This is a genomic window from Pseudomonas sp. M47T1 (assembly GCF_000263855.1).
Lineage (GTDB): Bacteria > Pseudomonadota > Gammaproteobacteria > Pseudomonadales > Pseudomonadaceae > Aquipseudomonas.
This window is the reverse complement of record NZ_AJWX01000019.1, coordinates 1-57671: the sequence shown is the minus strand read 5'-3', so window position 1 is coordinate 57671 and position 57671 is coordinate 1. Positions and strand designations below refer to the sequence as shown.

The 57671-nt window shown below is 64.8% G+C and carries 49 protein-coding genes and 1 tRNA gene (1 of these 50 running past the window's edge); 21 read left to right on the top strand and 29 right to left on the bottom strand.

Annotation, left to right across the window (positions count from 1 at the left end):
- On the bottom strand, positions 1-1456 hold the 5' portion of the coding sequence (locus tag PMM47T1_RS19250; protein ID WP_008371994.1) for an ABC transporter transmembrane domain-containing protein. It extends 317 nt beyond the left edge of the window; 1456 of the gene's 1773 nt are visible here — the first part of the coding sequence; it begins with the start codon at positions 1454-1456; its stop codon lies beyond the left edge, outside the window.
- A 258-nt stretch (positions 1457-1714) separates the two neighbouring features.
- Between PMM47T1_RS19250 and PMM47T1_RS19245 the strand changes: the two genes are divergently transcribed.
- Positions 1715-1900, top strand: a complete 186-nt coding sequence (locus PMM47T1_RS19245; protein WP_008371992.1) for a PA1571 family protein — start codon at positions 1715-1717, stop codon at positions 1898-1900.
- Between the two features lie 62 nt (positions 1901-1962).
- Here the strand turns inward: PMM47T1_RS19245 and pdxB are convergent, their stop codons facing one another.
- Positions 1963-3108: a 4-phosphoerythronate dehydrogenase PdxB gene (pdxB, locus tag PMM47T1_RS19240; RefSeq protein WP_008371989.1), complete on the bottom strand. Its 1146-nt coding sequence runs from the start codon at positions 3106-3108 to the stop codon at positions 1963-1965.
- 157 nt (positions 3109-3265) lie between these two features.
- On the opposite strand from pdxB, the gene PMM47T1_RS19235 reads away from it, so the two are divergent.
- Positions 3266-4642: an MATE family efflux transporter gene (locus tag PMM47T1_RS19235; RefSeq protein WP_043301265.1), complete on the top strand. Its 1377-nt coding sequence runs from the start codon at positions 3266-3268 to the stop codon at positions 4640-4642.
- A gap of 40 nt (positions 4643-4682) precedes the next feature.
- On the opposite strand, the gene PMM47T1_RS19230 is transcribed toward PMM47T1_RS19235, so the two are convergent.
- From PMM47T1_RS19230 to kdpF, 6 genes are all read right to left on the bottom strand, one after another.
- Positions 4683-5372: a response regulator gene (locus tag PMM47T1_RS19230; protein WP_008371983.1), complete on the bottom strand. Its 690-nt coding sequence runs from the start codon at positions 5370-5372 to the stop codon at positions 4683-4685.
- A 2-nt stretch (positions 5373-5374) separates the two neighbouring features.
- Positions 5375-8020, bottom strand: a complete 2646-nt coding sequence (locus PMM47T1_RS19225) for a sensor histidine kinase (RefSeq protein WP_008371982.1) — start codon at positions 8018-8020, stop codon at positions 5375-5377.
- A 96-nt stretch (positions 8021-8116) separates the two neighbouring features.
- A complete protein-coding gene (kdpC, locus tag PMM47T1_RS19220) occupies positions 8117-8674 on the bottom strand; it encodes a potassium-transporting ATPase subunit KdpC (protein WP_008371979.1) in 558 nt (185 codons plus the stop codon).
- Positions 8675-8693: 19 nt separating this feature from the next.
- Positions 8694-10754 carry a potassium-transporting ATPase subunit KdpB gene (gene kdpB, locus PMM47T1_RS19215; protein ID WP_238536636.1) on the bottom strand — a complete coding sequence of 687 codons (2061 nt, stop codon included), beginning with the start codon at positions 10752-10754 and terminating at the stop codon, positions 8694-8696.
- A gap of 16 nt (positions 10755-10770) precedes the next feature.
- Positions 10771-12465 (bottom strand): potassium-transporting ATPase subunit KdpA, encoded by a 1695-nt coding sequence (gene kdpA / locus PMM47T1_RS19210; protein WP_008371974.1) that lies wholly within the window; start codon positions 12463-12465, stop codon positions 10771-10773.
- An 8-nt stretch (positions 12466-12473) separates the two neighbouring features.
- On the bottom strand, positions 12474-12563 hold the full coding sequence (gene kdpF / locus PMM47T1_RS19205) for a K(+)-transporting ATPase subunit F (protein WP_043301264.1): 90 nt from the start codon (positions 12561-12563) through the stop codon (positions 12474-12476).
- A gap of 432 nt (positions 12564-12995) precedes the next feature.
- Here kdpF and PMM47T1_RS19200 point away from each other — a divergent pair, with 432 nt between their 5' ends.
- The 3 genes from PMM47T1_RS19200 (at position 12996) to xopAW (ending at position 15979) form a co-directional block, all read left to right on the top strand.
- Positions 12996-13760: a response regulator gene (locus PMM47T1_RS19200; RefSeq protein ID WP_008371971.1), complete on the top strand. Its 765-nt coding sequence runs from the start codon at positions 12996-12998 to the stop codon at positions 13758-13760.
- Entirely contained in the window at positions 13760-14848 is a 1089-nt protein-coding gene (locus PMM47T1_RS19195) for a sensor histidine kinase (protein WP_008371969.1), read from the top strand. The genes PMM47T1_RS19200 and PMM47T1_RS19195 overlap by 1 nt, the downstream gene beginning before the upstream one ends.
- A 201-nt stretch (positions 14849-15049) precedes the next feature.
- Positions 15050-15979 carry a XopAW family type III secretion system calcium-binding effector gene (gene xopAW / locus PMM47T1_RS19190; protein WP_008371966.1) on the top strand — a complete coding sequence of 310 codons (930 nt, stop codon included), beginning with the start codon at positions 15050-15052 and terminating at the stop codon, positions 15977-15979.
- 36 nt (positions 15980-16015) lie between these two features.
- Here the strand turns inward: xopAW and PMM47T1_RS19185 are convergent, their stop codons facing one another.
- The 6 genes from PMM47T1_RS19185 to PMM47T1_RS19160 form a co-directional block, all read right to left on the bottom strand.
- Positions 16016-17065 (bottom strand): AI-2E family transporter, encoded by a 1050-nt coding sequence (locus PMM47T1_RS19185; protein ID WP_008371964.1) that lies wholly within the window; start codon positions 17063-17065, stop codon positions 16016-16018.
- 18 nt (positions 17066-17083) lie between these two features.
- Positions 17084-17884, bottom strand: coding sequence for a DUF4892 domain-containing protein (locus PMM47T1_RS19180; protein WP_443216102.1), 801 nt, complete (start codon positions 17882-17884; stop codon positions 17084-17086).
- Positions 17885-18001: 117 nt separating this feature from the next.
- Positions 18002-18856 (bottom strand): alpha/beta hydrolase, encoded by an 855-nt coding sequence (locus tag PMM47T1_RS19175; protein WP_008371959.1) that lies wholly within the window; start codon positions 18854-18856, stop codon positions 18002-18004.
- Positions 18853-19659 carry an alpha/beta fold hydrolase gene (locus PMM47T1_RS19170; RefSeq protein WP_008371957.1) on the bottom strand — a complete coding sequence of 269 codons (807 nt, stop codon included), beginning with the start codon at positions 19657-19659 and terminating at the stop codon, positions 18853-18855. The genes PMM47T1_RS19175 and PMM47T1_RS19170 overlap by 4 nt, the downstream gene beginning before the upstream one ends.
- 267 nt (positions 19660-19926) lie before the next feature.
- Positions 19927-20364, bottom strand: coding sequence for a DoxX family protein (locus PMM47T1_RS19165; RefSeq protein WP_008371955.1), 438 nt, complete (start codon positions 20362-20364; stop codon positions 19927-19929).
- Positions 20365-20639: 275 nt separating this feature from the next.
- Complete coding sequence (locus PMM47T1_RS19160) at positions 20640-22070, bottom strand: transglycosylase SLT domain-containing protein (RefSeq protein WP_008371952.1); 1431 nt, start codon at positions 22068-22070, stop codon at positions 20640-20642.
- A 124-nt stretch (positions 22071-22194) separates the two neighbouring features.
- Here PMM47T1_RS19160 and PMM47T1_RS19155 point away from each other — a divergent pair, with 124 nt between their 5' ends.
- The 3 genes from PMM47T1_RS19155 (at position 22195) to PMM47T1_RS19145 (ending at position 24639) form a co-directional block, all read left to right on the top strand.
- Positions 22195-23001 carry a TatD family hydrolase gene (locus PMM47T1_RS19155; protein ID WP_008371950.1) on the top strand — a complete coding sequence of 269 codons (807 nt, stop codon included), beginning with the start codon at positions 22195-22197 and terminating at the stop codon, positions 22999-23001.
- An 87-nt stretch (positions 23002-23088) separates the two neighbouring features.
- Complete coding sequence (locus tag PMM47T1_RS19150) at positions 23089-24342, top strand: methyl-accepting chemotaxis protein (protein WP_008371947.1); 1254 nt, start codon at positions 23089-23091, stop codon at positions 24340-24342.
- 102 nt (positions 24343-24444) lie between these two features.
- Positions 24445-24639 (top strand): hypothetical protein, encoded by a 195-nt coding sequence (locus tag PMM47T1_RS19145; RefSeq protein ID WP_008371945.1) that lies wholly within the window; start codon positions 24445-24447, stop codon positions 24637-24639.
- 104 nt (positions 24640-24743) lie between these two features.
- Here the strand turns inward: PMM47T1_RS19145 and PMM47T1_RS19140 are convergent, their stop codons facing one another.
- From PMM47T1_RS19140 to PMM47T1_RS19115, 6 genes are all read right to left on the bottom strand, one after another.
- Entirely contained in the window at positions 24744-25541 is a 798-nt protein-coding gene (locus tag PMM47T1_RS19140; protein WP_008371943.1) for an acyl-CoA thioesterase, read from the bottom strand.
- A gap of 84 nt (positions 25542-25625) precedes the next feature.
- Complete coding sequence (locus PMM47T1_RS19135; protein WP_008371942.1) at positions 25626-26390, bottom strand: CHAD domain-containing protein; 765 nt, start codon at positions 26388-26390, stop codon at positions 25626-25628.
- Complete coding sequence (locus PMM47T1_RS19130; RefSeq protein WP_008371939.1) at positions 26390-28381, bottom strand: transglutaminase TgpA family protein; 1992 nt, start codon at positions 28379-28381, stop codon at positions 26390-26392. Before PMM47T1_RS19130 ends, PMM47T1_RS19135 begins: the two co-directional genes overlap by 1 nt.
- The gene (locus tag PMM47T1_RS19125; protein ID WP_177323393.1) at positions 28378-29361 is read right to left on the bottom strand and encodes a DUF58 domain-containing protein; all 984 of its coding nucleotides are present in this window, start codon (positions 29359-29361) and stop codon (positions 28378-28380) included. The genes PMM47T1_RS19130 and PMM47T1_RS19125 overlap by 4 nt, the downstream gene beginning before the upstream one ends.
- On the bottom strand, positions 29331-30248 hold the full coding sequence (locus tag PMM47T1_RS19120) for an AAA family ATPase (RefSeq protein WP_008371935.1): 918 nt from the start codon (positions 30246-30248) through the stop codon (positions 29331-29333). Before PMM47T1_RS19120 ends, PMM47T1_RS19125 begins: the two co-directional genes overlap by 31 nt.
- 49 nt (positions 30249-30297) lie before the next feature.
- On the bottom strand, positions 30298-30576 hold the full coding sequence (locus tag PMM47T1_RS19115; protein ID WP_008371933.1) for a hypothetical protein: 279 nt from the start codon (positions 30574-30576) through the stop codon (positions 30298-30300).
- Positions 30577-31196: 620 nt separating this feature from the next.
- Here PMM47T1_RS19115 and PMM47T1_RS19105 point away from each other — a divergent pair.
- From PMM47T1_RS19105 to PMM47T1_RS19060, 10 genes are all read left to right on the top strand, one after another.
- Positions 31197-32240, top strand: coding sequence for a patatin-like phospholipase family protein (locus tag PMM47T1_RS19105; protein ID WP_008371929.1), 1044 nt, complete (start codon positions 31197-31199; stop codon positions 32238-32240).
- 192 nt (positions 32241-32432) lie between these two features.
- Positions 32433-33392 (top strand): AAA family ATPase, encoded by a 960-nt coding sequence (locus PMM47T1_RS19100; protein WP_008371927.1) that lies wholly within the window; start codon positions 32433-32435, stop codon positions 33390-33392.
- Between the two features lie 5 nt (positions 33393-33397).
- Positions 33398-34342 carry a DUF58 domain-containing protein gene (locus PMM47T1_RS19095; protein ID WP_008371925.1) on the top strand — a complete coding sequence of 315 codons (945 nt, stop codon included), beginning with the start codon at positions 33398-33400 and terminating at the stop codon, positions 34340-34342.
- Positions 34339-34833: a DUF4381 domain-containing protein gene (locus PMM47T1_RS19090; protein ID WP_008371923.1), complete on the top strand. Its 495-nt coding sequence runs from the start codon at positions 34339-34341 to the stop codon at positions 34831-34833. Before PMM47T1_RS19095 ends, PMM47T1_RS19090 begins: the two co-directional genes overlap by 4 nt.
- A complete protein-coding gene (locus PMM47T1_RS19085) occupies positions 34826-35902 on the top strand; it encodes a vWA domain-containing protein (protein ID WP_008371921.1) in 1077 nt (358 codons plus the stop codon). The genes PMM47T1_RS19090 and PMM47T1_RS19085 overlap by 8 nt, the downstream gene beginning before the upstream one ends.
- Positions 35899-37665, top strand: coding sequence for a VWA domain-containing protein (locus PMM47T1_RS19080; protein ID WP_008371918.1), 1767 nt, complete (start codon positions 35899-35901; stop codon positions 37663-37665). The genes PMM47T1_RS19085 and PMM47T1_RS19080 overlap by 4 nt, the downstream gene beginning before the upstream one ends.
- Positions 37662-39287, top strand: a complete 1626-nt coding sequence (locus tag PMM47T1_RS19075; RefSeq protein WP_008371916.1) for a BatD family protein — start codon at positions 37662-37664, stop codon at positions 39285-39287. Before PMM47T1_RS19080 ends, PMM47T1_RS19075 begins: the two co-directional genes overlap by 4 nt.
- 41 nt (positions 39288-39328) lie before the next feature.
- A complete protein-coding gene (locus PMM47T1_RS19070) occupies positions 39329-40567 on the top strand; it encodes an exonuclease SbcCD subunit D (protein WP_008371914.1) in 1239 nt (412 codons plus the stop codon).
- Positions 40564-44202 carry an AAA family ATPase gene (locus PMM47T1_RS19065; protein ID WP_008371913.1) on the top strand — a complete coding sequence of 1213 codons (3639 nt, stop codon included), beginning with the start codon at positions 40564-40566 and terminating at the stop codon, positions 44200-44202. The genes PMM47T1_RS19070 and PMM47T1_RS19065 overlap by 4 nt, the downstream gene beginning before the upstream one ends.
- Complete coding sequence (locus PMM47T1_RS19060; RefSeq protein ID WP_008371911.1) at positions 44199-44777, top strand: glutathione S-transferase; 579 nt, start codon at positions 44199-44201, stop codon at positions 44775-44777. Before PMM47T1_RS19065 ends, PMM47T1_RS19060 begins: the two co-directional genes overlap by 4 nt.
- A 320-nt stretch (positions 44778-45097) precedes the next feature.
- Here PMM47T1_RS19060 and PMM47T1_RS19055 read toward each other — a convergent pair whose 3' ends face one another.
- Positions 45098-45277: a hypothetical protein gene (locus tag PMM47T1_RS19055; protein WP_008371908.1), complete on the bottom strand. Its 180-nt coding sequence runs from the start codon at positions 45275-45277 to the stop codon at positions 45098-45100.
- Positions 45278-45569: 292 nt separating this feature from the next.
- Between PMM47T1_RS19055 and PMM47T1_RS19050 the strand changes: the two genes are divergently transcribed.
- Complete coding sequence (locus PMM47T1_RS19050; protein WP_008371905.1) at positions 45570-46400, top strand: metal-dependent hydrolase; 831 nt, start codon at positions 45570-45572, stop codon at positions 46398-46400.
- A 112-nt stretch (positions 46401-46512) separates the two neighbouring features.
- Here the strand turns inward: PMM47T1_RS19050 and PMM47T1_RS19045 are convergent.
- The 8 genes from PMM47T1_RS19045 to PMM47T1_RS19010 all read right to left on the bottom strand — a co-directional run bounded on the left by PMM47T1_RS19045 (position 46513) and on the right by PMM47T1_RS19010 (position 54783).
- Positions 46513-46587: transfer RNA gene (locus PMM47T1_RS19045), tRNA-Gln, on the bottom strand.
- Positions 46588-46839: 252 nt separating this feature from the next.
- Positions 46840-47661 (bottom strand): alpha/beta fold hydrolase, encoded by an 822-nt coding sequence (locus tag PMM47T1_RS19040; protein WP_008371902.1) that lies wholly within the window; start codon positions 47659-47661, stop codon positions 46840-46842.
- 139 nt (positions 47662-47800) lie between these two features.
- Complete coding sequence (locus PMM47T1_RS19035) at positions 47801-48973, bottom strand: lactonase family protein (protein WP_008371900.1); 1173 nt, start codon at positions 48971-48973, stop codon at positions 47801-47803.
- 72 nt (positions 48974-49045) lie between these two features.
- Complete coding sequence (locus PMM47T1_RS19030; RefSeq protein ID WP_008371898.1) at positions 49046-49318, bottom strand: DUF5629 family protein; 273 nt, start codon at positions 49316-49318, stop codon at positions 49046-49048.
- Positions 49319-49391: 73 nt separating this feature from the next.
- The gene (locus PMM47T1_RS19025; RefSeq protein ID WP_008371896.1) at positions 49392-50717 is read right to left on the bottom strand and encodes an MFS transporter; all 1326 of its coding nucleotides are present in this window, start codon (positions 50715-50717) and stop codon (positions 49392-49394) included.
- A 136-nt stretch (positions 50718-50853) separates the two neighbouring features.
- Positions 50854-52428, bottom strand: coding sequence for an aldehyde dehydrogenase (NADP(+)) (locus PMM47T1_RS19020; RefSeq protein WP_008371894.1), 1575 nt, complete (start codon positions 52426-52428; stop codon positions 50854-50856).
- A gap of 9 nt (positions 52429-52437) precedes the next feature.
- Positions 52438-53430 (bottom strand): AraD1 family protein, encoded by a 993-nt coding sequence (gene araD1, locus PMM47T1_RS19015; RefSeq protein WP_008371892.1) that lies wholly within the window; start codon positions 53428-53430, stop codon positions 52438-52440.
- Positions 53431-53451: 21 nt separating this feature from the next.
- Positions 53452-54783, bottom strand: a complete 1332-nt coding sequence (locus PMM47T1_RS19010) for an MFS transporter (RefSeq protein WP_008371890.1) — start codon at positions 54781-54783, stop codon at positions 53452-53454.
- A 186-nt stretch (positions 54784-54969) separates the two neighbouring features.
- Here PMM47T1_RS19010 and PMM47T1_RS19005 point away from each other — a divergent pair, with 186 nt between their 5' ends.
- The gene (locus PMM47T1_RS19005) at positions 54970-56709 is read left to right on the top strand and encodes an IlvD/Edd family dehydratase (protein WP_008371888.1); all 1740 of its coding nucleotides are present in this window, start codon (positions 54970-54972) and stop codon (positions 56707-56709) included.
- 178 nt (positions 56710-56887) lie between these two features.
- Positions 56888-57610 (top strand): FadR/GntR family transcriptional regulator, encoded by a 723-nt coding sequence (locus PMM47T1_RS19000; protein WP_008371884.1) that lies wholly within the window; start codon positions 56888-56890, stop codon positions 57608-57610.
- Positions 57611-57671: the final 61 nt, after the last annotated feature.

The window sequence follows — 57671 nt, the reverse complement described above, 5'->3', positions numbered from 1 at the left end:
ACAGGCCCAGGCCAGCCTCGCCCAGGTGCGTCTGGTAGCCCTGGGGCAACTGCTCGATGAAGTCGTGGGCGTGGGCGATGCGCGCGGCCTGCTGCACCTGTTCCAATGGCGCATCTGCCTGGCCATACCGCAGGTTGTCTTCCACCGTGCCGAAGAACAGCGCGGGGCTCTGCGATACCAGGGCGAAATGCCGGCGCAGGTCCTTGGGGTCCAGGTGACGCAGGTCCACACCGTCGATCAGGATGCGCCCCTGTTGCGGGTCGTAGAAACGCAGCAACAGGTCAAACAGCGTCGACTTGCCGGCCCCTGAGGGGCCCACCAACGCCAGGGTTTCTCCCGCTTCCACCACCAGGTCCAGGCCATTGACGGCCGGCTGCTGCGGGCGCGAGGGGTAAGCAAACAACACCTGTTCCAGCGCCAGGCGGCCACTGACCCGCGCCGGCAGTACCTGCAGGTCGTCGACCGGCGGGCGAATCTCGCTGCTGGCCTGCAACAGCTCGCCAATACGCTCGGCCGCCCCTGCGGCGCGCTGCAATTCGCCGAGCACTTCGCTGAGGGTGCCGAATGCACTGCCCACGATCAGGCTGTAAAACACGAAAGCGGCCAGTTCACCGCCGGAGATGCGCCCGGCAATCACGTCCATGCCACCCACCCATAGCATCACGCCCACGGCGCCCAGCACCAGCACAATCACCAGCGTGATCAACCACGAGCGTTGCACGATGCGCTTGCGCGCGGTGTCGAAAGCCTGCTCTACCGTGACGCCGAACCGTCGCTGGTCTTCGGCCTGGTGGTTATAGGCCTGCACGGTCTTGATCTGATTGAGGGTTTCAGCCACATAGCTGCCCACGTCGGCAATCCGGTCCTGGCTCTGCCGCGACAACCCACGCACGCGTCGGCCGAACACCAGGATCGGCGCCAGCACCAGTGGCAAGGCAATCACCACGATGCTGGTGAGCTTGGGGTTGGTGATGAACAGCAGGACAATGCCGCCCACCACCATCAGCGCATTGCGCAGGAACAGCGACAGCGACGAGCCGATCACCGATTGCAGCAAGGTGGTGTCGGCCGTCAGCCGCGACTGGATCTCGGAACTGCGGTTGTTTTCGTAGAAGCCGGGGTGCAGGTAGATCAAGTGGTCGAACACCTGCTGACGGATATCGGCCACGCAACGCTCGCCAATCCACGACACCAGGTAGAAGCGCACAAACGTACCCACCGCCAACGCCATCACCAGCAACATGAACACGCCGATGGAGCGGTTCAGCAGTTCGGGCGACTGGGTCAAAAAGCCCTGATCCACCAGCAGGCGAATGCCCTGGCCCATGGACAGGGTGATGCCGGCGGTGACCACCAACGCCACCAGCGCGCCCAGTGCGCGCCAACGGTAAGGGTACAGGAAGTGCAAGGCCAGGCGCAGGGCGCGACGCTGACGGGAAGAGAGCAGCGAATTCATGGGCAGACTCAGGCAGACGGTGTTGCAAGCCTACACCCTGACGAGTGGTTTATGCCTGGGGAACTCTGTTCACAGAGGGCAGTCAGCTCAATAGGCGTTGTCGAAGCAGGCGCTAGACGCTTTTGGTCTAAGGCCACGCTGGCGATTTCATGCACTTTCTGGTGGACTGAAAGCGTCGCCAGGAGGCAAAGGGAGTTGTCACGACGCAGTCATCTGGCGACTCTAGTCTGAGCACACAACCTGATGAGGAGACGGGCCATGGGCTTGCACAGCAGCAGTAACCAAACCGTGGAAGTACGCCGCACCCAGCCGCACCAAGCGGTCGGCGGCTCCATTATCGATGCCAAGGGACACGAGATCCCTATCACCGAAGACATGATCCAGGAAGCCTGTGAGGAACTGGAAAAACGTCTGGTCAAACCTGCCACTGCCAAACAAGACTGATCCCGTACACCCGCCCTGAACCCGGCCATGCGCCGGGTTTTTCTTTCTTTAGCGCCGCAGCCTCAGACCAGCTCGCAGCCCAGCGCCAGCACCACCTTGCGCAGGTCCGGCGAATAGCCGTCCAGGCGCACGCGTTGCCCTTCGATCTCGCGGCGCGAGGTGGGGTACTGCTTGCGCAGCGCATCGAACGCCAGCCGCTGACGAGCATCGTTGTCGGTCAGGCTGCGGCGAAAATCGGCGTCATCACGACGCGGGTCATACACCGCGCGGCACAGCACGGCCATGGCCAGTGCGGGGTCGGCCAGGCCACTGAGCGCCACCTCGGGCAGCCAGGGCGGCGGCAGCAGATCGGCCAGTTGCACGGTGGGCGGCTCGCCCCGGAAGGCGCAGTAGGCCTGGTAGATCTGTGCCGTGCCGCGCTGCTTGCCGTCCAGGCTGTAGCCGGCGATGTGCGGGGTAGCCAGCACGCACAGGTCGGCCAACTCGCCATCGACGCTGGGTTCGTGCTCCCACACATCCAGCACCGCTTGCACGTCTTCGCGTTCAATCAGCAGGTTTTTCAGGGCCAGGTTATCGATCACCGGCCCGCGCGCGGCGTTGATCAGCCAGGCGCCAGGCTTGAGCCGCGCCAGGCGCTCGGCGTCCAGCAGGTGCCAGCTGGCGTGCTGGCCGGTCTTGCTCAGCGGGGTGTGCAGGCTGATCACGTCACACTCCTGCACAAGGGTGTCGAGGCTGACGTAGTCGCCCCCCTCGGCCGCCTGGCGCACCGGATCGCAGACCTTCACGTCCCAACCCAGCCCGTGCAGCACGCGTATCAGCCGCGAGCCCACCTGTCCGGCGCCCACCACACCAAAGGTACGGCCCGACAGCGCCACACCGTCCAGTTCGGCCAGGGTCACCAGCGCGCCCAGCACGTAGTCCACCACGCCACGGGCGTTGCAGCCCGGCGCGCTGGACCAGCGGATACCGGCCTCGGCGAAATAGTCCAGGTCCAGGTGGTCGGTACCGATGGTGCAGGTGCCCACGAAGCGCACATTGCTGCCTTCCAGCAACGCCCGGTCAACCCGGGTGATGGAGCGCACCAGCAGCACATCGGCATCGCGCACCGCTTCAGCGTCGACGCTGCGCCCGTGAACACGGCGAATTTCACCAAAACCGGCAAAGAATTCTTCAAGCAGTGGAATGTTTTCGTCAGCGACAATCAGCATGGCAAGCTCCCCATTATGGGCGGCAGTTTAGGCGTAGGCAGGCGCGCCGTCACGAAGGATATGGCAAGTGTTTCCTGACTTGTGCGTCAACGCGTAGAATGGGCGGTTTTCCGCGCCCTTGAGTGGACTACGCCCCGTGACCGCAGCCGCAACCGACATGACGCCTCCCCTCACCCGCCCCGCCCGCGTGCGCCTGGAACTGCGCACGCTGCTGGCGCTGGCAGGCCCGATCATGATCGCGCAGCTGGCGCACACGGCCATGGGCTTCGTCGACGCGGTGATGGCTGGCCGCGTCGGCCCCCGCGACTTGGCGGCCGTAGCGCTGGGCAACTCCATCTGGGTGCCGGTGTTCCTGCTGATGACCGGGATCCTGCTGGCCACCACGCCCAAGGTTGCCCAGCGTCACGGCGCCGGCACCCCAGAAGAAATCGGCCCGCTGGTGCGCCAGGCGTTGTGGCTGGCGCTGGCGGCCGGGGTGGGCGCCAGTGCGCTGCTGTTCAACGCCGAACCGGTGCTGCACCTGATGAAGGTGGACCCGGAACTGATCGGGCCGTGCATGGGCTACCTGCGCGGCATCGGCACCGGCTTGCCCTCGGTGGCGCTGTACCACGTGCTGCGCTGCTGCAGCGACGGCATGGGCCGCACCCGGCCCAGCATGGTGCTGGGCCTGTGCGGGCTGGCGCTGAACATCCCGCTCAATTACGTGTTCATCTACGGCCACCTGGGCGTGCCCGCCATGGGCGGGGTCGGTTGTGGCTGGGCCACCGCCAGCGTGATGTGGATGATGCTGCTGGGCATGGCAGGCTGGGTGCGCTGGGCGCCGGCGTACCGCAGCGCCAATGTGTTTGGCCATTTCCAGTGGCCGCAATGGTCGGTGATCAAGCGACTGCTGGGTATCGGCCTGCCCATTGGCATTGCAGTGTTCGCCGAGTCGAGCATCTTCGCCGTCATCGCCCTGCTGATCGGCAGCCTGGGTTCCACCGTGGTGGCCGGCCATCAGATTGCCCTGAGCATCAGTTCCATGGTGTTCATGATCCCGTTCTCCCTGGGCATGGCCGTGACCATCCGCGTTGGCCAGGCTCTGGGCCGGGGCCTGCCGCGCGAAGCACGGTTCGCCGCAGGCATCGGCATGGCCAGCGCCCTGGCCTACGCCTGTTTCTCGGCCAGCCTGATGTTCCTGGGCCGCGAACACATCGCGCAGATCTACACCGCCGACCCGGCGGTGTTGCACATTGCCTCGATGCTGATTGTGTATGCGGCGCTGTTCCAGTTCTCGGACGCCATACAGGTCACGGCCGCCGGTGCCCTGCGCGGCTACCAGGACACCCGCGTGACCATGCTGCTGACCCTGTTCGCGTATTGGGGCATCGGCCTGCCGGTGGGCTACCTGCTGGGGCTGACCAACTGGCTGGGCGCCCCCGCCGGCCCCAGCGGCCTGTGGCAAGGGCTGATCGTGGGCCTGACCTGCGCAGCGGCGATGCTGCTGGTGCGCCTGATGCGCAGCGCGCGCAAGCGCATCCGCAGCGCCGCATAAACCGCTGGCGCAGCCTGTAGCAGTTGCCAAAGGCTGTGCGTCACGGGGCTTGCAGGCGGTAGCCCACGCCGGGTTCGGTGATGATGTAGCGCGGTGCGGTGGGGTCGTCGTCGAGCTTTTGGCGAATGTGCCCCACCACGATGCGCAAGTAGTGGCTGTCTTCGGCATGGGTCGGCCCCCAGATATCCTTCAGCAGTTGCTGCTGGGTAATGACCCGGCCTGGGTAGCGCGCCAATTGGGCGATGACCGCGTACTCCTTGCGGGTCAGCGCCACTTCGACGCCGGCCAGGGTCACTCGGCGCAAGCCCAGGTCAATCACCAGGTTGTCGATACTCACCGCAGCTTGCGGCGCTTGCCCGGCCGCAGCCTGGCGCAGCAACGCGCGCACCCGCGCCAGGAATTCCTGAATGCCGAACGGCTTGGTCACATAATCGTTGGCACCGTTGTCCAGCGCCTCGACCTTCTGGGCTTCGCTGGCTCGCACCGACAGCACCAGCACCGGCACCTGGGTCCACTCGCGCAACTCGCGCAGCACCTGCTGGCCGTCCATGTCCGGCAAGCCCAGGTCCAGCACCACCAGGTCGGGGCGGCCCAATGCGGCTTGGCTCAGGCCCTCGCTGCCAGTGCCCGCTTCCAGCACCTTGTAACCCTGTGAGGCCAGGCTGATGCGCAGGAACTTGCGGATCTGCGGTTCGTCATCGATCACCAGCAGGGTCGCGGTTTGACTCATGTTCAGGCTTCACTTTCCAGGCCGGGTTGCGTATGCACCGGCAAGCATAGAGTGATGCAGGTGCCCTGGCCATCAATGCCTTCGCCCACCAGAATGCGGCCACCGTGCGCGCCGATCATGCCCTGGCAAATCGCCAGGCCCAGACCTGTGCCCTGGCTGCCCCGATCGCCACGGGCGGCGGTGTAGAACATGTCGAAGATCTGCTCGCGCTCGGCTTCCGGAATACCGGGGCCCTGGTCACTCACCGAAAAACTCAGCTCCTCGCCCAGGGCGCCAGCGCGGATCAGCAGGCGCCCGTGAGGCGGGGAAAAGCGCGCGGCGTTTTCCAGCACATTGATCAGCGCCTGCTCGATCAGCGCCGCATGCACATAGAGCAGCGGCAACGGCTCCACCACCTCGACCATCACCTCAAGCGGCGCCAGCACTGCGCGCAGGCGGTTCAGCGCGCTGCCGATGATGTCTGCCGGCGCCACCCAGTCACGCGCCAGCTTCAATGCCCCGTGGCCCAGGCGGGTCATGTCCAGCAGGTTCTGAATATAGCGGTCCAGGCGCTCGGCCTCGTCACGGGTGCCTTCCAGCAACTCCAGACGGTCGGCTTTGGGAATGGCCTCGCCCAGTGCCAACAGGCTGTCGATACTGCCGCGCATGGCCGTCAGCGGCGTGCGCAGGTCGTGAGACACCGATGCCAGCAAGGCGCTACGCAGCTGTTCGGTCTCGCCATGCAAACGCGCCGCTTCCAGGTCCTGGGCCAGTTGCGCCCGGGCCAGGGCCTGGGCCAGCGGCTGACTGAGGGCGCCCAGCAGACGGCGACGCTGGGCGCTCAACGGCCGCCCTTCACGCTCACGTACCCCCAGCAGTGCCAGGGGGCCGTCCTGCATCGACACCGGCGACCACCACCAGCGCCCCGACGGCAGCGTGCCGGTGCCCATGCCGGCCGGCTGATCGTGCTGCCAGGCCCAATCGGCAGCCGCGCGTTCGTTGTCGTTGAGGGCCACCGCGTGACCGCCGGAATCCTTCCAACCCAGGGTGCCATCGCGCTCCACCACCCATACCTGCAATTCGCGCCAGCCATCCAGGTGCTGGGCAGCAGCGCTCAGTACCGCCTGGCGGTCGGTGGCAGCGGTGAGTTTGCGTGACAGGTCCAGCAGTTCGCCGGTTTCTTCCTGGGTGTCGCCCAGGGCCCGCAACTGTCGCCGCTGGCGTGCTGCCAGGTTGCCGGTGAGCGCTGCCATCAGCAGGAAGAACATCAGGGTCAGCACGTCCTCTTCCCGGTAGATGGTGAGCGAGAACGTAGGCGGGATGAACAAAAAGTCGTAGGCCAGAAATGACAGTGCCGCGCACACCAGCGCCGGCCCCAGGCTGCTGCGCACCGCCACCAGCAGCACTGCGGCCAGAAACACCAGCGATATGTTCGGCAGCGCCAGCACGCTGGCCACCGCCGAGGCCAGGCCGCTGGCGGCGATGGTGGCGAACACGGCCAGCAGGTAATCGAACCACACCCAGTGACTGCGCGAGCGTGTCACCGGCCTTGCCTGGTCGCGGTCGAGCACGTTGATTTCCAGGCCGTGGGTATCGCGCAACAGTCGCGCGCCCAGGCCGCCGCCCAGCCAGCGGCGGCGCAACAAGGGCCGCGACTGCCCCACCAGCACCAGGCTGGCACGCCGCTCCGCGGCGTGCTGGATCAGGGTTCTGGCCACCTCGCCGGCGCGCAACACCACCACCTCGCCGCCCAGGCGCTCGGTCAGTTGCTGGGCGTTCTGCAGGTGCTGGCGACTATGTTCGTCGCGGACCATGCCGGTGTCCACGTGCACCACGGTCCACGGCAGGTGGCGGCGCTGGGCTACCCGGCTGGCATGGCGCACCAGGCGTTCGGCCTGGGCGTCGCCGTCAATACCCACCAGCAAACGCCCACGCAAGGCCGGGGCCGATTGCCCCAGGCGCCGGTAGCCCTGGGCCAGGTCGGCGTCGACCTGGGCTGCGGCAGCCTGCATGGCCAGTTCGCGCAGGGCGGTGAGGTTGGTCTGGGTGAAGAATGCCTCGATGGCCGCGCGGGCCTGCTCCGGCACGTAGACCTTGCCATCGCGCAAGCGCTCCAGCAGCTCACGTGGGGGCAGGTCAATCAGCACCAGCTCGTCGGCTTCCTGCAATACCCAGTCGGGCAGGGTTTCGCGCACCTGCACGCCGGTGATGTCCAGCACCTGGTCGTTGAGGCTTTCCAGGTGCTGCACATTGACGGTGGTGTAGACGTTGATGCCGGCGGCCAGCAGTTCCTGAATGTCCTGCCAACGCTTGGCATGGCGGCTACCCGGCGCATTGCTGTGGGCCAGTTCGTCCACCAGCACCAGGTGCGGCGCGGCCTGCAACAGGCCGTCCAGGTCCATTTCCTCAAGCGTCACGCCACGGTACAGGGAGCGCACCAACGCCTGCTGGGCCAGGCCGCCCAGCAACGCCTCGGTTTCCGCGCGGCCGTGGGTTTCCACCACCCCGGCCACCACGCGCACGCCTTGGCGCAGTTGCCCATGGGCGGCTTGCAGCATGGCGTAGGTCTTGCCCACGCCGGGGGCGGCGCCGAGGAACACCTTAAGGCGGCCGCGACCGTCCCGGGGTAATTGGGCCAGCAGTGCGTCGGCACGCAGCGCATCACTCATGACAGTTACTCAAACCGGATGTAGGAAGCCCCCGTAGCCACTGCATAGATGGTGCGGGAGTGGGCTACTGCCGTCAGGCCAGGGGACGGGGCGTAATCAATGCACCGAAGGTAGCCGATCCAGCGCCATGTTCAAAGCCAGTACGTTGACCACCGGCGGCCCGAACAGCGAACGCTCGGTGTGCTCGGCCACCAGTTGCTGCACCGTGCTGCCGGGCAACTGCCGGGCCTGGGCCACGCGGGCCACCTGGTAATCGGCGGCGGCCGGCGGCAGGTGCGGGTCCAGGCCACTGCCCGAGGTGGTCAGCAGCGCCAGGGGCACCGGCCCCTGCCCCTGCACATACAGCTTGGCGGCATCGTCCTTGATGCGGCTGGCCAGCGCCGGGTTGCTTGGCGCCAGGTTGCTGGCGCTGCTGGATACGGTGGCGAAGTCGCCGGCCGAAGGTCGTGGGTGGAACCAGCCATCACCGGTAAAGTTCTGGCCGATCAGGCTCGAACCGCGAACCTTGCCGGTTTCGTCGTGCACCAGGCTGCCGTTGGCTTGCTGGGGAAAGGCCACCTGGGCCACGGCGGTGACGGCCAGCGGGTAGGCCACGCCGGTAATCAGGGTCATCAATACCATCAGGCTCAAGGCCGGACGCAGATAAGTCGACATCATCAATTCCTCGTCAGGTTCACACCAGGTGCAGCGCGGTCAGCAACAGGTCAATCAGCTTGATGCCCACAAAGGGCACCACAATCCCGCCCAGGCCGTAGATCAGCAGGTTGCGGCGCAACAGGTGCGCAGCACTGGCCGCCTGCACCCGCACGCCACGCAAGGCCAGCGGGATGAGCACGACGATGATCAGCGCGTTGAACACAATCGCCGACAGGATCGCGCTTTGCGGGCTGGCCAGGTGCATCACGTTCAGCACGCCCAATTGCGGGTAGATGGCCGCGAACAGCGCCGGCAGGATGGCAAAGTACTTGGCCACGTCGTTGGCGATGGAAAAGGTGGTCAGCGCGCCACGGGTCACCAGCAACTCCTTGCCGATCTGCACCACGTCCAGCAGCTTGGTGGGGTCACTGTCCAGGTCGACCATGTTCGCCGCTTCGCGCGCCGCCTGGGTGCCGTCGTTCATGGCCATGCCCACGTCCGCCTGGGCCAGGGCCGGGGCGTCGTTGGCGCCGTCGCCGCACATGGCCACCAAGCGACCGTCGTCCTGCTCCTGGCGGATGCGTGCCAGTTTCTTCTCGGGCGTAGCCTCGGCCAGCACATCGTCCACGCCGGCTTCAGCGGCAATGGCTGCGGCGGTCAGGGGGTTGTCGCCGGTCACCATCACCGTACGGATGCCCAGCTTGCGCAGTTCGTCGAAGCGCTCGCGAATACCTGGCTTCACCACGTCCTTGAGGTGGATAGCGCCCAGCAGGCGCTTGTCGCGGCACACCAGCAGCGGGGTGCCGCCGCTCTGGGCAATCTTGTCCACTTCGCGAGCCAGGCTGGCCGGCATTTCCAGGCGGTTCAGGCCGATAAAGGCCAGCAGCGAGTCCACTGCACCCTTGCGATAGATGCGCCCGTCATGGTCAACACCGCTCAAGCGCGTTTCGGCACTGAACGGCACGGCCGTCAACTCGGCGAGCGAAGGTTCGGGCAAGCTGTGCAACGAGCGCAGGAGTTCGACGATGGACTTGCCCTCGGCGGTGTCGTCGGCCAGCGAGGCCAGCAAAGCGCCTTCGGCCAACTCCTTGGCCGTCACGCCTGGCGCTGCGTACAACGCCGTGCAGCGACGGTTGCCAAAGGTGATGGTGCCGGTCTTGTCCAGCAACAGCACGTGCACGTCCCCGGCCGCCTCCACCGCCCGGCCAGACTTGGCAATCACGTTCAGGCGCACCAGGCGGTCCATGCCGGCAATCCCGATGGCCGACAGCAGGCCGCCGATGGTGGTGGGGATCAACGTCACCAACAGCGCCACCAGAAACACCAGCGGCAGGCTGCCATTGGCGAAGTGGGCGAACGGCTGCAGAGTGACCACCACCAACAGGAAGATCAGGGTCATGCCGATCAACAGGATATCCAGGGCAATCTCGTTGGGCGTCTTCTGCCGCTTGGCGCCCTCCACCAACGCAATCATGCGGTCCAGGGTGGACTCGCCAGGGTTGGCAGTAATGCGTACCAGCAACCAGTCCGATACCAGGCAGGTATTACCGGTGACTGCCGAGCGATCGCCACCGGACTCACGGATCACGGGTGCCGACTCACCGGTAATCGCCGCCTCGTTCACGGCGGCAATGCCTTCGATGACTTCGCCGTCGCCAGGGATCATTTCCCCTGCTTCCACACGCACTATGTCGCCCTTGCGCAGGCTGCTCGCGGCCACGGGCTGGAACTGTCCGTTCGCATCGCGGCGGTTGGCCGTCAGGCCCTGGCTGCCGGCCTTGAGGCTGTCGGCGCGGGCCTTGCCACGGCCCTCGGCCAGGGCTTCGGCGAAGTTGGCGAACAGCACGGTGAACCACAGCCACAGGGCTATCTGCACCGCCACCGCAGTGTTGACCCCGGCCTCGGGCAGCAGGCACAGCACGGTGGTGAGGATGGCAGTCAGTTCCACCACCAGCATCACCGGCGCCCGCTGCAACTGGCGCGGGTCAAGCTTGACGAAGGCCTGCACCAGGGCCGGCCGCCACAAAGCGGCGAAGGCGGTTTTCTGAGCGGTGTTGGCAGTGTGAGCGGTGGCCGGCTTGGCCACACGGATGGGCATATTCATGGTCGTGTCCTCAGAAACCCAGACTCAAGTGTTCGGCAATCGGGCCCAGCGCCAGGGTGGGCAGGAACGTCAGCCCACCTACCAGCAGGATGGTCCCGGTCAACAGGGTGACGAACAGCGGGCCGTGGGTAGGAAAGCTGTTACTGCCGACCGGGGCGCTCTTCTTCATCGCCAGGCTGCCCGCCAGCGCCAGGATCGGCAGGATGTACCCGAAGCGGCCAATCAACATGCTCAGGCTCAGCATCAGGTTGTGAAACGCGGTGTTGGCACCAAAACCGCCAAACGCCGAACCGTTGTTGGCCGTGGCCGAGGTGTAGGCGTACAGCAACTGGCTGAACCCATGGGGCCCAGGGTTGCTGACCGCCGAAGCCGGCCCCGCCAGGCTGGCGGCGATGGCGCCCAGCACCAGCGTGCCGATGGGCATCACCATCAGGGTGATCACCAGCAGTTTCACTTCCAGGGCCTGGATTTTCTTGCCCAGGTATTCAGGCGTGCGACCAATCATCAAGCCTGCCAGGAACACCGCGGTCAGCACGTTGAGCAACATGCCGTAGAGACCGGCGCCCACGCCGCCGAAGATCACCTCGCCGACCATCATGTTGACCAGCGCCATCATCCCGGTCAGCGGGTTGAGGCTGTCGTGCATGGCGTTCACCGAGCCGTTGGAGGCCGCAGTGGTGGTCACCGCCCACAGCACCGACGCCGTGGTGCCGAAGCGCGCTTCCTTGCCTTCCAGTGGCGCCGCCTGTTCCACCAGCGGGCTTTGCAGTGCTGGGTTGGCCTGGTACTCGCTGTACAGGGCCACGCTGCCGCCGATCAGGAACAGGGCGAACATGCAGGCGATGATTGCTCGGCTCTGGCGCATGTCCTTCACGTAATGACCGAAGGTAAACACCAATGCCACCGGGATCAGAATGATCGACACCAGCTCCAGCAGGTTGCTCAAGGCCGTGGGGTTTTCAAACGGGTGCGCCGAGTTCACGCCGAAGAAGCCACCGCCATTGGTGCCCAACTGCTTGATGGCAATCTGGCTGGCAGCCGGGCCCAAGGGGATGACCTGGTCGGTGCCCTGCAGGGTCACCACGTCTACGTAATGCATGAAGGTCTGCGGCACGCCCTGCCACACCAGTACCAGCGCCAGCACCAGGCATAGGGGCAACAGCCCGTAGAGCGTGGCGCGGGTCATGTCGACCCAGAAGTTGCCCAGGGTCTTGGCCGAGCGCCGGCCAATGCCGCGGCACAGGGCTACCAGCACCGCAAGGCCGGTGGCGGCGCTGACGAAGTTCTGCACCGTGAGGCCGACCATCTGGCTGAAGTAGCTCAGTGACGCCTCGCCACTGTAAGCTTGCCAGTTGGTATTGGTGACAAAACTGACGGCGGTGTTGAGCGCCAGGGTCCATTCCAGGCCCGGCAGGTGCTGCGGGTTGGCAGGCAGGTATTGCTGGAACAGCAACACCGCCATCAGCAGCACGAAACCGGCCAGGTTGAAGGCCAGCAAGGCCAGGGTGTAGCGTTGCCAGCTGTGTTCCTGGGTGGCATCCACGCCGGCCAGGCGGTAGCAACCACGTTCCACCGGCCCCAGTACCGGGCTGAGCCAGGTACGCTGGCCTTCCATGACCTTGTAGTAGAAGCGCCCCAGCATCGGTGCCGGGATCAGCACCAGGGCGAAAAAGGCCAGGATCACCCCGTAGTCATAGCTGTGCATGGCCGCTCCTAGTTGCGATCGGCGCGTAACAGCGCCACGGTGAGATACACAAACAGGCCTGCTGCCAGCAGCAGTGCCACCCCGTCCAGAACGTTCATGCCTTTCTCCTCGGTGATGTGTAGCCGCTGCCGCAGGCTGCGCAGGCCCTGTGCCTCGCTGAAGATCTATAGTGAGCACAGGGGCCAGCGCAGCCTGGCGGCAGCGGCTATCGCAATAGCCAGACTCCACTGGTCGGTATTGTCGGAAACAAGGGCGTAAAGGAACGAGACGGAAGGGGGAATACAGGTATAAAGTTTTCGTAAAGAATGCCGATGTAGAGCCATCGTCAGACCGATACGGGAAAAATGTAGCCAATTGTATCGAGATTGATACATAGACGACATGCCAGCGACATGCCTGGGAGTGACCCTCGCTCGCCGCTCCCAATCCGAACATGACTACCAGCCCGCCGGGCGAACGCTTACCCTTGACGGTAACGACGCGGCCCCGACGCCGCGGCTGGCAGCAATACCAGGCAGATGAACGCAAGCATGCAGAACACCCCGCTCCCCCTCAGCGATGCCAGCAAGAACCTCGTCGGCGACGATGACAAACGCTGGAATACCCGTGCCCTGATCGTGGATGACGACGTACCGATTCGCGAACTGCTGATCGACTACCTGGCCCGTTTCGGCATCCTGGCACTGGGCGTCAGCGACGGGGAAGGCATGCGCCAGGCGCTGCTGGAAGAGAACTTCGACGTGGTGGTCCTGGACCTGATGCTGCCGGGTGAAGACGGCCTGTCGCTGTGCCGCTGGCTGCGCGCCGAATCCGACATCCCTATCCTGATGCTGACCGCGCGTTGCGAGCCCACCGACCGCATCATCGGCCTGGAACTGGGTGCCGATGACTACATGGCCAAGCCATTCGAGCCACGCGAGCTGGTGGCGCGCATCCAGACCATACTGCGTCGGGTGCGCGATGACCGCACCGAACAGCGTGCCAATGTGCGTTTCGACAACTGGCGCCTGAACAGCGTGCTGCGCCAGCTGATCTCGTCCGATGGCCTGGTGGTGCCGCTGTCCAACGCTGAATTCCGCCTGCTGTGGGTATTCCTGGAGCGCCCGCGCCGCGTGCTCAGCCGCGAACAATTACTGGACGCCGCCCGCGGCCGCTCCATCGAAGCGTTTGATCGCAGCATCGACCTGCTGGTGTCGCGCCTGCGCCAGAAGCTGGGCGATGACCCCAAGGCACCGCAACTGATCAAGACCGTGCGTGGCGAAGGCTACCTGTTCGATGCGAGAGACATTGGTTAATGCGCAGCCCTGATACGCTGTTCGCCCGCCTGTTCGGCGTGTCACTGATTGCCATTATCTTCGCTCACCTGCTGGCCTTCCTGTGGTTCCAGCAGTACGGCTTTCCACCGCCGCCCCACCATCACCGCGAAATGATGGAAGCGCGGCGCGCGGAACTGGGCCCCAATCCTTCTACGCAAGCCCTGGCCCAGTTCGGCGCCGAAGAGCTGAGCGAAGAGGAAAAACTGCCACCACCGCCACCGCTGTTCGGTGGCCCGGTGGTGCCGTTGCTGTTCCAGCTGATCACCCTTGTGGTGGCCGCCTGGTTCGGCGCCAAGGCCCTGTCCCGACCCATTCGGCGCTTCAGCGAAGCAGCCGAGCGCTTGAGCGAAAACCTCGACGCCCCCCCCCTGGAAGAAACTGGCCCGCTGGAAGCTCGCCAGGTGGCGCACACCTTCAACCGCATGCAGCAACGCATTCGCGAACAGGTGCAGCAACGGGCGCGCATGCTCGGTGCCGTGTCCCATGACCTGCGCACGCCGCTGTCGCGGCTCAAGTTGCGCCTGGAGCAGATCGACAACGAGAAGCTTCAGGGCCAGATGCGCCAGGACCTGGACGACATGATCGGCATGCTCGACGCCACCCTCACCTACCTGCACGAGCAACGCACCAGCGAAGCGCTGCAATGGTACGACCTGCAGGCCCTGGTGGAATCACTGGTGGAAAATGCCCAGGACCACGGTGCCGCCATCCAGGCCCAGGGCACCTGCGCACCCTTGCAGGTGCAACCCATGGCCCTGCGCTCGTGCATCAGCAACCTGATGGACAACGCCTTGCGCTATGGCGGCGCCACCCTGGTGGACATCCAGGACACCCGCGACGCCGTGACCATCCGCGTCATCGACCACGGCCCGGGCATCAGCGCCGACAAGCGTGAAGCGGTGTTCGAGCCGTTCTTCCGCCTGGAAGGCTCGCGCAACCGCAACTCCGGCGGTGTTGGCCTGGGCATGACCATTGCGCGCGAGGCGTGCCAGCGCCTGGGCGGGCAGTTGAGCCTGGACGAGACGCCGGGTGGTGGGTTGACGGCTGTCATTCGTCTGCCACGCTAATCGCGCGACGCCCCCAACGTAGCCGCTGCCGAAGGCTGCGGTGCTATCGCAATAACCCCACCTAACGAATCTACGCTTTGGCTATAAACCTCTACCTGCATGTCCCCCCCCTTACAAACCCCACACACTCTCGACATTCCCCCGATAGATTCTTTACAAGCCGGCGGTTTGTAACCGGCATACAACAGGGGAGCACACCCAATGACATCTATAAGTGGCGTAAGCAGTAGTAGTTATTCCAGCTATACCAGCTCCAGCAGTTCAAGCAGCGCCGCACAGCTGAAGAAGTTCCAGGAAGAGCTGTTCGCCAGCCTCGACACCGACGGCAACGGCGAAGTCAGCAGCGATGAGCTGAACACGGCGATTTCCAACAGTTCGAGCAGTGGCACCACCAACGACGGCGGTATCCTGGTCAGCCTGAGCAAGAATTTCAGCAGCCTGGACAGCGACTCCGACGACGGCCTGACCCTGGACGAGATGGCGGCCATGCAGCCACCGGCACCGCCCGTGCAGGACAGCGGTGAGCCGAGCACCGACGCCGTTGACGACCTGATGAGCGCCATCGACAGCGACGGCAGCGGTTCTATCAGCAGTGATGAACTGAGCTCCGCGCTGACCAGCGCCGGCGACACCACCGATGACAGCAGCCAGTTGTTCTCGGCGCTGGACACCGATGGCGACGGTACCGTCAGCAAAGACGAACTGGCGGCCGCCATGCAGCCACCACCGCCACCGCCGCCTGCCAGCGTGTCCAGCGATGACCTGTTCAGCGCCCTGGACAGCGACGATGATGGCAGCATCAGCGAGACTGAACTGAGCAGCGCCCTGAGCGCCAGCAGCTCGTCTTCCGACAGCTCGTCCAGCACCACCAGCACCGATTCGTCCAGCAGTACGTCGTCGAGCAGCCTGGCCAGCCAGGTGTTCAGCGACCTGGACACCAACAAGGATGGCACCGTCAGTGCGCAAGAGCTGGCCGCCGCCCTGCAGTCGTCGGGTGATCAGGACAGCACATCCAACAACGCCAAGAGCGATACCGCCGCGGCGTTGAACAAGATGATCGCCGCCCTGACCCAGCAGTACAGCACCGACACGGCACAAACCGTGGGCAGTCAGCTCAGCGTAGCTGCCTGACCTTTACGCCGATGGGCAGCCGCAAGGCTGCCCGTCTCAGGGCTTGTGCACCGCGTGGGCGCTACGCGTCCAGTCCAGCAGCAGGCTGTAGCCGATGGCCAGCAAGGTCGGGCCGATGAACAAGCCGATGAAGCCGAACGCCAGCAGCCCGCCGAACACCCCCAGCAACACGATCACCAGCGGCAAATCACCGCCGCGACTGATCAGGTAAGGCTTGAGCACGTTGTCTACGCCACTGATGATGAACGTGCCCCAGATGCCCAGAAACACCGCCATGCCGTACTCGCCCTTCCATACCAGCCAGGCCGTCGCCGGTATCCAGGCCAGCGGCGGCCCCATGGGGATCAGGCTGAGCAGGAAGGTGACGATGCCCAGTACCAGCGCCCCGGGAATGCCGGCAATCAGAAAGCCCACCAACGCCAGCACTGCCTGCGCCGCCGCGGTGCCGATCACGCCATTGACCACCCGCTGCACCGTGCCAGCCACCAGCGCCAGGTAATACTCGCCACGCTCGCCCACCAGGCGTTCGAGTAACCGCAACACAAATGCCGACAGCCGTGGCCCGTCGCGGTAGAAGAAAAACACGAACACCAGGCTCAGGGTCAGTTCCAGGATGCCACTGCCGATTTGCGCGCTGCGCGCCAACAGCCAATTGCCCACCTGCCCCAGGTACGGCTTGATGCTGACCATCAATGCCGCACCCTGCTGGTCCAGGGTGTCCCACCAAGTGGCCAGGCGCGGCCCCACCAGAGGCAACGTGGCCAGCCAGTCGGGCGCGGCAGGCAGGCCGTCGACCCGAACATCCCGGACGAAATTGACCGCATCACGGATGTGGTCGGCCAAATTGAAGCCCAGCCACACCAGCGGCAGGATCACCAGCAGAATCCAGCCCAAGGTGAGAATGCTCGCCGCCAGGGTTTCGTGCCCGCCAAGCCAACGGGTCAGCAAGCGCATCAGCGGCCAGCTGGCGTAGGCCAGGATCGCACCCCACAGCAAGGCCGAGATGAACGGCGCCAGCACCCACAGGCAGGCGCTTAGCAACACCAGCAGGATGATCTGCACCAGCAGGCGATCATTATTGAGCATCACAGCAGGTGCTACTCCTCAGCGAATCAGATCGATGTGCAAGCCAGCCTTGGCCGGGTTGCCCAGTTCCAGCCGGGCAGCGCGCACGCCCTGGGCCACCAGCGCCTGTCGCCAGGGTTCGGCCGCAGGGCCGGCCAGGGTCACGCGCAAGGTGCTGTCCTGGTTCAGGCTGCGAGCCAGCAGCGCCACCCAGTCGGCCGGCGGCGGCGTCACGCCCAGGTCAGGGTAGTCCAGCCGGCCAGTGCCGCGCAGCTCGCGCAACAGCGTGGCCGGGGTTGGCAATACCGTGCCCAACGGGCTTTCGGCAACCAGTTGCTCCACATGCAGATAAGGTTTGCGGCCATTACGGTTGATGCCATACAGGGCCACCAATGTATCCACCCCGGAGTCGGCATGGCGCAGCAGGATCATGCCCTGCTGCTCGTCCGCGCCCACCAGCTTGGCGTTGGCGAAAATCTGATTGGCCCACAGGCTGGACTCGCCGCACTCCTGGCCCTGGCACCAGAACAGCACCTGGCCGCCCTTGTCCTGCAGGCTCTGGCGAGCACCGTTGAGCGCATCCATGGCCGAGGCGCCCACGGCCAATTCATAAGTGACGGAACTGAGCTGGCCGCGCGCACTGACCTGGCCGTCCATGCGGATCTGGTTGCTGATCTTGCGCACCGCACCCAATGGGTAGGTGCGTTCGGCCTGCATCGCAGGGCGAGGGTCGATGGCCTGGGCATCGGCCGGCCGCGGGATATCGGCAAACTCGGCGGCCATGGCGGCACTGCCAAGCACACTGGCGAGAACCAGGATGAAAAGGCGCGGCACGCGCAGCCCTGCCCTCATCGAAAGGCCGCTGCGGCGATGGTGTAGAGGTGGTTCATGGTCGTCTCCCTTGGCAACCCGGCTCCCTGTTGAGCCCGCCCAGCCTCGACACTTGCCCGGCTCAAGTCAAGGCGCGGCGAAGAAGCGATTGAAACAGCTTGCTACAAGGGCCGCTCCGGCCTCGTTATTCAAATGCAGATGATGGCCGCCTGGCAGGCGCTCGTGGCTAAAGGGTAGCTGGGAAAGCAGTCCCGTGTGCTTGGCCAGCATGCCCTCTTCGGCCACCACCAGGTGCGCCGGGCAGGCAATGCGCTGGACAAAGGAAAACGCCTGTTCTTCGCTCATGCGCAGGGGCGTGGGCAAAGTCAGGCGGCTATCACTGCGCCAGCTGTAGCCACCGGGCACCGGCATCAGCCCTCGCTGGGCCAGCAGCTCGGCGGCTTCGCGGCTTACCGCCACCATGCCTTTCATCCGCGCCTCCACGCCGCGCTCGAAATCGGGGTACACCGACTTGCGCTTGCTCGGCAGGGCCAACTGCTCCTGCAGCGCCTGACCGAAACGCTCAGCGGTGCTTGGCGCCGATGACCCGGGGGGCACCACCGCATCGATCAACGCCAGGCGCTCGATGCGCTCGGGCACGGAACCGGCCAGCACTACAGAAACAATTGCGCCCAACGAATGCCCCAGCAGCGAAAAGCGCTCCCAGCCCAGCTGCTGCGCCACTTGCAACACGTCGTGGGCATAGTCGTAGAGCGCGTAGTTGCTGCCCATGGGGCGGTGCTGGGACAGGCCATGACCGGCCATGTCCAGCGCCACGATGCGCAAGCCTTCCAGCCGTGGCGCCAGGCGCACAAAGCTGTTGGCGTTGTCCAGCCAGCCATGCAGGGCAATCACCGGGCGGCCATCGGCAGGGCCGAACACGTGGGCCGCCAACTCGATGTGCGGCAAGCTCAGGCGAATTTCTTCAACACCGGCGCTCATGCGCAGGCCTCGTGCTGCCCATGCTGCCAGCGCGCGAAAATACTCTTGAGCAAATCCGCCGTGGCCGTTGGCTGCTCCAGCGGGAACATATGCCCGCCGGGCACGCGGTGGGTTTCGCCGTGCCGCAGGCTGCGCACGTTACGCGCATGGTGGGGCAACACCACGCGGCTGTGCTCGCCATGCACCAGCGCCAGCGGCACTTGCAGGCGGCGGGTACTGGCCGGGCGCACATGGGGCACACTGCGGTAGATGCCAATTTCCGTGGCCGCATTGAAGCGCAGCCGCACACCTTGGGCGTCCGCGCACAGCCCATGCTCCAGGTACGCTTCGAAACAGTCAGGGTCGAAATCGCGAAACAGCGCCTTGCGGGAGAAGTACGACCGCGCCGCGTCCCGATCGGCAAACACCTCGCGCCGCCCCAGAGTGCGCCCAGCCGGTGTCAGGCGGTCGATGAAGCCGAAACGCTTGGCTGCGCGAATCATCCATTGATCGGTGCGGGTAAGCGCGGGCGAATCAAGCATCACCACCCCCCGGTACAACTCGGGCCGCTTCAAGGCCGCGTACAGGTGCAGCAGGCCACCAAACGAGTGGCCAACGCCCCACACGGGCTCGGCTTGCTGCTCAAGGTGGTGAACCAACTCGGCAATCAGCGCCGGCCAATTATCCGACACCGGAAAGCGCGGGTCATGAGCATGCAATGGCAAATGGGTAACGTGGAAATCAGGCGCCAGGTGGGCGAATAGTTTGCCGTAGGTGCCGGACGGAAAACCGTTGGCGTGGGCGAAGAAGATCGGTTGCGACATGGAGGGCGGCTCGTGGGCGAATCCTGAGGAGGATTGTCCGCAAGCTGGGCGGCGGGGGCAATGCGGGGAATGGTCATAAAGCAGGGTATTCAGGCCATTGATTGTCGCCTATGCCCTGAAGCGTGTAGCCGCTGCCGTAAGGCAGCGCTGGGCCCGGCCCACATTGAAGATCTCCAGAGTACACCTGGGCCAGTGCAGCCTTCGGCAGCGGCTATAGAATTTCGTGTAGCCATGCCGAAGGCTGCGTCTGGAAAGCCAAGGGGGAAATCAAGCGCGGCTGATCAACCGGTCAAAGGACAGTTTGCCCGCGCCTTCCAGCAAGGTCGCGATGGTGCCGGCCAGCAGGGCCAGGGCGAATTCGTAGCCGTTGTTGGCCATGAACAGACCGTTGTGGATATGCACGCTGAGGATCGCCACCACCAGGGTCACGATCAGCACCAGCGAGGCGGGGCGTACCAGCAGGCCGAGAACCAGGGCCAAGCCGCCGAAGAACTCGCCGCTACCGGCCAACAGGGCCATCCAATAGCCAGGGTGGATGCCGATGCTTTCCATCCACTGGCCAGTGCCTTCCAGGCCGTAGCCACCGAACAGGCCGAAGAGCTTCTGGCTGCCGTGGGCGAGGAAGATGATACCGACCAGAACGCGCAATACGGTGAAGCCCAGGCCGGCGTTGGTGGTGAAGAGGCGTTTGATCGAAGCGTTCATGGCGTGTTCCTTGAGAAGGTGTGTAAGGAGTTGATGGACGCCATATTAATCAATCTATCAAATAATAAAATCGCAATTAAACGACAAAAATGATCTATTATTTCGATATATTTTCCACTGGCATTGCCTACCCCCCCCCGGAACTGCCGTCAGGCTACGAAAAGGTCCGCAGGACCTTCAGCGATGTCATGTCGAACGCGGGCCCGCTGCGCACGCCTTCGCAGCCTGAGGGCAGCCTACGAGGGGGAGCGCGATGAAGGGTGGGGCGGGGAAAATCAACGGTTGAAGGCGATGCGCCGGCCTTTCATGGCGCCTGGGTCCAGGCTCTCGCGCTCGCGGTCGTAGGCCAGGTAGTACTTGTTCACACTGTTGACGTAGCTCACCGGCCCCATGCCCACCTGCTCCATGGCCACCCGCTCGACCTGGAAGAACCACTGGTTGGGGTTCAAGCCGCGCCGGCGTGCTTCGGCGCGCATGGCCTGAACCCGCTCGGGGCCCAGGTTGTAGGCCGCCAGCACGAAGGCCATGCGCTCACGGTCGTTGAGCTGAGGGCTGGCGAAAAATTTCTTGCGGATCATGGCCAGGTAACGGGCGGCCGCCTGGACGTTATTGTCCACCTGCTGAATGTTGCCCACGCCCACCCGTTGCGCAGCCGATGCCGTAATCTGCAACAGCCCGGTGGCACCGCCGCTGCCGCGCACCGACGGGTCCAACTGCGACTCCTTGAAGGCCAGGGCCGCCAGGTTCAGCCAGTCCATGCCCTGCTCCCGAGCATAGCGCTGCAGTACGGGGCGCAGTTTTTCCAGACGCTGGCGGTCACTGTGGGCCAGGGGGTTGTGCACCTGATACAGGCGCCGATACACACGCATGAACGCTGCGTCCTGATCGGACGGCACGCGGTAGGTCTTGAGAAAGCGATCAATGCTGGCTTGCAGCATCGAGGCGTCGGTGCGCACATACCAGGCCTGCTGTTCGGGCACGCTGACCTGCACGCCGGGCTGAATCATCAACTTGGGCATCACCTTGGCCCAGCGTTGGGCAATGGGCCGCTCGACAATGGTCATGGGGAAAATCCCGGCCTGCACCATTTCCAGCACGTCTTCCACCGCCAGGCTGGGGTCGGCCCACTCCACCTGGATCGGCGCCAGCTTGCGCAGCGCCAGTTTCTGGTTGATGGCGTGTAGGGCGTCACCGGCGGCGCTGCCTGCCGGCAGGGTCACGGTCTTGCCCGCCAGTTGCTCTACCCGGCTGTAACGACGCTCGCCCTTGGCACCCACCAGCACCAACGGCACGTCGTCGAGCACCGGGTCGCTGGCGCTGACCTGTTGCGTGTCGGGCAGATCAACCAGCTCCCCAGGCGCCACCAGGTCGCCTTCGCCACGCTGCAGCGCACCGATGAGTTGGTCCTTGGGCTTGGGGATAAGCTTGAGGTGGATGGCCTGGGCGTCGTCGACGTGGCCGTTCAGATACTGCTCGAAGGCACGCAAGCGGTGATATTCGACCCCGATGGGTTCGCCCTGCACTTCACCGGAGCTGTTGCGGCTCTGGTTTACCAGCACGCGAAGCACCCGGCTGTGGCGGATGTCGGCCAGATCGCGAACCTTGCTCGGCTGCACCACTTCCACCGGCCCGGCCAGGCGCGCAACCGCCGGCAACGGTGCCAGCAGCGCAAGCAACAACACGGTCAACAATGAGGGACGCGTCATCGGGTCTCCAGCCTGATTCAGGATCGACCTCAAGAGACCACGATAACGTCTTGAAGTTCTTGGCTTTAATGTTCTACTGCACGCTCTGTTATGCTGTCCGGCCTGCGGCCCGAGGTAGCACACCATGCAACTCATCGACATTGGCGTCAACCTGACCAACCCCAGTTTCGACGCAAAACACCAGCAAGTGCTGGAGCGCGCCTATGCCGCCGGCGTCAGCCAGCTGGTGCTCACCGGTACCGAAATTGCCTGCAGCGAGCAGTCATTAGCCCTTTGCGAACAATGGGATGAGAGCGCCACGCGGCTGTTCAGCACCGCCGGTATCCACCCCCATCACGCCAGCGACTGGAACGCCGATACCGAACGTCAGTTGCGTCATCTGCTGGCGCAGCCACGGGTACGTGCGGTGGGCGAATGCGGCCTGGACTTCAACCGCGATTTCTCGCCGCGCCCGCAACAGGAAAAAGTGCTGGAACAGCACCTGGCTCTGGCCGTGGAACTGCAACGCCCGGTGTTCCTGCACGAGCGCGACGCCAGCGTGCGCCTGCTGGAAATCCTCAAGGACTTCCGCGACCACCTGCCCGCCGCCGTGGTGCATTGCTTCACCGGCGAGCAGAAAGCGTTGTTCAGTTACCTGGACCTGGACCTGCACATCGGCATCACCGGCTGGATCTGTGACGAGCGCCGCGGCACGCACTTGCATCCACTGGTGGGCGATATCCCTCGTGGCCGCCTGATGCTGGAAAGCGATGCGCCATACCTGCTGCCGCGTACCCTGCGGCCCAAGCCGAAGAATGGCCGCAACGAACCGGCCTACCTGCCCGAAGTGCTCACGCAGGTGGCCCGACACCGCAACGAAAGCGCCGAGGACCTGGCGGCCCATAGCACGGCGTGCGCGCGGGCGTTCTTTGCTTTGCCGATGCCGGCTTGACCCATATCAACATTTGCGTAATGGTCTTCTGGGACAATGATGGCACCTTGCCCTAACTGCTCCGCGAATTCAGAGAAGACCTCCTACATGGGTACCTGGCTTAGCAACATCTCGCTCAAATACAAATTCTGGGCCGTCAATGCGGTCGCCTTTATTACCACCCTGTTGTTGGTGATGTACGCCATCCATCTGGAACAACAGGGCCGCGTGGCCGACCTGCAGGCGCTGTCACCCGGCGCGGCGGGCCCCGACTTCACGCAGGTGTTCAGCGAGCGCTTCGCGCAGTACGCCGGCGCCGTGCTGGTACTGATGCTGGCCATGCTCGGTGCTTCGCAATTGCTGATCCGCTTTCTGCTCAGCCAACTCAATACCCTCAAGGACGTGATCCTGCACGTGGAAAAAACCGGCGACCTGTCGGCGCGCGTGCCGATAGCCGGCGCCGACGAGGTGGGCCAGATGGCCGTGGCCTTCAACGCCATGCAAGCGGGCTACCAGCGCGTGGTGGCCACCGTGGCGCGCACCGCCGCGCAACTGGACGAAGGTGCCGCGCGCCTGGCCAGCAGCATGGGGCAGGTGCGCCACGGCATGCTCGGCCAGCAAAGCGAGACCGACCAGGCTGCCACCGCCATCAATGAAATGACCGCCACGGTGCACCACATCGCCCAACATGCCGGCGCCACCCGCGACCTCTCGCAAACCGCCGACACCCTGGCCGGTAGCGGCCAGCAGGTGGTGGACCGCGTGCAGGTGTCGATCGCCGGCCTGTCCAGCGGCGTGCAGCAGACCGCCGAGATGATCCAGCGCCTGGCCGAGGACAGCCAGAAGATCAACGGCGTGGTAGGCGTGATCCACAGCATTGCCGAACAGACCAACCTGCTGGCCCTGAACGCCGCCATCGAAGCGGCCCGCGCCGGGGAAATGGGCCGCGGCTTCGCCGTGGTGGCCGATGAGGTACGCAACCTGGCCAAGCGCGTGCAAACCTCCACCGATGAGATCACCGTGATGGTCACCGCCTTGCAGGCCGGCACCCGCGACGCCGTGGATTTCATGCAGGAAAGCTCGTTCAAGGCCGACGATTGCGTGCAGCAGGCCCGCGAGGCCGGCGCTGCCCTGGCGCAGATCACCGGGGCCGTGGCGCAGATGCGCGAAAGCAACACGCAAATCGCCGTGGCCGCCGAACAGCAAAGCCAAGTGGCCGAGGACATGAACCGCGCGGTGGTCAGTATCCGCGACGTGACCGAGAACACCGTGCAGCAAACCGTGGACTCGGCCACCACCAGCACCGACCTTGCCAGCTTGGCCACCGAGTTGAACAGGGCCATCGGGCAGTTGAAGCTGTAAAGAAAAGCCCTATCGCGCGCATAGGCAAGACTCATTCGCCGGGCCGCACGTCCGGCACTACGCTTACCTCACGCAGTAACGCATTACATCGAGGAGAGCGCCATGAGCAAGTACCTGCCCCACATCCCGAGTTTTCACTGGCAGAACAATGCCGACCACACCGGCGAGCTGATCGGCCTGCCGCTGATCGGGCTGGGTGGCATGCTGATTGTCTCGGGTGCGGTGGACGCCAGCTTCCTGCCGTTGGCCGTGGGCATCATCGGCGTGATCGCCGGGCTGGGCCTGCGCAAGGCCTGACCCTCATCTCAAGACGCCGCTTTTGGCAACTGGTACAGGACCTGTGCCGCTGCCGAAGGCTGCGCTGGCCTTTGAGTACAGCGAGGCGCAGGGCCAGCGCAGCCTCAGCCGAAGACTGTCACTGTCTGGCGGCTGATGGCAATCAACTTACCTTCGGCTGTATACAGCATCGCCGAGGTGTGGCCATAGCCATCCCGGGCATGTTCGATGGTGGCGCAGTAGCGGCACCAGTCCTGGGTGGTAAGGTTGGCCAGCGGCTGGACAAATTCGATGGTCCAGCTCAACGTGCTGCCCGCCGCCGGCTTGCTCAGGTGCGGCAGCACCGCCGGTGGCCAGGCATCCACCAGGGCCAGCAGGTGCGCCTCGCTGACCGGCTCGGCGCTCGGCTCATCGCGCAGCCGCACCCAGCCGCCCATCTGCCGGCCATGGCTGCCGGTGAACGGCAAGCCGCCGATGCCCCAGCGCAAATCCAGGTGGCGAATGTATTCCGGCGTCACGCCCTGGAGGTAGGGCAACGGCGTGCAGTCGGCCAGCGGCTTGGTTTCTACCGCCGGCAACGCGGGTACGTCAATGTAGGAGGGGCGCGGGGCGCCAAAGCTGGCCTGCATCAGGGTTACGGTGCCGCCTTCGGCAACCGCCCGGCCCAGCAACGTGACCACCGACTTGCCTTCGCGCAGCACCTCCACCTCGAAGCTGATGGGCGCGCCAAGGGGCGCCGGGGCCACAAAAGTAATCGCCAGCGAGCGCGCCGGCCGTTCCTTGCCAACCCTGGCCTGAATGGCTTCGAACAGTAGCGCTGCCATCAGGCCGCCATAGCCGGCGCGGCCCTGGGCCCATTCACCGGGCAAGGTCACGGCCTGTGGATGGGTGCGCACGGCGCTCAGCAGGTCGGCAAAATTCATGGCTACCTCGGGGTGGTTCTCAAATCAGCCATCTTAACCAGCCAGGCAGGCCAGATCAGGGCGTGTTTCGGCCAATTGATCGGCTTAGTGCTTCAGCGCATCCAGCAACTTGTCCAGCGCCCGATCACTGCGCTGCTCGCCCTTGACCAGGCCTGCCTGCCACTCATGCAGGCAAGGCAGCAAGTCGGGTTCCTTTTCCACCTGCAACAGCCATTGCCAGTTGTCATGCCAGTCGCCCAGGGTGCCCTGGGCCTGCTTCAACTGCTTGACCAGCGCCGTATCGGCCTTGTCCAGCGCCGGGTAAGCCTCGGCGCCGTAACGGGTGCGCTTGATCAGCAGGCGCAGGCGATGGCGATCATGGCCCGGCTCGCGCAAGGCATGCTCCAGTTGCCGCCACTGCTTGGCCAGGCGTTTTTCGATGCGCACGCGCAGGTTGCCGATCACTTTCTGGCGGTGGGCGGCCCGAGCGAAACGCGGGAAACCGTCCAGGATGCGTAACAGGCGCTGCAACTCGACACTGGCGGCTACCCTGGGGTAAACGCCTTGCATCTGCGCCTCACGGTGTGCGGCCAACGCCGGGTGACCACGCTTGAGCAAGTGCGCGGCCAATACTTCGCGGTCGCGGTAAGGCGTGGTCATTTGACCCACGTCGCGCGCTGCGTCTTCCAGCTGATCAACCCCAGGCAAACCGCGCAGTGGCCGGATCAGGCTACGCAGCCGGCGCACGGTGGTGCGCAGATCGTGCAGCGCTTCCGGGTCGGTGTGCGCTTGCAGCCGCGCCTGGCAGGCCATCAGCCGTACTTCGATGCCCAGCAAGTGGGCAATCACTTCATCGAGCATTTTCGACATTACAACGACTCCCGAACCGCCACGCGGCGCACGCCCTCAAGGCTTGCCCGCACCGCTTTGAATTGTTGGCGAAGCCCCTTCAGGTCAACCCGCTGGCCGCCATAGCGCTGGGCGATGAACGCCGCGCTGAAGGCTTCGATGGCAGCAGCCTGGCTGCCCAGTTGGCGCGTGGCGCGCTGGGCGAATGCCTGCACACCTTCGCCGGTGGCGCGTTCCAGGCCGTGGCGGGCCAACAGTTTCTCGAACGCCTGGTAAAGCTGCAACTGACTATCGGCCGTACGTGCCCAGGGCTTGAGCACCACGATCGCCAACACCAGCAATATCACCAGCAAGCCCACCGGCAATATGGACCCGGCCAGGCCTTTGAACCAGCGGTTGAGAATATTCACCTGCTGCGCCGCCTGGTAATCCAGCACCCAACGCTGCCAACCATAGTTGAGATTATCCCACCCCAGGCGCAGGTCGTTGAGCCAACTGAAGCGGCGCAGGCGCAAGGGCGAAAAGGGTGCATCGCCGAGGAACTCCTCGTCCGCCGCCAGGGCCTCTTCGGGCCCGGCGTCGATGCGCAGCGGTGATACTGCGGCCGTTGGGTCTACACTGCGCCAGCCCTGCCCCGCCTGCCAATATTCCACCCAGGCATGGGCGTCGAACTGGCGCAGGGTGAGGTAGTTGCCGCCCGGGTTCAGTTCACCGCCCTGGTAGCCCACCACCATGCGCGCCGGAATGCCGGCGGCACGTAGCAGGAAGGTCATGGCCCCGGCGTAGTGGGCGCAGAAACCACGGCGGCTGTCGAACAGAAAACTGTCGATGCTGTCGGCGCCCAATGCCGGCGGCTTGAGGGTGTAGTGATAGTCCTCAGTGCGAAAATGCTGCAGCACCGCCTTCACCAACGCATCGGGCTGCGGGTAGCGCGTTTGCAGGTCATGGGCCCACTGCCGGCTGCGGGGGTCGCCGCCCGGCGGCAGGCGCAGGTCCTGGCGGCGGATCGAGTCATTCAACTGCAGGTCGCGGATGGCCTGGGGCGAAGACGTCACTGCGTACAACACCGCTCGGTCCAGCGGCTGCGGGCGCACCAGGCGGTAGTCAGCCATCTGGCGTACACCGGGCAGGTCGGTACGCGCCACATCCAGCCCGTACAACCAGCGCTGCCCGGCAGGTTGTTGAATGATGTGGTAGCTCAGCTGCGCGCCGCTTGGTTGCCAGTTGGCCACGGGCAGCCCGCGAGCCAGCTCCGACTGGCTCCAGCGCGCGCCGTCGAAACGCTCCAGGGTAAACGCTCGCCAGTACAGGGACTGGCGCGGCGGCATCGGCCCGTCGAACGTGACCTGCATCACCAGTTGCGCCGAGCGCCCCAGTTCCGCCACATCACCGGGTGTCATGCTTTCCGACAGCCCGGTCTGCGCCTTGTTGCTGGGGATAGGCAACGACCACAGCGGTTCCATGCGCGGAAAGAACACGAAGAACAGCACCATCAACGGCAGCGCCTGGGCAATGATGCTCAGGGCCAGGCGCAGGGTGGCCGCCGGGCGCGCCACCAGCCGGGTTTGTTGCAGGCCGATCATGGCCGTGAGCAAGGCGCTCACCGGTAGCACGCTGTACAACGCCCAGGGCAGGCTGGCGTCGTACAGGTAGGCCACTACCACGCAGAAGAAGCCCAGGTAGATCAGCACGCGGGCGTCGCGCAGGGTGCGCATTTCCACCACCTTGAGCATGAAGGTGGCCACCAGTAGCGTGGCCGCCGCGTCCAGGCCAATCAACACGCCGCGGGACATGAACACCGCCGCGGCCGTAGCCACCACCATGCCGATCTTCAATATCAGGCCGGGAAAGGCTGCGCGCATGCGGAACACCTGCACCCGCCACACCGTACAGCCCAGCCACAGGCCGATCATCCATAACGGCACATGGGACCAGAACGGCACAATCACCAGGCACTGCGCAAGCAACAGCCAGGCCAGGCTGATGCGGGGAATGGCCGGTGCCTGGCTCATGCCGTCTGCCCGTAGAGCGCCAGCGCGCGCAGGCAGGCTTCGCGATGGCCCTCGCTGCAGTCCACCGGCAGGTACACGCCCGGCAGGCGCAAGGCGAACGGGCGTTGCTGGCGGGACAGCTCCAGCACCCAATGGCACAACCGTGACAGGCGCTGTTCCAGGTCGCCACCCAGGGCCATGAAGTCCAGGCAAAGGTCGCGGCCGCGCAGGTCGGCAAACTCCTTGACCAGCAATTGTGCGCCGCGCGAATACGCCTTCCAGTGCAAACGCCGCCAGGAATCCCCCGGCTGGTAGGCCTTGAGGCCTTGATAGTCGTCCACGCCCTGCCCGGCCACGCGCAAGCCTTCACCCTCGACATCGTCGTTGGCGTCGACCATCACCGGCATTTCGCCCTCCAGCGGCCGTGGGTACACCAGCACCCGCTGGCCCAGGTTGCAGTAGCTCCAGGCGCGTAACACGCCGAGGGGAAAGGTGCTTTGCAAGCGCATGCGCGGCGCTGGCAGCCAGCCGCGTGTGACCGTGGGCAGGTTGAGCTCCAGCTCCAGCGCGGTGCCGGCGGCCACGTCCACGCTTTGCAGGTCAGTGGCGGACCAGCCCACGGCAATGGCCTGGTGTTCACGCCCCAGGCTTTCCAGGCGCACCATGAAACGTGCGTGCTCGCCGGCGAATATCGCCGGCGTGCCCGCCGCGCTGATGCGCAAGCCGCTGAGGTTGCGAAAGGTGTGCAGGATCGCCACCACGAACACCGAACCCAGCAGGAACACCAGGGCGTAAGCCATGCTGTTCTGGTAGTTGATGGCCGCGAGCAAAATCAACAGCAGCACCACGCCAAAGGCCGCACCGCTGCGGTCGGGCATGATGAAGATCTGCCGCTGGCCCAACTGCACCTGCGCCGCCGGCGGTGCGCGGCGGTCCTGCCAGCGCCGCCAGCCCTGGCGCAGGCTGGCGTTCACAGCGCGGCCACCTCTTTGAGCAACCACTGCACCAGCGCGCCACCGCCCTGGCCGGTGGGGTCGGCGCGTTCGCGCAGGCGGTGGCTGACCACTGACGGCAATACCGCCTGCACGTCTTCGGGAATCACGTATTCGCGCCCCAGCAGCAACGCCCAGGCCCGCGCCGCGGCCAGCAGCGCCAGGCTGGCGCGCGGCGACAGCCCCCAGGCAAATTGCGGTTGAGTGCGGGTGGCTTCCACCAGGCGCAGCACGTAGTCCACCAGCGCATCGCTGACCCGCACCTCGCGGGCCTGCTGTTGCAGCATGGCCAGTTCTTCATGGTCGAGCACCGCCGCCATGCGCGGCAACAGTTCGCGCCGTGACTCGCCCAGCAACAGCGCCTTTTCCGCCGCCTTGGCAGGGTAGCCCAGGGACAAACGCATCAGGAACCGGTCCAGCTGCGACTCGGGCAAGGCAAAAGTGCCACCCTGGCTGGTAGGGTTTTGGGTGGCAATCACGAAGAACGGCTGCGGCAACGGCCGCGTGGCGCCCTCGATGGTCACCTGCCCTTCTTCCATGGCTTCAAGCAAAGCGCTCTGGCTTTTCGGCGTGGCGCGGTTGATTTCATCAGCCAGCACCAGCTCGGCGAAAATCGGCCCGGGGTGGAACACAAACTGGCCGCTGTCCTTGTCGAACACCGAGGTGCCGAGGATGTCGCTGGGCAGCAGGTCGGAGGTGAACTGGATGCGCTGGAAACGCAGGCCCATGACCTTGGCCAAGGTGTGGCTCAAGGTGGTTTTGCCCATGCCGGGCAAGTCCTCGATCAGCAAATGCCCCCCGGCAATCAGGCAAGTCAGCGCCAGGCGTACCTGATGCTGCTTGCCCAACAGCACTTCATTCACGGCTTCCAGGCAGGCGTTCAACTGGCTATGCATCATGCAACTCTCCCTGTGGAACGCTGTAGCGGTTGCCGCAGGCTACACCTCAACGGCCGGCGCGCGATTCCTTGATGTAGAAGCGCGCCTTCTCGGCCTTGTCGGTACAGCCTTGATAGGCTTCGAACTGCTGCTGGGTCTTGGCCCCGGTCAACAGCGACAGCGCCTTGGAATAACTCACGGTACCGGCAAAGCCCTCGGCCTTGGCCAGGTCCAACTCATGCCACGCGGCATCGAGCTCCGTGCCGCAACTTTCGCGATAGGCCGTCTTACCGGCACAACCTGTCAGAACCAATGCAATCAACGGCAGGCAGATCCAGGCTTTCATGGGGTGACACCTCAAGGAAAAAACAACGTTAAGTGCTGGCTCAGACGGCCAGCAGGGAAAAAAGTGCCATGAAAGTAGCGTAGCAGGGCCTTGGAGGCCAGTGCGGGTTGGTGTGGCGCGGTGATCTTTTCCGGAACTGGCGGCCTGCGCTGCTGCTAAAGGGGGCAGCGCAGCCTGGCGGCAGCGGTGAATCAGCCTTGGGGCGCAGAGGGAGGGCTCGCAGTGAGGCCCTGAATGGACGCATCAACCAACGCCGAACTCCATTCGCCCAACCTGACGGCCGCCCTGCGCAGGCGTGGGTCATCGGGGAAATCGCCCATGGCCAATTCTTCATGAATGGCGGTGGCACATTGCTTAGCCAAGGCGGCTTGCTCAAGGGCTTCGAGCTGGGGAAATGAGAGCTGCCACAAATCGCCGTCAAACGAAGGGTAGCAGGGGAGCGCGGGATGAACAGGACCTGTACCTGCACACGATTGAGCGGACACCCTCAGCCTGTGCCCTGCAACAGAAACGCAACCCCAGCAAAAAGATGAAACTCCTCCTCCCCACCCTTGTCCCGCCCCCACCCAATAGCGCATTGTGACCCCAGCATTCATCGCAACGACCCTGGGGGCTCAAGCATGAAGAAACGCGTTGCACTGGTTCTGGGCTCCGGCGGTGCCCGTGGCTATGCGCACATTGGCGTGATCGAGGAAATCGAACGCCGGGGGTATGAAATCGGCTGTGTGGCCGGCTGTTCCATGGGGGCGGTGGTGGGCGGCATCTATGCCGCGGGCAAGTTGGACGAGTACCGCAACTGGATCGAAAGCCTGGATTACCTCGACGTGCTGCGCCTGGTGGACGTGAGCTTTCGCCTGGGGGCCATTCGCGGCGAGAAGGTGTTCGGGCAGATCCGCAAGATCGTCGGCGAGCTGAACATCGAAGACCTGCGCATTCCCTACACGGCAGTGGCCACCGACCTCACCAACCAGCAGGAAATCTGGTTCCAGGAAGGCTGCCTGCACCAGGCCATGCGCGCCTCGGCGGCCATTCCCAGCCTGTTCACGCCGGTGGTGCAGGGCAACCGCATGCTGGTGGACGGCGGCCTGCTGAACCCGTTGCCGATTGTGCCGGTGGTGTCCAGCCACTGCGACCTGATCATCGCGGTGAACCTCAACTCCACCAACCAGAAGCAATACCAATTGCCCGTGATCGAGCGTCCGGCAGCGTTCAAGATGCGCTTCGATGCGCTGCTCAACTCCCTGGGCTCGCACTTGCCATTCCGGCGCAAGCAGGCCGAAGCCTTGCTGCAACTGGAACGCGAAACCCTGAAGCCTACGGCGGCCATCCTGCCCAACCCCTGGCTGGCGGACGCCGCGGCGCCCAGCGTGCAGCAACCGGCCGCCGCCCCGCAAGAGGATGGCGCGCCCAGCTCGGCCACCGGATCAGTGATTATCGACAACGTGGGGCCGGCGTCGCTGCTGGACCTGATCAACCAGAGTTTCGAGGTGATGCAGACCTCACTGGCCCAATACAAGATTGCCGGTTACCCGCCGGACATCCTCATCAACGTGCCCAAACGCGTGTGCCGCTTCTTCGAGTTCTACAAGGCCCCGGAGCTTATTGCATTGGGTCGATTGATTGCCCGCGACACGCTGGACAACTACGAACGCGAGAAACGCTGAGCGCGTGAAGCTCAGTGGCAGCCACTGTCTTGGGTAGGACCCGGCCCCACAATCAATTGTTGTTTCAAGCCAGCGCCGACAAAGATTTTGCTGTCAGCGTTAGGGGTGCAAGGCCCGGATAGATTAAAGTAATGCCCCCGGCCCGGGCGTTATTTCACTGTACCCGGTCACCTTCACCAGGAACCTTCATCGATGGAACATCGTGAAGCGCTGATCGCGCTGCGAACCTTTCTCTCCACCCAGATCCTCGGCCAGGAAAAACTGATCGACCGCCTGCTGATCGTGCTGCTCGCCGACGGCCATATGCTGGTCGAAGGGGCGCCGGGGCTGGCCAAGACCAAGGCCATCAAGGAACTGGCGGAAGGCGTGGAAGCACAGTTCCATCGCATTCAGTTCACCCCAGACCTACTGCCTGCCGACATCACCGGCACCGAGATCTACCGCCCGGAAACCGGCAGCTTCGTCTTCCAACAGGGGCCGATCTTCCACAACCTGGTACTGGCCGACGAAATCAATCGCGCCCCGGCCAAGGTGCAGTCGGCACTGCTGGAAGCCATGGCCGAACGCCAGGTCAGCGTGGGCCGCAGCACTTATGACCTGTCGCCGCTATTTCTGGTGATGGCCACGCAGAACCCCATCGAGCAGGAAGGCACCTACCCGCTGCCCGAAGCCCAGCTCGACCGTTTCCTGATGCACGTGAAGATCGGTTTCCCCGACGCCGCCGTAGAGCGCCGCATTCTCCAGCAGGCCCGTGGCGAGGCGCTCAATGGCGAGACCAAGCCCGAACGCCGGGTTAGCCAGCAGGCCATTTTTGCCGCGCGCAAGGAAATCCTCGGCCTGTACATGGCCGACGCCGTGGAGGAATACCTGGTGCAACTGGTAATGGCCACGCGCACGCCCAGCAAGTTCGACACCGAAATGGCCGAGTGGATCGCCTACGGCGCCAGCCCGCGCGGCTCCATTGCCCTGGACCGCTGTGCTCGGGCCCATGCCTGGCTGGCCGGGCGCGATTTCGTCAGCCCGGAAGACATCCAGGCCGTGCTGTTCGATGTGCTGCGCCACCGCATCATCCTGTCCTTCGAGGCAGAGGCCGCCGGCATTGACCAGGACCGGGTCATCCAGCGCATTCTCGACGTCGTCGCCGTCGCTTGACCCTCATGTCGACCCCCGTGCAGCCTGCGCCCGGCATTCGCATCAGCCTCGCCGAAATGATCGAGATGCGTCACCGCGTGCGCGAAGTGCAGCTGTTCTCCACCCCGGGCCAGCGCAGCCCGCTGATCGGCCTGCACCATTCCAAGCTGCGTGGCCGCGGCGTGGACTTCGACCAAGTGCGCGTGTACCAGGCCGGCGACGACGTGCGCAGCATCGACTGGCGGGTAACGGCGCGCACCCAGGAACCACACACCAAGCTGTTCCATGAAGAGCGCGAACGGCCCATTTACATCCTGGTGGAACAGAGCCAGCGCCTGTTTTTCGGTTCCGGGCTGATGTTCAAGTCGGTGCTGGCGGCCCACGCCGCAGCGTTGATAGGCTGGGCGGCGCTGGGCCACAACGACCGCATCGGCGGCCTGGTGTATGGCGGTGGCGAGTTCTACGAGGTCAAGCCGCGGCGCAGCAAGCAAAGCTTGCTGCAACTGCTCAACCGCCTGGTAAGGGTCAACCAGTCACTGCACACCGACACCCCCCACGACGACGAAGCCCTGAGCATGGCCCTGCGCCGCGCCCGCGAAGTGCTGCGCCCCGGCAGCCTGGCCTTTATCATTTGCGATGAACGAGCCTTGAGCACCGCCGCCGAGCAGCAGTTGAGCCTGCTGTCGCGGCACTGCGACCTGTTGCTGTTGCCCCTGTCCGACCCGCTGGACCACGCCTTGCCAGCGGCGGGCCTGCTGCGTTTCGGCCAGCGCGGCGCGCAGCTGGAACTGGACACCCTGAACCCCGAACTGCGTAAGGCCTACCGCGCCCAGGCCGAGGCACGCATTGCCCGCTGGGAGCGCCTGGCACAGAAGCTGCGGGTGCTGATGATGCCACTCAGCACCCAGAGTGAAATGATTGAACAATTGCGCGCCTACCTGAACCCGCACAAACCGGGCAAAAGCCAATGAGTGGCCTGGACGAACTGCAACCACTGATCACCCCGCCCGCCGTGAGCCTGTGGCCGCCGGCACCTGGTTGGTGGCTGGTGCTGGCCCTGCTGCCGGTGCTGGCCTTCGGGTTGTGGCGCCTGCGCCGCTACCTGCCCCGGCGCAAAGCCATGGCGCCCGTGGAGCAACCGCTGGACCCGGTGCGCCAGGAAGCGCTGGCCGAACTGGCACGCCTGCCCAAACCCTACGACGGCGCGCCCGCCGGTGCCTGGCTGCAGCAGATCAACGCGTTGCTCAAGCGCCTGTGCCGCAACCATTACCCCAACGCCCACAGCCATACCCTCAACGGCCGGCAATGGCTGGCGTTCCTCGACAACCGCTGCCCGGCCGCCGGCCTGACCCGCTGGATGATCCTGGTGGAAGGTGGCTACAAGCCCGAATGCAAACTCGACGACAAGGCCATCATCGGCCTCAACCAGTCGGTCGAGACCTGGATCCGCAAACATGTTTGAGTTCGCCTGGCCGTGGGTCTTCCTGCTGGCGCCCCTGCCCTGGCTGATGCGCATCCTGCTGCCAGCGGCCGACAGCGGCGAGCCGGCACTCAAGGTCACCTTCCTCGACGAACTCGAAGGCCTGGCCGGGCGGCGAGCGCGCATGAGCCTGCCCACCTGGCGGCAACAGGCCCCGTTCATTCTGCTGTGGTTGCTGCTGCTGGCCGCCGCCGCCCGCCCGCAATGGCTGGGGCAACCGCTGCCAATCGCCGCCAGCGGCCGCGACCTGCTGGTGGCGGTGGACGTGTCCGGGTCCATGGACTACCCCGACATGCACTGGGAAGGCGACGACGTCAGCCGCCTGACCCTGGTCAAGCGGCTGCTGGGTGACTTCCTGGAAAACCGCAAGGGCGACCGTGTGGGCCTGATCCTGTTCGGCAGCCAGGCCTACTTGCAGGCCCCGCTCACCTTCGACCGCCACACCGTGCGCACCTGGCTGGACGAGGCGCGCATCGGCATCGCCGGCAAGAACACCGCCATCGGCGATGCCATTGGCCTGGGCCTCAAGCGCCTGCGTCTGCGCCCGGCACAAAGCCGGGTGCTCATACTGGTGACCGACGGCGCCAACAACGGCGGCGAGATCCATCCCCTGACCGCGGCGAAACTGGCGGCCGAGGAGCACGTGAAAATCTACACCATCGGCATCGGCGCCGACCCGTCCGAGGACGGCGCGCTGGGCATGGTGGGGATCAACGCCAGCATGGACCTGGACGAAGCCAGCCTGACCGAGATCGCCCGCCTGACCGGCGGCCGCTATTTCCGCGCCCGCGACGGCGACGAACTGAAAACCATCGGCGCCACCCTCGACCGGCTGGAACCGGTGACCCAGCAGCCTACCCAGGCCCGACCTACCCAGGCGCTGTACAGCTGGCCACTGGCAGCAGCGGTGCTGATGAGCCTGTTGCTGGTGGTGCGCGAACAATGGCCCGACGCCGCCTGGCAGCGCCTGTTTCAGCGCCGCCACTTCCTGCCGCCCACCAGCGACTGGCGTGAACGGCTCAAGCGCCTGCGCTTGCGGAGGCGTCGATGAACGAACTGTGGCCCCACTGGTTCCGCCCCGCCTGGCTGTTGCTGCTGCCGCTGCTGAGCTGGCTGCTGTGGAAACTCTGGCACCGGGAAAAACGCCTGGGGCGCTGGCAATTGCTGTTGCCCCACGCGTTCCACGCCACCTTGCTCAGCGGCGCACACCGGCGTGGCAACAAAACCCCTTGGCTGGCGCTGGGGCTGGCATGGCTGCTGGCAACCCTGGCCCTGCTGGGCCCTAGTTGGCAGCGGGTGGAGCAGACCAGCCAGAAGCCTGCCGACCCGCTGGTGGTGATGCTTGAACTGACCCCGGACATGCTCGCCCCGGACGTGGCGCCCAACCGCCTGGAACAGGCCAAGCGCAAGTTGCTGGACCTGTTACAGGCGCGCCGCGATGCGCAGACGGCAATCATCGTCTACGCCGGCTCCGCCCACGTACTGGTGCCGCTGTCCGATGACCTGGCCACCAGCCGCAACCTGCTGGACGCGGTGACACCCGGGATCATGCCGCAAAGCGGCCACCGTGCCGACCTGGCGGTGGAAAAAGCCCTGACCCTGCTGCACCAGGCCGGCCTGGGCCAGGGCCGTCTGTTGCTGATCGGCTCCTCGCTCAGCGACGCCGAACGCGACGGCATCATTCAACGCCTGGGCCGCGACGCCCCGCGCCTGCTGATGCTGGGCATCGGCACCCGCGACGGCGCGCCGGTGCGTGACGAGCATGGCGAATACATCAAGGACGCCCAAGGCGCGATCCTGCTGCCGCGCCTGGACAGTATCGGCCTCAAGACCTTTGCCGGTGAGGTGGGCGGCCTTTTCCGCCAGGCCCATCTGGAAGACGACGACCTGGGCGAACTGGGCCTGCTGGACGGGCCGCTGAGCCTGCAAAGCACCGGGCAGACCGTGCAACTGGACAGCTGGGCCGACCAGGGTTACTGGCTGCTGTTGCCCCTGTTGCTGCTGGCCGCCTGCGCCGGGCGGCGGGGCTGGCTGTTCTGCCTGCCGTTGCTGTTGTGCCTGCCCCAGCACAGCTTCGCCGGTGGCTGGGACGACCTGTGGCTGCGCCCCGACCAGCAAGGCCAGCGCCTGCTGCAACAGGACCGCCCGGCCGAAGCCGCCCAGCATTTCCAGGACGCGCAATGGCAGGGCATTGCCCTGTACCGGGCCGGTGACTATGCCGGGGCAGCCCAGCACTTTGCCGAAGGCAACGAGGCCCAGGATCATTACAACCGCGGCAACGCCCTGGCCATGAGCGGCGAGCTGGAAGCGGCATTGGACGCCTACGACCAGGCACTGGAACGCCAGGCCGACCTGGGCCCGGCGCTGCGCAACAAGGCGCTGGTGGAACAATGGCTCAACCAGCAGCGGCGCCAGGCCCAGGCTGCCGCCGATGCCGCCGCCGAGGCGGCGCGCAAGGCCGCCGAGAACAACACCAGCAACGCCAGCGCGCCTGCGCAGAACGCCCAGTCGGACGCCGTGGCGCAACACGCCCAGCAAATCGACAATCCGCCGCCGGCCACCCCGCCCGAGGCGCAGAACAACGCCAGCAACACCCCGGCCACCGGCGACAATGACAGCACCAGCGCCACCCCTCAGGCGCCCGACGCTCAAGCGCCGATTTTCGCGCCAGCACCGCCCCCCGACGGCGACCTCAGCGACGAGCAGCGCCAGGCCCTGGAACAATGGCTGCGGCAGATTCCCGACAACCCGTCGGAACTGCTGCGGCGCAAATTCTGGTATGAACAGCAACAGCATCAGGAAAAGACCCGATGAGTCGCGCAAGCGTCCTGCCCCTCACCCTGCTGGTGGCCCTGCTGGCCACTCAGGCCCACGCCGCCGCTCTCACCGCCAGCGTCGACCGCGCGCGTCTTGCCGTGGGCGAAACCCTGGTATTGACCCTGGAAACCAGCGACGTGACGCAGTTCGGCAAGCCCGACCTCAGCGCCCTGGATGCCGCCTTCGAGGTGCGCGACACGCGCCAGGTCAATCAGCTACGCACCCTGGGTGCCGACAGCCAGGCCACCACCCGCTGGCTGATTACCCTGGCACCGCGCCAGGCGGGCACGGTGGTCATCCCGGCGCTGCAGATCGGTGACCTGCACAGCGACGCCATCAGTCTGCAAGTGCAGGCCAGCCAGGCACCCGACGCCAACACCGAAGCGCCGGTGTCCATCGAGGCCAGCCTCGACAGCACCAGCGTCTACGTGCAGGCCCAGGCCTTGCTGACCGTGCGCGTGTACCACTCGGTGGCGCTGTACGACGACAGCAACCTCACACCGCTGCAAATCGCCGACGCCCGCATCGAGCCGGTGGGCGAGACGCGCACCTACGAAAAGCTCATCAACGGCATCCGCCATGGCGTTATCGAAAGCCGCTACGCCATCTACCCGCAGCACAGCGGCAGCCTGCAGGTACCAGCCCTGACCTTCAGCGCCACCGAAGTGGAACCTGCGGCCGGCCAGGACGCCAACACCCCGCACCCGGGCAAGATGGTGCACGTGGCCACCGCCGTGCTGGACCTGACCGTCAAGCCCAAGCCGGCCACCTACCCCGCCGACGCGCCCTGGTTGCCGGCACGCAGCCTAAACCTGAGCGAAAGCTGGAACCCCGAGCCCGACCACTTGCAGGTGGGCGACTCGCTGACCCGCACCTTGACCGTGAAAGCCGAGGGCCTGTCCGCCGCGCAACTGCCACCATTGCCCGGCACCGACAACATTGCCCTGCGTCGCTACCCCGACGAGCCGCAGTTGAGCAACCAGGTCAACGAGCGCGGCCTGGTGGGCAGCCGTGATGAACGCGAAGCGCTGGTGCCGGCCCGCGAGGGCGCCATCGAAGTGCCCAGCATCGACGTGACCTGGTGGAACACCCAGGAAGACCACCTGGACCACACCAGCCTGCCTGCCCGTACCCTGCAAGTGGCGCAGAACCCCACCCTGACCGTCGATACTCCAGCCACCGGCAGCAGCGACGCGCCGCCGGTGTGGCCATGGCAACTGAGCACCTTGGTGCTGGCGCTGACCACACTGACCGGATTCGTGTTGTGGTGGCGAGCCCGCTCGCAACCGGCGGTGGCCCGCGCCGCGCAGACCGGCCCCAGCCCGCGCACGCTGCTCGACGACCTCAAGCGCGCCTGCCTGGCCAACGACCCGCAGGCCACTCGCCAGGCCCTGGATGCCTGGGCACGGCAACAGCCCGAAACCTTGGCCGACATGGCCGCCCGCTTCGTGCCGCTGTCCGATGCCCTGGACGGCCTCAACGGTGCGCTGTACAGCGAAACCGGCCAGCACTGGCAAGGCGAGCAGCTGTGGCGCGCCATCGGCACCATACCTGCCAGCGAAGCGGTGCACGCCCCGGTCGGCGACAATGGCGCCCTGCCGCCGCTCTATCCAAAATAGTCTGGCCCACTTTCGGGTGGGGCTTTGCCAAGGAATTCACGATGCACCTGTTCCACACCTCCGACTGGCACCTGGGCCAAAGCCTGCATGGCCAGGACCGCGACTTCGAACACGCCTGTTTCCTGGCCTGGCTGCTGGCGCTTCTGAACCAGCGCCAGCCCGATGCACTGCTGATCGCCGGCGACATCTTCGACACCGTCAACCCGCCGGTCAAAGCCCAGGAACGGCTGTATGACTTCATCGTCAACGCCCACGAACAACAGCCGCTGCTGACCATCGTGATGATTGCCGGCAACCATGATTCCGGCTCGCGCATTGAACTGCCGGCACCACTGATGCGCCGCCTGCGCACCCACGCCCTGGGCCGCGTGGTGTGGCTGGACGATGGCCAACTGGACAGCGAGCGCCTGTTGATTGCGCTGCCCGACGCCAGCGGCGCGGTGGCCGCCTGGTGCCTGGCCCTGCCCTTCCTGCGCCCGGCGGAAGTCACCGGTGCCACCCTGGGCGATAATTACATCAGGGGCATTGCCCACGTTCACGAGCGCCTGATCGCCGCTGCCGAGCAAAAGCGTCAACCCGGTCAAGCCTTGATCGCTGTCAGCCACGCGCATATGGCCGGCGGCTCGGTGTCGGTGGACTCCGAGCGCAGCCTGGTCATCGGCAGCGCCGAGGCCCTGCCCGCCAGCCTGTTCGGCGAGGCCATCAGCTACGTGGCCCTGGGGCACTTGCACAAGCCGCAGCAGGTCAATGGCGAGTCACGCATCCGCTACAGCGGCTCGCCTATCCCGCTGTCGTTCTCGGAAATCGACTATCCCCATCAGGTCCTTGAAATCGAGTGCCAGGGCGAACAGCTCATCAGCGTCGAGCCCCACCTGGTACCGCGTGCCGTGGACCTGATTCGCGTGGGCCCAGCCCCTTTGGCCGAGGTACTGACGGCGCTGGGCGAGCAACCGGAAGTGGACCTGCTTGCCGGGCTCACCAATCAACCGTGGCTGGAAGTGCGGGTCATCCTCGATGAACCGCAGCCCGACCTGCGCCAGCAAATCGAAACCGCCCTGCAGAACAAGGCCGTGCGCCTGGTGCGCATCGGCGCCGAATACGCCGGCAGCCGTAGCGCCGATGATAACGACGCGCCGCTGCAAGCACTGGACCAACTAAGCCCCCAAGAGCTGTTCAGCCGCGCCTGGCAGGACAGCTACGGCAACGAGGTGGACAGCGCCACCCTGGATGACTTCGCGCTGTTGTTGCAGGAAGTGCAACTGGAAGGAGAGCAGCCATGAAAATCCTGGCCATCCGCCTGAAAAACCTCGCCTCGCTGGCCGGCCCGTTCGAGCTGGATTTCACCGCCGAGCCGCTGGCCAGCGCTGGCCTGTTCGCCATCACCGGCCCCACCGGCGCAGGCAAGAGCACACTGCTGGACGCCCTGTGCCTGGCCTTGTTTGGCGCCGTGCCGCGGTTAAGCAAGACCGGCCGCGACGCCAAGGTGCCCGACGCCGATGGCGAGATCAACACCGGCGACCCGCGCACCCTGCTGCGCCGTGGCACAGGCGCAGGCTTTGCCGAAGTCGACTTCGTGGGCATCGACGGCCGCCGCTACCGCGCTCGCTGGGAAGCCAACCGCGCCCGCGACAAAGCTGGCGCCAAGCTGCAGAACAGCCGCCAAAGCCTGCGCGACCTGGACAATGACCAATTGCTGGCCAGCCAGAAAGGCGAGTACAAGACCTTGCTGGAAGGCTGCCTGGGCTTGAACTTCGAACAGTTCACCCGCGCCGTGCTGCTAGCCCAGAGCGAATTCAGCGCCTTTCTCAAGGCCGACGACAACGAGCGCAGCGAACTGCTGGAAAAGCTCACCGACACCGCGCTGTACACGCGCCTGGGCAAACGCGCCTTTGAAAAGAGCCGCGATGCCCGCGATACCCACAAGCAGTTGCAGGAGCAGGCCGGCGGCATCGCGCCGTTGCCCAGCGAGGAGCGTGAGGCGCTCGACCAGCGATACACCGGCGCCCTGGCCACGTTGCGTGCTGAACAGGCGCGCCTCAAGCAACTGGAACAGCAGCGCCAGTGGTACGCGCAAGGTCAACGCCTGCAAGACGAGCATCAGGCAGCGGGCGAGCAGTTGCAACAGGCCGAGCAACAGGCCCTGGCCTTGAGCGAGAGCCGTGACACGCTGGTGCGCCTGGACACCCTGGCACCCCAACGCCACCTGTTCAGCCGCGAGGCCGAACTGAACGCTGAACGGCAGCCGCTGGCGGCCCGCATCACCCAGCAGCGCCAGGCGGCCGAGCAACTGCACAGGCGCCAGGGCCAACTCAAGCAGGCACGCGAACAGGCCCACGCCGCACTGGCCACCGCGCTGGCCGCCCAGGCCGACGCCGCCCCGGCCCTGCGCCAGGCCTTCGACGAACAAAGCCACCTGACACGCCTGGATGAACAGGCCGCGCCGCTGCAGCAGGCGCTGTACAGTGCCGAACAGGCCCGCGACCAAGGCCGCGCCGCCATCGAGCGCCTGGCGCACAGCCAACAGGCCAGCACCACGCGCCTGGCCCAGTACGCCGCGCAACTGCAACACAGCGCCGCCCTGGCGCCCCTGGCCGACGCCTGGCCGGTGTGGCGCCCGCGCCTGCAACAAGCCCTGACCCTCAGCGCCCGCCTGCTCAAGGGCCGCGAAGCATTGCCGGCACTGGAGCAACGCGCCACTGCCAGCCAGGCACAACTGGCCGAGCGCCAACAGGCGCTGGATGCCCTGTACCAGCAGGCCCAGTGTGCCCCCCATGAACTGGCCGACCGCCTGGCCAACCTGACCCATCAGTTGCACGACAGTCGCCAGCACCTGCGCAGTGTGGAAGACCTGCACCGCCACTGGCAGCGCCAGCAGGAACTGCACGAGCGTCAGCACACCCTGCGCGAACAGATCTGCGTCGCCACCGGGCAACGCGAGGCACGTACCCGCGAAGGCCTGCAACTCAAGGGCGAACACGAAACGGCGGTGCAGCAACTGGACCTGACCGTGGCCTTGCTCAACCGCCAGCGCCTGGCCCGCAGCGCCAGTGTCGAAGAACTGCGAGCCCAGTTGCAGGACGACCAGCCGTGCCCCGTGTGCGGCAGCGCCGAGCACCCCTGGCATCAGCCCGAAACATTCTTGCAAGCACTGGCCGGCCACGATGACAGCGAAGAGCGCAGCGCCCGCCAAGTGGTGGAGAAACTTGCCGCGCGCCTGGCCGAACTGCGCGTGGAAGTGGCCGCCCTGCGCGACCAGCAAGCCCTGTGCAAGCAGCAGGAAGAACAGCTGCAAGGGCAGCTGAACGCGGTCCAGCCTTTGCTGCACGCGCACCCGTTGCATGCCTTGCTGATCGGCGCCGAACAGCCCGCCCCCTGGCTGGACCAGCAACAGCAGGCCGCCACCCAGCGCATCCACGCTGAGGAGCAGCAACAGGCGGCCCTGCTGGCCCTGCAACAGCACGCCGGCGCTCAACAGCAGCACCTGCAACAGGCCCAACAAGCCAGCCAGGACGCCAGCCGCCTGCTCGCCGAGCAGCGCCAGCACCTGAACAACGACCAGCAACGCCTGGACGAAGAGCTGCAGGCCTTTGCCAGCGTGCTGCCAGCCAGTGAGCTGGACGGCTTGCAACACAGCCCCTCGGCCACCTTCATGGCCCTGGACAGCGCCGTCACCCAGCGCTTGCAGCAACTTGACCAGCAACGCGAGGAACAGCAGGAACACGAAGAACGCCGGCACCGCCTGGACCAGGAGCGCCTGCTGCAACAAGGCCGCGAACACGCCGCCGCGACCCAAAGCGAAGGCCTGGCGCAGTTCAGCCAGCAACGCCAGGCGGTCGGCGAGCGCCTGACCCGCGCGCTTGGCCCCCACGCCGATGCCGCCACGTGGCAGGCGGCGCTGGAGCAAGACGTACATCAGGCGCGCGCCAGCGAAAGCGCCGCCGCCGCGCAGCTGCAAAGCGCCGACAACGAAGCCGTGCAACTGGCCAGCGAGCTCAAGGCTGCGCAGCAGCGCCAAGAGCAATTGAGCCAGGCACTGACCAGCCTGGAAACCAGCCTCGAGGTGTGGCGCCAGCAGCACCCACAACTGGACAACGATGGCCTGACCGCCTTACTGGCCATCGACGATCAACAAATCGCCGCCTTGCGCCAGCAGTTGAGTAGCGCCGACAAGGCCGTGGAACAGGCGCATGTGCTACTGCACGAACGCGACCAGCGCTGCCAGGTGCATCAGGCCCAGGCCAATGGCGCCCCCGGGCCGGACGAACTGGACGCCACCCTGCAGGCCACTGCGCAACAGTGCGCGGCCTGCGAAGAAACCTGCGCCGAGCTGCGCGCCCAACAAGTCGAAGACCAGCGCCGCCTGACTGCCCACGGGCAGCTTCAGGCGCGCATCGAGCAGGCCTACGCCGAGTTCCAGCGCTGGGGCCGTTTAGCCGCCCTGATCGGCTCGGCCGAAGGGGAAAAATTCCGCAAGCTGGCCCAGGCCTACAACCTTGACCTGCTGGTGCATCACGCCAACGCCCAGTTACGTCAACTGGTGCGCCGCTACCGCCTCAAGCGCGGTGGCAGCATGCTGGGCCTGCTGGTGCTGGACACGGAAATGGGCGACGAACTGCGCTCGGTGCATTCGCTGTCGGGCGGGGAGACCTTCCTGGTGTCCCTGGCCCTGGCGCTGGGCCTGGCGTCCATGGCCTCGAGCACCCTGCGCATTGAATCGCTGTTCATTGACGAAGGCTTCGGCAGCCTCGACCCCGAATCCCTGCAACTGGCCATGGACGCCCTCGACGGCCTGCAAGCCCAAGGCCGCAAGGTGGCAGTGATTTCCCACGTGCAGGAAATGCACGAGCGAATCCCGGTGCAGATCCAGGTTAAGCGCCAGGGCAACGGCCTGAGCAGCGTGGAGGTGGTGGGGTGATCCTGTATTCGTTCCGCCGCTGCCCCTACGCCATGCGTGCGCGCATGGCGCTGCACTACAGCGGCGTGCCGGTGCACATCTGCGAAGTGAGTTTGAAAGCCAAGCCAGCCGACATGCTGGCGGCATCGCCCAAGGGCACGGTACCGGTGCTGGTACTGGACGATGGCACGGTGATCGACGAAAGCCTGGACATCATGCGCTGGGCGCTGGCCCGCAACGACCCGGACGGCTGGTTGGCCGCCGATGGCCAGGCGCTGATCGAGCACAACGACGGCCCGTTCAAGCGGGCGCTGAACTGCTATAAATACGCCGACCGCCACCCCGAACACCCCATGGTGTTTTACCGGGAACAAGGCTGCGAATTTTTGCAGGTGCTGGAGACAAGGCTTGAAGGAGGACCCTGGTTGGGTGGCGAAGGCATCGGCCTGGCCGATATCGCCATCGCACCCTTCATCCGCCAGTTCCGCGGGGTGAACCCGGACTGGTTCGGGCAGGCGCCCTACCCGCGCGTGCGGGAATGGATAGTGGCAATCATCGAATCGGATCTGTTCAACGCCATCATGACCCCAACCTAGTATTCGGCGCGCTTGCGTCGGATGGGGTACAAGCCTGCGGCCGCTGCTACAGACCGACCACGAATTGGGTCGCCACCGTGGCAGCAATCATGACGGCCACATAAAGGCCGATGGCCAGGTAAGCGCCCTGGCGGGCAGAAGAAAGGATAGCACTGGCCATGTGTGTAGGCTCCGTGGCGAACAATTCAGGCTGACAGCATCGGGGATCACGCGGCCGAAAACCAGTGACAAAGATCAATGACGGTTATCGACTTTTTTGATTGTAGCTCAGCTATGAACCTTAACCCGCCCCACCATTGGGCGGGTGTGCTCAAAGCTTTTCAGTGCTGGTTTTTGTGGTCCAGGGCGGCATAGAAGTTGGCGCTTTTCTGCAGGTACTGCTGGGTATAGCTGCTGACTGCGGCCTTGCGTTCCTGTACCTGCACACTGGCGTGGGCGGGCAGCACGACACTGGCGGAAACAGCGGAAGCGGCGATCACGGAGAAGAGATTGAAGTTCATGTCGGTATCCCTCGAAGACGGTGGTTTGGCTGGGGCCGGTGAGGCCATGGGTCAAACTTACGCCTGGGGTGCTGCGGGTTGAAATTCATTGGGGTGGTAGCGGATATCACTGGGATTGATATTTCCGTACCCGGTTGCGCGCGGCACCTGGGCAGTGCCCAAACGCCTGCGCGGCCCGGTGGTAGCGGCCACTTCGCTACCGCCTGCGGCATGAACTGCAGGATTTGACAGTATCGCGCACCACCCAACCCTCATACCCTACCCGCAGATCCATGCCTGGCAGGACACGCTCATGAGCAGCCACGACCTCGTCCCTACTCCACGAAACCTGCATTTCGACCTTCCGGCCGAGCGCATTTGCGATTGGTACCAACACTGTCGTTATATGAGCCACTGGAGCAATAGCCTGTCGATCATGGCTCCGGTGTTCGAACGCTTCGTCATCCAGGCAATACGCGCCCACGAATCGACCCTTGCAGATGTCCCCCTGTTATCGCAGCAGGTCAAGGCGCTGATTGACCAAGAGGCCGTGCATGCGCGCGAACATCGCCGCTACAACGACTTGATCGACCTTGCCGGGCTACCGGCTACACGCATCGCGCGACGCTGGCAAACCCTGCTCCACCACACCCTGGAATCACGCTGGGTATCGAACCGAATGCGCCTGGCCGCAACGATGATGTTTGAACACCACGCAGCCATGATTGCCGGACAAGAATTACGCACGAGGAAGAACACGCCGGACATGGAGCCCCGCTTTCTGGCTCTGTGGAACTGGCACGCCCTGGAAGAAATCGAACATAAATCAGTGTCGTTCGACCTATGGCGCCATACCTTGGCGCCTGGGCCGGTCAGGTATGGGTTACGAACCTCTACCGTCCTGCTGCTCAGTGTGCCGTTCTGGTACATGATCTTCGAATCCTTCCTGCGCCTGATATGGGCAGACCGGCATTCGACCGAGCATGTACACGGTGCATGGCGCCTGGCGAAGTACCTGTGGGGGCCGCATGGCTTTTTCTTCGGTAATTCCAGGGGGTGGCTGGCCTATTTCAAGCCTGGGTTCGACCCATGGACAGACGATGACGTGGCATTGCTCAAGCCGCTGGAACAAGATCGGCTCTAAGGTGGCGTGAACCAGGACACTGCGGTTGTGTAGCCGGACAAAAATCGAAAACGCAAAATCCCCGCGATACTGGAGTATCGAGGAAGCATTTGGAGAAGGTATAGAAAGGAAATGGCAGGGGCGGCTGGATTCGAACCAACGCATGGCAGGATCAAAACCTGCTGCCTTACCGCTTGGCGACGCCCCTGTAGGTGTTGCGACGAGCACGTTGGACAGTGCTCGTTGGGTAGGCGCGCAATTTAACACCATTGTTCGTACCTGTGAAGCCCTGATGCAAATATTTTTGTTTAAAAACAGAAGGTTGCTAAATGGCCCTTTCGCTCTCAAAAGATTGCACCGGTCTGTAGGAACGGGCCATGCCCGCGAAGCAGGCACCGCTGTACGCCGGGCGACACGTGGCGCGGCCTTCGCGGACACGGTACGCTCCTGCAGGGGTAGGTCAGCCTTTGATGAAGGCCAACAGGTCGTTGTTGATGACGTCGGCGTGGGTGGTGCACATGCCGTGGGGGTAGCCCTTGTAGACCTTCAGCGTGCCGTGGTTCAGCAGTTTGATCGACAACTGGGCCGAGTCGGCGATGGGCACAATCTGGTCGTCATCGCCATGCAGCACCAGCACCGGTACAGTGATTGCCTTCAGGTCTTCGGTGAAGTCGGTTTCCGAGAAGGCCTTGATGCAGTCGTAATGGGCCTTGGTGCCGCCCATCATGCCCTGGCGCCACCAGTTGTCCTTGACCCCTTCCGACACCTCGGCGCCTTCGCGGTTGTAGCCGTAGAACGGCAGCGGCACTTCCTTGTAGAACTGCGACCGGTTGGCCGCCAGCGCGCTGCGGAAGCCGTCGAACACCTCGATAGGCAAGCCGCCGGGGTTGCTCGCCGACTTGACCATGATCGGCGGCACTGCGCCAATCAGCGCGGCCTTCGCCACCCGCCCTGCCCCGTGCCGCGCCACGTAGCGCGCCACTTCGCCGCCACCGGTGGAGTGGCCGATGTGAACGGCGTTTTTCAGGTCCAGGTGCGCGGCCAATTGCGCCACGTCGTCGGCGTAGGTGTCCATCTCGTTGCCGGTGGCGGTCTGGGTGGAACGGCCGTGGCCACGGCGGTCGTGGGCGATCACCCGGTAGCCTTGATGCAGGAAGAACAGCATTTGCGCGTCCCAGTCATCGGCGCTCAACGGCCAGCCGTGGTGAAACACGATGGGCTGGCCGGTGCCCCAGTCCTTGTAGTAGATCTGGGTGCCGTCTTTGAGGGTAAACAGAGCCATGCTTCCACCTCCATTGTGCAGAGAAGCCTGCGCACACTGCGCACGCCGAACAAGGAGGGTAGATGGTGCCGGGAAAAGGCGAGCTACCGCTGGTCTGCGCACCAATGAAAAACCCCCGCTTTCACGGGGGTTCTTTGCATCAACGCAGGAACTTCACATCCGACGGTGAATCGATGTCGAACTTCTGCACGGTGTCGCCCAGCTTGCCAGTGGCCGGGTCACGCTTGACCACGACGATCTGGTTGCTCTTCTGGTTGGCGATCAGCACGAACTTGCCGCTTGGATCGATAGTGAACTCGCGCGGTTCCACGCCTTCCACCGAGCGACGCTGTACTTCCTTGAGCTCACCGCTGGCCTTGTCGATGCTGAACAGCAGGATCTCGCTGGCCTGGCCACGGTTGGTCACGTAGAAGTACTTGCCGTCAGCCGAGAAGTGCAGCGCAGCCGTGGCCTTGTGGGCAGCATCGGCGTCGGCAGCAGCCAGGTTGATGGCCTGCTTTTGCACCAGGTTGCCGGCTTTCACGTCGAACACAAATACCTGGCCGCTCATTTCGGTGGTCAGGTAGGCATGCTTGCCGTCAGCGCTGAACAACAGGTGTCGCGGGCCGCTGCCCGGTGGCAGTTGCACGGAAGCCGGCGATGCAGCGGTCAGCGGCTTGGCCTTGTTGGCAGCGTCGTAGTGGTAGACGAACACCTTGTCGGCGCCCAGGTCCTGCACATAGACGAAGCGGCCATCGGGGCTGGAAACCACCGAGTGCACGTGATCGCTGTCCTGACGGCCGGCCACTACCTTGGAGGCAGCGTCATGGCTCTCTTGCTGCACCAGCGGGCTCAGGGTGCCGTCAGCGCCCACGCCAAATACCGACAGGCTGCCGTTCGGGTCCGGGTGCACCGAGTAGTTGGCCACGAACAGGTGTTTTTCACCCTTGGCCAGGCTTGAGAACGTCGGGTCCTCACCCTTGGTCTCAACCTGGTTGATAGGGGTCAGGTCGTGGGTCTTGGCGTCGATCTTGAAGGAGCTGACCTTGCCCACTTTGTCGTGGGTGGAATCCGGGCCGTTCTCGTTCACCGCAAACAGGTGCTTCTGGTCCTTGCTGATGGTCAGCCAGGACGGGTTCTCGGTCTTGGTCACTTGCAGCGGCTTGGCGCTGATCTGGCCAGTGGCGCTGTCGAAGTGGTAGCGGTAGATACCTTCGCTCGAAGCGTTGGTGTAGGTACCCACCAGCAGGTCATAGCCGCTGGCCGCCATGGCATGGGACGAGAGCGCGGTAATGCCACTGGCAAGCAGAAAAGGCAGGAGATGACGTTTCATTGTGTTTTTTATCCTCGACGGGTCGTGATCAAAAGACCCTGATCATTTTCAGAAGTTGGACGCCAGGAACATTTATTCCTGTTCGTCATCCTCATCACTTGCAGAGAAACCACTGAGGCAGACTAGTTGATAGCTGCCGGTGTCGTTGCTGATTTCCCAGGACTGTTGCGCATCATCGAAGCGCGCCGCCGCCAATTGCTCGGCAGTGAAGCGCCAGCGCTTGAGCTCGCGCCCATCCATGCATTCGATGCGCAGTTCGCCCGCGTCCAGGACAAAATCAAAGACATGCAAACCATTGATCAGCAGCATGCCGCTTGTTTCTAGTTGTTCGGTAAGGCCGGTCATGACCATCTTTCATAAAGGGGTGGAGAGGCGCCTATCATAGGCCAAATCGGCCGATTTGAAACCGGTTTCTGCTTCAATCTGTCGCACCCTGAGGCGTGTAATAGCGTCGCGGGATAGCCCATAGAATCAGGGCTGCGGCCAGCAGGCTGATAATACTCAGCACATACAGCGCCGGCGTGGCCGCGCCCGTGAGGTCCTTGATGCGGCCGATCATGTAAGGAGCGATCACGCCGCCCAACTGGCCCAGGGAGTTGATCAGCGCTATGCCGGCCGCAGCTGCCATGCCACTGAGAAAGCGCGGCGGGATGGTCCAGAATATCGGCATCCAGGCGATCAGCCCGGCCATGATCAGGCTCAACCCCAGCATCAGCGGCAGCAGTTGCCCGGCAAAAGCGGCGCACACCAGGTAGCCAATGGCGCACAGCAGCGCGCAACTCGCCATGTGCCAGCGGCGCTCGCCGCGGCGATCCGAACTGATGCCCATCAACAGGTTGAAGGCGGCAGCGCCGATGTAGGGCAAGGTGGTCAGCAGGCCGATGTGCAGCGTATCGGCCACGCCGGCGCTGCGGATCAGTTGCGGCATCCAGAACAGCAGGCCGGTCAGGGCCATGACCAGGCACAGGTAGATGGTCGACATCACGTAGGTGGTAGGGTGCTTCCACAGCCCGACGAGCGAGTGCGACGCCGTGCTGGTGGGCTCGGCGGCCATGCGTTCGAGCATCAATTGCTTCTCGTGCGGTGACAGCCATTTGGCCTGTTCAATGCGGTCACTGACGAACCACAGCACCACGAAACCCAGCACAATGGACGGCAGCGCTTCCAGCAGGAACAGCCACTTCCACCCGGCCAGCCCGTGAGCGCCGTCCAGCGTGCCGAGAATCAGGCCGGCCAGCGGCCCGCCCACCACGCCGCACAGGCAGATGGAGCTTTTGAAATAGCTGTTCACCCTGGCCCGCCGCCCCGCCGGGTACCACTGCGTGAAGAAGTACAGCACGCCCGGCACAAAGCCGGCCTCCATCACCCCGATCAGAAAGCGCAGGGTGTAGAACCAGAACTCGCCCTGCACCAGCATCATGCAGGCGGAAGTCAGGCCCCAGGTGATCATGATTCGCGCAATCCACACCCGCGCACCGATCTTGTGAAGGAGCATGTTGCTGGGTACTTCGAACAGGAAGTAACCGACGAAGAACAGGCTGGCCCCCAGGCCATAGACCGTGTCGCTGAAGCCCAGGTCGCTCTGCATTTCCAGCTTGGCGAAGCTGATGTTGACCCGGTCGAGGTAGGCGAACAGAAAGCACAGGATGAACAGCGGCACGATCCGCCAGTTGACCTTGCGGTACAGCGCGTCTTCGGACAATTCGCGGGCGCGGGTATCCAGTGCAGCGGTTTGCGTGGCCATGTCACACCTCTCTTATTGTTGTGGTGTTTGCCTTGCCGAATCACCCGTGGGAGCGGGCGCTGCCCGCGAAGGGAACACCGCGGTGCCTGCTTCGCGGGCACCGCCCGCCCCCACCTGGCCAAGCTGTTGGCTCTGTCTAGAGCGCAGCGCGGCTGGGCTGGCCATCCACCAGCCGGGTGATGCCCAGCGGGTTGGCGTTGCGCAGCGGTTCGGGGAGCATGTCATCGGGGTAGTTCTGGAAGCACACCGGCCGCAGGAAGCGGTCGATGGCCAGGGTGCCCACCGAGGTGCCGCGCGAATCCGACGTGGCGGGGTAAGGCCCGCCGTGCACCATGGCTTCGCACACCTCAACGCCGGTGGGATAACCATTGAGCAGGATGCGCCCCACCTTCTGTTCCAGCAGCGCCGTCAGTTCAGCGTGGTGCCTGAAGTCAGCCGGCTCGCCAATCACGGTTGCCGTCAGCTGGCCGTGAAGCGCGGTGATGGCGGCGTTGAGCTGGTACTGATCCGCCACCTCGAGCAGAATCGTGGTGGGCCCGAACACTTCTTCCTGAAGCACCTCATCGCCATTGAGCAGCAGGCTGACATCGGCCTGGAACAATTGCGGCTGCGCTTGCGCACCTTGCTGGCTACTGCCGGCCAGGTGACGAATGCCGGTGTGAGCATGCAACGCCTCCAGGCCCTTGGCGTAGCTGCGCAACGTGCCGGCGTTGAGCATCGTCTGCGCCGGCTGGGCGCCCATGGCGGCGGCCAGTTGCTGGGTGAACACGCTGAAACCGGGCGAGCGCAGGCCAATAACCAGGCCTGGGTTGGTGCAGAACTGTCCGCAGCCCTGTACCACCGAGGCGGTCAGCTCACGGGCGACGGTCTCGCCGCGTACCTCCAGGGCCTGGGGCAGCAGGATCACCGGGTTGATGCTCGACATTTCGGCGAACACCGGAATCGGCTGCGCACGCGCCGCCGCCATGTCACACAAGGCGCGACCGCCCTTCAGCGAACCGGTGAAGCCCACGGCCTGGATAGCCGGGTGCTTGACCAGCGCCTCCCCTACCCCGGCGCCGTAGATCATGTTGAACACGCCCGCCGGCATCTCGGTGCGCTCGGCGGCGCGAATGATCGCATCGGCCACACGCTCAGCCGTGGCCATGTGGCCGCTGTGGGCCTTGAACACCACCGGGCAGCCGGCCGCCAGCGCCGCAGCGGTATCGCCACCGGCCGTGGAAAATGCCAGGGGAAAGTTACTGGCACCGAACACCGCCACCGGGCCCACGCCAATACGGTATTGGCGCAAGTCCGGGCGTGGCAGCGGCGTGCGCTGGGGCAGCGCCTGGTCAATGCGTGCGCCGTAGAAATCACCGCGGCGCAACACCTTGGCGAACAAGCGCATCTGCCCGCTGGTGCGGCCGCGCTCGCCCAGGATACGGGCCGCCGGCAATGCGGTTTCCTGGGTAACCAGGGCGACGAAATCGTCCCCCAGCGCGTCCAGTTCGTCGGCAACCGCCTCAAGAAACTGCGCCCGGCGTTCGGCGCTCAAAACGCGGTACAACGGGTAGGCCGCCTGGGCGGCACGAGCGGCGGCGTCCACTTCTTCAGCAGTGGCCTGGTGAAAATTGAATGGTAACTCGGCACCGGTGGCGGCATCGACGCTTTTGACAATCACCGAGCCCTGGGCGCTGCGACGACCGCCAATGTAGTTATGACCACGAATCATGAGACCTCCTCAGAGTTTGCCAATGCCACCCGGCACGAACGCCGCCTCGCCACGCCCCACCGTGTTGCTCAGCGGCGCGCCGAATTCGTCCAGGCTGATCTCGAAGCGATCGCCTGCCTGAGTGCTGATGCCGTCGGCGAAGGACAAGGTGGCGGTGCCAAAGAAGTGTATGTGCACATCGCCCGGGCGCAGGAACTGCGCATACTTGAAGTGGTGGTATTCCAGGTTGTCGAAGCTGTGGCACATGTTGCCTTCACCGCTGAGGAACTCCTTTTCCCACAGCACGTTGCCGTCACGCCAGATACGGCTGGTGCCGGCCAGGTGAGTTGGCAACTCGCCCACGCGCAGTTCCGGGCCATAGGCGCAGTGGCGCAGTTTGGAGTGGGCCAGGTAGAGGTAGTTCTTGCGCTCCATCACGTGGTCGGAAAACTCGTTGCCCAGGGCAAAGCCCAGGCGGTAAGGCTTGCCATCATGACCAATCACGTAAAGGCCGCCCAGTTCCGGCTCCTCGCCCGCGTCTTCGGCAAAGGGCGGCACGGGAAACTCGCCACCCGGCGCCACTACGATGCTGCCGTCGCCCTTGTAGAACCACTCCGGCTGGACCCCGGCCTGGCCCGCCGCAGGTTTGCCGCCTTCCAGGCCCCACTTGAATATTTTCATGCTGTCGGTGATGGCGGCTTCATCGCCCACCTGCTGGTGCATCTTGTCGCGAGTGGCAGCGCTGCCCAGGTGAGTCAGGCCGGTGCCGGTGATCAGCATGTGCGCTGGGTCCGGGTGGTCCAGCGGCGGCAGAATGCGGCCGTCCTCCAGCAACTGGCGGTAATCGTGGTGCTGGCCAAGGCCCAGGTCGTCGACGTGACGGGCCAGGCCCACACCGGCTTCAATGGCTGCCAGGGCCAGCTCGCGCACGCTGTCGGCGCCGCGCACTTCGTGCACGCGGTCGCTGTCCACCAGGCCAACACGGCGCTGGCCATCGCTCAACAGAAATTGCACTAGACGCATGTTGATGCTCCCTTTTGTTATTCAGGTTCGCGCGCTGGGTTGCGCGCTGCGGGCACTGGCGGCGAACTGCTCGGCCGGCAGCGCGTGGCGGCGCTCCAGCAGGCGGTAGACCACGCCAGTCAAGACGAGGCCGAACAGCATCACGGCCGTGAGGAAATACAGGCCGCTGGCCAGGGTGCCGGTGTACTCCTTGAGCGCACCGATGACGAAGGGGCCGATATAGCCACCCAGGTTGCCCACCGAGTTGATCAGGGCAATACCCGCAGCCGCACTGGCCCCGGCGAAGAAGCGCCCCGGCAATGTCCAGAACACCGCCGTGCAGGAAAACAGCGAGAACGCCACCAGGCTCAGCGCCGCCAGTTGCAGCACCGGCACGCTGAGCCAGGCGCTGAAGAACAGGCCGGCGGCGCCCAGCACGTACAGCACGGCCAGGTGGCCATAGCGGTCATTCAGACGGTCGGAGCTGCGCGGCACAATCAGCAGGCCGACGATGCCGAACACATAGGGCACCGACGACACGAAGCCGGTCACCAGGTCACTGCCGCCGAACTGCTTGATCAGCGTCGGCAACCACAGCCCCAGGCCATAGATGCTCAACGTTACCGGCAGGTAGAACAGCGCCAGCAGCAGCACGCGAACGTCCTTGAGGGCATGCAGGGGGTTGCCGTGGCGGGTCTGGCCATAGGCAGCGAGGTCCTTGTTCAACTCGCCGGTCAGCCAGCCTTTCTCCACGTCGGTCATCCATTTCACCTGCGCAGGGCCATCAGGCAGCCAACGTAGTACCGGCCAGGTGAGCAACAGCGCCGGGGTACCAATGGCGATGAACAGCCATTGCCAGCCGTGCAGGCCCAGCACGCCATCCATACCCAGCAAACCACCCGACACCGGGCCGGTGATCATCATGGCAATGGGCTGGGAAAGGATGAACAGGCCAAGGATCTTGCCGCGGTGACGCACCGGGAACCACTGGGTGATGTAGTACAGCACGCCAGGGAAGAAGCCGGCCTCGGCGGCGCCAAGCAGCAAGCGCATCACATAGAAGCTGTTGGGGCCCTGGACGAAAGCCATGCCAATGGTGATGGCGCCCCAGGTGATCATGATGCGGGCAAACCAGCGCCGCGCGCCGAAGCGGGTCAGCAGCAGGTTGCTGGGAATTTCCAGGAGGAAGTAACCGATGAAAAACAGCCCGGCGCCCATGCCGTAGGCGGCATCGCCGATACCCACGTCACTGCCCATGTGCAGTTTGGCGAAGCCCACGGCCGAACGGTCCACGTAGGCCACCAGGTACAGCAGTATCAGGAAGGGGATCAGCTTGAGGGTCATACGCCTTATCAGGCGCAATTCTTCGCTCATGGCAACGGTCTCCAATTGTTCTTGTTATGGATGGGGATCGTGCAGGCGCGTACAACTGCCAGCCGTCCTCCGTTGCGATCGACTATATAGTATTACTATTTAATCGACAACGGCTTCACATGACAGGTTTTTAGGCCTATTTTAGCTATCAGCGCCGCCATTAAGTCTTACAATAAGAGAATCCCCATGTCTGATAAGAAACCTACCCTGCGTTCGGCCCAATGGTTTGGTACCGCCGACAAGAACGGCTTCATGTACCGCAGCTGGATGAAGAACCAGGGCATCGCCGACCATCAATTCCATGGCAAACCGATCATTGGCATTTGCAACACCTGGTCTGAGCTGACCCCGTGCAACGCCCATTTCCGCACCATTGCCGAACACGTGAAACGCGGCGTGCTGGAAGCCGGCGGTTTCCCGGTGGAGTTTCCGGTGTTCTCCAATGGCGAATCCAACTTGCGCCCCACCGCCATGCTCACCCGTAACCTGGCCAGCATGGACGTGGAGGAAGCCATTCGCGGCAACCCTATCGACGGCGTGGTGCTGCTGACCGGCTGTGACAAGACCACCCCTGCCCTGCTGATGGGCGCAGCCAGCTGCGACGTTCCGGCCATCGTTGTCACCGGTGGGCCGATGCTCAACGGCAAGCACAAGGGCCGCGACATTGGTGCCGGCACCATCGTCTGGCAGATGCATGAATCGCTGAAAGCCGGGCAGATCAGCCTGGACGAGTTCCTCTCGGCCGAAGCCGGCATGTCACGCTCGGCCGGTACCTGCAACACCATGGGCACTGCGTCCACCATGGCCTGCATGGCCGAAGCCCTGGGCACCTCGCTGCCGCACAACGCCGCCATCCCGGCGGTGGATTCGCGGCGCTACGTGCTCGCACACATGTCGGGCATGCGCGCGGTGGAGATGGTGAAAGAAGACCTGCGGCTGTCGAAGATCCTCACCCGCGAAGCCTTCGAGAATGCCATTCGCGTCAACGCCGCCATCGGCGGCTCCACCAACGCGGTCATCCACCTGAAGGCCATCGCCGGCCGCATCGGCGTGGACCTGGAACTGGACGACTGGACGCGCATCGGCCGTGGCACGCCCACCCTGGTGGACCTGCAACCTTCCGGGCGTTTCCTGATGGAAGAGTTCTACTACGCCGGCGGCCTGCCCGCCGTGCTGCGGCGCCTGGGGGAGAACAACCTGATCCCCAACCCCCAGGCCCTGACCGTGAACGGCAAGAGCCTGTGGGACAACGTGCGCAACTCGCCCATCTATGGCGACGACGAAGTCATCCGCGCCATCGACAACCCGCTGGTGGCCGACGGCGGCATTTGCGTGCTGCGCGGCAACCTCGCCCCCTTGGGCGCCGTGCTCAAGCCTTCTGCCGCCACGCCTGCGCTGATGAAACACCGTGGTCGCGCGGTGGTGTTCGAGAACTTCGACCAGTACAAGGCGCGCATCAACGACCCGGAACTGGACGTGGACGCCGACTCCATTCTGGTAATGAAAAACTGCGGGCCCAAGGGTTACCCGGGCATGGCCGAAGTGGGCAACATGGGCCTGCCGGCCAAGCTGCTGGCCCAGGGCGTGACCGACATGGTGCGTATCTCGGACGCGCGCATGAGCGGCACCGCCTATGGCACCGTGGTGCTGCACGTGGCGCCAGAAGCGGCAGCCGGTGGGCCGTTGGCGGCGGTGAAGGAAGGTGACTACATCGAGCTGGACTGCGCCACAGGCCGCTTGCACCTGGACATCAGCGACGCCGAACTGACAGCGCGCCTGGCTGATTGGCAGGCACCGGTGAACAACCTGCTGGCGGGCGGTTACCGGCAGTTGTACGTGGACCATGTGATGCAGGCGGATCAGGGGTGCGACTTTGACTTCCTGGTGGGTTGCCGCGGATCGGAAGTGCCACGCCACTCCCACTGATACCCGCCCCCCCCGTAGGAGCTGCCGCCAGGCTGCGAAAAGGTCCGCAGGACCTTCGGCGGTATCATGCTGATCGCGGGCACGCTGTGCGCGCCTTCGCAGCCTGGCGGCAGCTGCTACGGGGGCACCCAGCGATGCTATGATCGCCTCACCATCGCCCAGGACTACCCCTTCCCCCATGGATTACCGCAAACCCTCCGACCGCAAAAGCATGCACGCGCGCATTGTCCAGGAAATCGGCATGCAGATCGTTTCCGGGCGGCTGAAGCCTGATGACAAGCTGCCCGCCGAAGCGTTGTTGTGTGAGGAATACGCGGTCAGCCGGCCGGTGCTGCGTGAAGCCACGCGGGTGCTGGTGGCCAAGGGGCTGGTGTATTCAAAGCCACGGGTGGGCACGGTGGTGAAGGCGCGGCGCGAATGGCACCTGCTGGACCCGGACGTGCTGCACTGGCTGATGCAAAGCAGCCCGCAAAACGAGTTCTTCGCATTGCTGACCAGTGTGCGGGCCATCATCGAACCGGCAGCGGCAGCGCTGGCGGCACAGCACGCGACAGCCGAGGACGTGGCGTCGATCAGCGAGGCCTACCAGCGCATGGAAGCGGCGCCCACGCCCGAAGCGCTGTTGCAACCGGACCTGGATTTCCACAGCCGCATCGCCGAAGCCACCCACAACGATCTGCTGGCGCACCTGTGCAACATGCTGGCATTGGCGTTGCGCGAAGCGTTGAAGCATTCCAACCAGCGGCCCAACCTGCACGAGTTGGCCATGCCGCGGCACAAGGCAATCCTCACCGCCATCGAAAACCGCGACGCCCTGGCAGCGCGCCAGGCCACCCTGGTGCAGCTGGATGATGCGCGCAATGCACTGGGAATGGTGTTGGGTTCAGAGTTGGCTCTGTAACCCCGCCTTCGCGGACATGGTCCGCTCCTGCAGGACTGCACGGTACCTGTAGGAGCGGACC

Bases quoted from the DNA above. Each gene is read 5' to 3' on its own strand.
- PMM47T1_RS19080 (WP_008371918.1), top strand. From the start codon at position 35,899: ATGAACGAACTGTGGCCCCACTGGTTCCGCCCCGCCTGGCTGTTGCTG.
- PMM47T1_RS19225 (WP_008371982.1), bottom strand. From the start codon at position 8,020: ATGAGTGATGCGCTGCGTGCCGACGCACTGCTGGCCCAATTACCCCGG.
- PMM47T1_RS19010 (WP_008371890.1), bottom strand. From the start codon at position 54,783: ATGAGCGAAGAATTGCGCCTGATAAGGCGTATGACCCTCAAGCTGATC.
- kdpF (WP_043301264.1), bottom strand. From the start codon at position 12,563: ATGAACGTTCTGGACGGGGTGGCACTGCTGCTGGCAGCAGGCCTGTTT.
- PMM47T1_RS19085 (WP_008371921.1), top strand. From the start codon at position 34,826: ATGTTTGAGTTCGCCTGGCCGTGGGTCTTCCTGCTGGCGCCCCTGCCC.
- PMM47T1_RS19035 (WP_008371900.1), bottom strand. From the start codon at position 48,973: ATGAAACGTCATCTCCTGCCTTTTCTGCTTGCCAGTGGCATTACCGCG.
- PMM47T1_RS19040 (WP_008371902.1), bottom strand. From the start codon at position 47,661: ATGGCTCTGTTTACCCTCAAAGACGGCACCCAGATCTACTACAAGGAC.
- pdxB (WP_008371989.1), bottom strand. From the start codon at position 3,108: ATGCTGATTGTCGCTGACGAAAACATTCCACTGCTTGAAGAATTCTTT.
- PMM47T1_RS19150 (WP_008371947.1), top strand. From the start codon at position 23,089: ATGGGTACCTGGCTTAGCAACATCTCGCTCAAATACAAATTCTGGGCC.
- PMM47T1_RS19245 (WP_008371992.1), top strand. From the start codon at position 1,715: ATGGGCTTGCACAGCAGCAGTAACCAAACCGTGGAAGTACGCCGCACC.
- PMM47T1_RS19070 (WP_008371914.1), top strand. From the start codon at position 39,329: ATGCACCTGTTCCACACCTCCGACTGGCACCTGGGCCAAAGCCTGCAT.
- PMM47T1_RS19135 (WP_008371942.1), bottom strand. From the start codon at position 26,390: ATGTCGAAAATGCTCGATGAAGTGATTGCCCACTTGCTGGGCATCGAA.
- PMM47T1_RS19005 (WP_008371888.1), top strand. From the start codon at position 54,970: ATGTCTGATAAGAAACCTACCCTGCGTTCGGCCCAATGGTTTGGTACC.
- kdpB (WP_238536636.1), bottom strand. From the start codon at position 10,754: ATGCCCATCCGTGTGGCCAAGCCGGCCACCGCTCACACTGCCAACACC.
- PMM47T1_RS19155 (WP_008371950.1), top strand. From the start codon at position 22,195: ATGCAACTCATCGACATTGGCGTCAACCTGACCAACCCCAGTTTCGAC.
- PMM47T1_RS19195 (WP_008371969.1), top strand. From the start codon at position 13,760: ATGCGCAGCCCTGATACGCTGTTCGCCCGCCTGTTCGGCGTGTCACTG.
- PMM47T1_RS19170 (WP_008371957.1), bottom strand. From the start codon at position 19,659: ATGTCGCAACCGATCTTCTTCGCCCACGCCAACGGTTTTCCGTCCGGC.
- kdpC (WP_008371979.1), bottom strand. From the start codon at position 8,674: ATGTCGACTTATCTGCGTCCGGCCTTGAGCCTGATGGTATTGATGACC.
- PMM47T1_RS19145 (WP_008371945.1), top strand. From the start codon at position 24,445: ATGAGCAAGTACCTGCCCCACATCCCGAGTTTTCACTGGCAGAACAAT.
- PMM47T1_RS19050 (WP_008371905.1), top strand. From the start codon at position 45,570: ATGAGCAGCCACGACCTCGTCCCTACTCCACGAAACCTGCATTTCGAC.
- PMM47T1_RS19200 (WP_008371971.1), top strand. From the start codon at position 12,996: ATGCAGAACACCCCGCTCCCCCTCAGCGATGCCAGCAAGAACCTCGTC.
- araD1 (WP_008371892.1), bottom strand. From the start codon at position 53,430: ATGCGTCTAGTGCAATTTCTGTTGAGCGATGGCCAGCGCCGTGTTGGC.
- PMM47T1_RS19095 (WP_008371925.1), top strand. From the start codon at position 33,398: ATGTCGACCCCCGTGCAGCCTGCGCCCGGCATTCGCATCAGCCTCGCC.
- PMM47T1_RS19140 (WP_008371943.1), bottom strand. From the start codon at position 25,541: ATGAATTTTGCCGACCTGCTGAGCGCCGTGCGCACCCATCCACAGGCC.
- PMM47T1_RS19230 (WP_008371983.1), bottom strand. From the start codon at position 5,372: ATGAGTCAAACCGCGACCCTGCTGGTGATCGATGACGAACCGCAGATC.
- PMM47T1_RS19115 (WP_008371933.1), bottom strand. From the start codon at position 30,576: ATGAAAGCCTGGATCTGCCTGCCGTTGATTGCATTGGTTCTGACAGGT.
- PMM47T1_RS19090 (WP_008371923.1), top strand. From the start codon at position 34,339: ATGAGTGGCCTGGACGAACTGCAACCACTGATCACCCCGCCCGCCGTG.
- PMM47T1_RS19020 (WP_008371894.1), bottom strand. From the start codon at position 52,428: ATGATTCGTGGTCATAACTACATTGGCGGTCGTCGCAGCGCCCAGGGC.
- PMM47T1_RS19075 (WP_008371916.1), top strand. From the start codon at position 37,662: ATGAGTCGCGCAAGCGTCCTGCCCCTCACCCTGCTGGTGGCCCTGCTG.
- PMM47T1_RS19165 (WP_008371955.1), bottom strand. From the start codon at position 20,364: ATGAACGCTTCGATCAAACGCCTCTTCACCACCAACGCCGGCCTGGGC.
- PMM47T1_RS19130 (WP_008371939.1), bottom strand. From the start codon at position 28,381: ATGAGCCAGGCACCGGCCATTCCCCGCATCAGCCTGGCCTGGCTGTTG.
- PMM47T1_RS19055 (WP_008371908.1), bottom strand. From the start codon at position 45,277: ATGAACTTCAATCTCTTCTCCGTGATCGCCGCTTCCGCTGTTTCCGCC.
- PMM47T1_RS19065 (WP_008371913.1), top strand. From the start codon at position 40,564: ATGAAAATCCTGGCCATCCGCCTGAAAAACCTCGCCTCGCTGGCCGGC.
- PMM47T1_RS19000 (WP_008371884.1), top strand. From the start codon at position 56,888: ATGGATTACCGCAAACCCTCCGACCGCAAAAGCATGCACGCGCGCATT.
- PMM47T1_RS19100 (WP_008371927.1), top strand. From the start codon at position 32,433: ATGGAACATCGTGAAGCGCTGATCGCGCTGCGAACCTTTCTCTCCACC.
- PMM47T1_RS19120 (WP_008371935.1), bottom strand. From the start codon at position 30,248: ATGCATAGCCAGTTGAACGCCTGCCTGGAAGCCGTGAATGAAGTGCTG.
- PMM47T1_RS19160 (WP_008371952.1), bottom strand. From the start codon at position 22,070: ATGACGCGTCCCTCATTGTTGACCGTGTTGTTGCTTGCGCTGCTGGCA.
- kdpA (WP_008371974.1), bottom strand. From the start codon at position 12,465: ATGCACAGCTATGACTACGGGGTGATCCTGGCCTTTTTCGCCCTGGTG.
- PMM47T1_RS19025 (WP_008371896.1), bottom strand. From the start codon at position 50,717: ATGGCCACGCAAACCGCTGCACTGGATACCCGCGCCCGCGAATTGTCC.
- xopAW (WP_008371966.1), top strand. From the start codon at position 15,050: ATGACATCTATAAGTGGCGTAAGCAGTAGTAGTTATTCCAGCTATACC.
- PMM47T1_RS19175 (WP_008371959.1), bottom strand. From the start codon at position 18,856: ATGAGCGCCGGTGTTGAAGAAATTCGCCTGAGCTTGCCGCACATCGAG.
- PMM47T1_RS19185 (WP_008371964.1), bottom strand. From the start codon at position 17,065: ATGCTCAATAATGATCGCCTGCTGGTGCAGATCATCCTGCTGGTGTTG.
- PMM47T1_RS19030 (WP_008371898.1), bottom strand. From the start codon at position 49,318: ATGACCGGCCTTACCGAACAACTAGAAACAAGCGGCATGCTGCTGATC.
- PMM47T1_RS19235 (WP_043301265.1), top strand. From the start codon at position 3,266: ATGACGCCTCCCCTCACCCGCCCCGCCCGCGTGCGCCTGGAACTGCGC.
- PMM47T1_RS19105 (WP_008371929.1), top strand. From the start codon at position 31,197: ATGAAGAAACGCGTTGCACTGGTTCTGGGCTCCGGCGGTGCCCGTGGC.